The organism is Neobacillus drentensis, assembly GCF_036965425.1.
GTDB classification, from domain to species: domain Bacteria; phylum Bacillota; class Bacilli; order Bacillales; family Cytobacillaceae; genus Neobacillus; species Neobacillus drentensis_F.
Window position 1 is genome coordinate 1 of record NZ_JBALPP010000012.1, and the last position, 54842, is coordinate 54842.

Below are 54842 nucleotides of genomic sequence, written 5' to 3' on the forward strand. Positions count from 1 at the left end.
TAAGAACCCTTGGTTTTTTTTGCAAAACCAAGGGCTCATTTATAATGAAAAATTAGTTCATAAAGGGCTTCATCTATTAAGGTTGTTTTTTTAGATTTAATCCCTTTTTCAGGGATAATTTTAAAGCTGCAGTTTTCGCTCTTTATATAACTATAGATGATTTGTGCTTCATCAAGATCATCTTTGCTAACTTTCGTGGGGGAAGAGGTCGTATTAAAATAGGTTAATATTTTTTCTTTAATGCTCCAAAGAAGTTCAAGCTCATTTGTACTTCCTAAATGATACTTTCCACTAAATAAAACTTTATTTCCCCTAATAAAAAACAGTTTAAAAGTGGATTCAGTTAAGGATTCCCTGACAACGAAATTTTTATCTTCTTCAGTAAACTCAATGACTTTCTCCTTATAGATAATAGCGTTTATCGCATCTAGTCTATTTCGATATTTTGCCGCAGCTTCAAAATCAAATTGTTCGGAAGCATTAATCATGCTCTGATTTAGTTCCTCAAGTATGCTAAAGTCGGTGCCGCTAAGTAAATCAATTATTTTGTTTATAATGTTATCGTAATGAACTAACGTTTGTCCTCCAAGACACATGCCAATACACAGTCCTAAGGAATAGTTTAAGCATGGCCCATTTTTCATAAAAGGATTACTGCAGCTTATTTTAAACGCTTCTGTTAATCCTTGAATGGCTCTTTCTGCCGTGTATTTGTTTATAAAGGGCCCAAAATATTGATTAGTGTCATTATCGATAAATTTATCTGTTACTTCTAATATCCGATGGCCTTTTTCCATTTTAATAACGATATAGGAATATGATTTTGGACTTTTCATCTTTCTATTAAAAATTGGCTTCATTTCTTTTATTAATTTACATTCCAGCATGAATGCTTCAAATTCTGTATCTGTAAGGATATAGTCAAAATCATTTAGGTTTGCCATGAGCTTTTTTATTTTCTGTGGATGAGCTTTTAAATCTTGAAAATAAGATTGCACTCTTTTCTTAAGACTTTTTGCTTTTCCAACATAAATGATGTGGCCTTGGGAATCTTTCATCAGATAAACCCCAGGTGATAGAGGCAGGTTCTTTACCTTTTCTTTAATATTCAAATGCATTCCCTCTCTAAACAATGACTTGATAGATGTTATTTTAACACACTAAAAAACCAAATTGGTTTTAACAATCTGGTTTCTACTTGGATTGAATGTTCAATTGGGATACCTCTTATATAAATAGAAGAGTAATACTATCATCACAATGTCTAATCTCGCATTAAAAGCAAATTGCAGCAGACCGGTATTTAATGTTGGCAATTTGGTTAAAAAAAGAGCTGCAATCATAATTCCAATTAAAGGAATTACTGCAATTTTAACCGCTTTATTAACCAATACTAAAAGGCCGCAAACAATTTCTAGTAAAATAACAACCTTTAATACTATGTGAGGATAGGGTAGTCCTAAACGGAGAAAACTGCTTGCTAGTTCAGCACTCATTAATTTCATAAGTCCCGATGTAATAAATACATAGGCCACTGCAAATCGAATTAAATGGCTTGTTGAAAACGAAGTATAAATGAGAATCCCCCCTTATCCATAAATGTATGCCAAAACTGGGACAATCCATTACGGAAAAATAAAAAGACCCTATTTTTATAGGATCTTCCCTTCGATTCTAATCTACTATCGCAATTACTGGCGGCTTATTCAAGAATTGCATAAGATTTAATACATCTCCTTGCACTTCACGACCCTCAGGAGATGCCAATGCCTGCCCTAATGTCTGGGGATCATCAAAATGAAGCTCTGCAATGAGAAATAAATCTTCATTCGTATTTTGAGCCTGCAAAACGTGATGAATTTCAGCCCCTTTAAGATTAGGGATTTTTTGCACTAGAGGTATATGTACATTGTAATAATAATTTTCAAATCCCTCTTTATCTTTTGGTTGATTATACATAACAATAACCTTTGCCATAACCCTGCTCCTTCCAAAATCACGTGGTATTTTTTACCTAATAACATTATAAAGGGGAAAAATTCCTAGTATTATCAAAACTGTTCGACAAATATTTTCTTTAGTGCCCCTTTTGGTGCCTGACACCATTCGTGGACATTTGTCCACCGGTGGTGTCAGGTACCATTTTTTTAAAAAGAAAATTAGGTAAAATACTAATTGACATTGACTCTGCGTTAAGGTGTATCGTTAGCTATGAGGAGATGATCGAATGGAATATACAGTGCAAAAGCTAGCAAGTCTCGCGGGTGTCAGTACCAGAACGCTCAGGTATTATGATGAAATTGGAATTCTTAAGCCGGCAAGAATCAATTCGTCAGGATACCGGATTTATGGGCAAGCAGAAGTGGATAGACTCCAGCAAATTCTATTCTACCGAGAATTAGGAGTAGGCTTGGACAGCATTAAAGAAATCGTTACGGCTCCTTCCTTTGACGGTGCAAAAGCTCTCAGGGATCATCGCGAGAAACTCCTCGAAAAGCGGATTCAATTAGATTTATTAATTGCTAATGTTGAAAAAACAATAGCACTATCAGAAGGGAGAATAAACATGTCAAATAAAGAAAAGTTTGAAGGCTTTAAGAAAAAAATGATAGATGATAATGAGATAAAGTACGGAAAAGAAATTCGCCAAAAGTACGGAAATGATACGGTCGATAAATCAAATGCGAAACTACAAAATATGACAGAGGAACAGTATACGGAAGTGTCAAAGCTAGCAGAACAAGTCCAGGAAACCTTGGCGGAAGCTTTTAAAACAGGTGATCCTGCAGGGGAGCTGGCGCAAAAAGCCGCCGATCTTCATAAAAAATGGATCACTTATTATTGGCACGAATACAGCAAAGAAGCCCACGCAGGACTTGCACAAATGTATGTCGATGATGAAAGATTTACAGCCTATTATGATAAAGAACAGCCAGGGACAGCAGAATTTTTAAGGGATGCCGTCCATATTTATACTGGAATGAAAAAATAGACAATAAAAAGACCCTGTAAATGTCCAATTCCAGCATTACAGGGTCTTTTGCTTTTTGATTTATCGTATCTTTGCCTTTATAATGAATACTGAAAATTATGAAATTTCAACCAAAAAAGGGAGTGAGCCATTCCATGAATCTAGCTTCCCAAGAGACTGAAACAAGAGGGAAAAATACGTATTCTTTTGATGAATTCGTAGAAAAACGTGAAAATCTTGACTGGTACCGTGATGAACCGTTTTTGCAAAAAGCAGTAAGAAAATTTACCGGGTCACAATTTGAGAAACTCCATGAAAACATTCTTTCTTTCTCACCTACTGTTTCTACAGAATGGAACCAATTAGCTGAACGAATTGCCAGACCAGAGGTTAGGCCATATATGCTTCATTATGATGCGTTTAATCATCGAATTGATCGCATTGTCCGGCCGATGGAAGTCCATCAATTAGAACGCGGGGTATTTGGGGAAGGTCTTTTTTCTAGCAAAATGACTCATTGGGAAAGCTTTGTGAAACGAATGCTGATTCACCAAATTGGCGAAGGCGGAGTTACTTGCCCTCTAACATGTACCCATGGATTAATAGCTCTTTTAGAGCAATTTCCAAATGAAGAATACCCAGAGCTTCAAGAAATTTTGCAGCATACAAAAGAAGGAGTAGACAGCGAATTTGCAATTGGCGCCCAGTTTATGTCAGAAATTCAAGGCGGTTCGGACCTCCCAGCCAATGTTCTTGAGGCCGTTCTGGATGGAAAGAATTATCGCCTATATGGTAATAAGTTCTTCTGCTCTGCAGCCCATGCTGATTATTCTGTAGTTACTGCCAAAATCTCTGGGACAGATAAAGTCTCTACATTCATTGTTCCTGCTTGGCTCCCTGGCGATAAGGAAAAAGAAAAACGCAATGGATACGAGATTAACCGGATAAAATGGAAGCTTGGTACCGCTGAATTACCGACTGCAGAAATTCAATACAATGGGGCATTGGCCTATCCGATAGGTCCTAAAGATAAAGGGATTGCTGTCGCGGTTGGCATTGTTTTGACCTTGTCCCGGCTGGAGATAGGCATTGCCTGTGCAGGATTTATGCTGAGGGCATCAAGAGAAGCCAGCCTTTACAGCGATTTTCGAACCGTTTTTGGTAAAAAAGTAAATGAATACCCGCTTGCTGCAAGCAAGCTGAAACGAATTGAAAAAGCTGCAAAGCGTACAACTGCTGGTGCTTTTTCAATTTACGATATGTTTTTGCGTTTAGAAAAACCTCTTAATCCGGGCATAAAATCAGATCATCCAATTGAAACTCGAAAACAATTGTTTAACTTACGAGAACTTATTTTATTGCAAAAAATTTGTGCAACCAATGAAGGTGCGGAAATACTAAGGGAAACCATATCAATGTTTGCAGGGCATGGGGTAATGGAAGAGTTTTCTTCCCTGCCGCGAATTTTTCGTGATGTTGTTGTTAATGAACAATGGGAAGGCCCGCGCAATCTACTATTAACGCAAATTTATCGTGATCTCCAAAGAGTGGCAGATTGGTATTCTCCTAGAGAATTTGTGAGCAGTGTATTAAAGGGGGCACATCAAGATTCAATAAAGAAATTCTCTGAACAGCTGGAGCATTTACTGCAAAGTCCTGTTTTAGGAGAAGTAAGCGAGGCTTCAATCGAAGCAGCGGCTGAGTGGGATACGTTCTGTGATTCCTTCTTCAAATCTTATCAGGAAGTGGCGCTAAAAGAAATCGAACAATAGAATTTTAAAAAAATAAATGAAGCCTGACACCTATCGGAATGCGATGAAGTCAGGCTTTTTTTAAAGCGCTTACATATGTGAAAGAGTTGGATAAAAATTTAATTATTGACAAGTTTCAATAAAAAAGCAAAAATAATCATATATTGAATAGTTATAAAATTTATTATTTTAAAATATTTCCATATAATCAGAAAATACTATTAGGTAGGTGTCAGTGTGATAAAAGAACCTATTCTTCAAATAAAAGACTTAAAGGTATCATTTCAGTCTGGGAAAAAACTTTTACCAGCAGTGGATGGTATCAGTTTTGAATTAAAAGAAGGAGAAATCCTTGGAATTGTAGGAGAATCAGGGAGCGGTAAGAGTGTTACATCCTTGGCTACAATGGGGCTAATTCCTTCCCCGCCAGGTAAAATTGAAAATGGTGAAATTATTTTTGAAGGTAATGACCTAAAAAACATATCCGAAAAAGAGTGGCGAAAAATCCGTGGAAATCAGATTTCAATGATTTTCCAGGAGCCGATGACTTCCTTGAATCCGTTATTTACAGTTGGAAATCAACTGATGGAAGCAATTCGATTACATACAGATCTTTCAAAAAGAGAAGCGATTGTTCGAAGCATCGAACTATTAAAGCTGGTCGGGATTCCAAGAGCAGAAGGAATACTAAAGGAGCACCCGCATCAGCTGTCAGGCGGAATGAGACAAAGGGTCATGATAGCCATGGCGATGGCCTGTAATCCAAGGGTATTGATTGCGGACGAGCCAACAACGGCGCTCGATGTTACGATTCAAGCGCAAATCCTCGCATTAATGAAGGATCTGAACAAAAAAACAAATACTTCCATTATTCTGATTACCCACGATTTAGGCGTTGTAGCTGAAATTTGTGAACGAGTTATTGTTATGTATGCCGGTCAAATTGTGGAGCAGGGTGATGTCAGAAGAATATTAAAGGATCCTCAGCACCCTTACACAAAAGGTTTATTAAAATCAGTTCCAGACTTACGAGGAAAAAAAGACCGTCTTTACAGTATTCCAGGAACCGTTCCGACACCGGGGACTGTCCATAAAGGCTGCCGATTTGCTGCAAGATGTGCCGAACAATTCGGGAGATGCCATGTGGAATCACCAGATTTATTTCATTTGGAAAAAGACGGACATGAAGTGCGCTGTTTCCTACATACATTGAAGGAGGGGAGAGACCAGAATGTCAGAGTTACTTCTTGAGGTAAATGGACTTAAAAAATACTTCCCAATCACTGGCGGTGTTTTTGGAAAGAAACAAGGGGAAGTTAAAGCAGTTGATGATGTTTCCTTCTATGTTAAAAAAGGGGAAACGTTGGGCATCGTTGGTGAAAGCGGCTGCGGAAAATCAACAACCGGCCGATTGCTCATGCGCTTAATTGAAGCGAGTGATGGGCGAATTGTTTTTGAAGATAAAGAGATTACAAGAATGTCGAAAACAGATTTAAGAAAAATCCGCAGGGATATTCAAATGGTGTTCCAAGATCCCTATGCTTCGTTAAACCCAAGGCATTCAATTGAGCAGATTTTAGAAGAGCCGTTGATCGTCCATGGCATCGGGACAAAGGAAGAACGAAAAAAACAGGTAAAAGAAATGCTCGAGGTAGTAGGTTTAAGCAGCTACCATGCCAAGCGATATCCGCACCAATTCAGCGGCGGGCAGCGTCAGCGGATCGGAATTGCCAAAGCATTAATGACAAAACCCAAGTTGATAATTGCGGATGAGCCTGTATCTGCTCTAGATGTTTCCATCCAGGCACAGGTTCTTAATCTAATGAAGGACATACAAGAGGAATTCCAACTTACATACATATTTATCGCCCATGATTTAGGTGTAGTGCGTCATATTAGTGATCGGGTAGGTGTAATGTATTTAGGCAGATTAATAGAATTAGCTGAAAGTGAAGAGCTTTATGAAAATCCAATGCATCCTTACACGAGGGCACTCCTTTCGGCTGTACCAATACCAGATCCAGATTTGAAGAAAAGAACAATTTTAATTGAAGGTGAACTGCCAAGCCCGGCAAATCCTCCTTCAGGCTGCGCTTTCCATACTCGATGCTCTCAAGTGATGGATATTTGTAAAACGGCAAGACCTTCAGAACAAAATCTCAACGGTCATTATGTTGCCTGTCACTTATATAACAAGTGATAGCCAGCATTCATGATATAAAAAAGAATTAGGGGGTAAGAAATGCTTATGAAGAAAAAGTCTTTTAAACTGCTGTTGATTTCGCTTTTAGCCATCAGTATGTTTTTAGTTGGCTGCAGCAGCAAAACGAATAATGAATCAGGCGGCAAGAAGGAGCCTGCTTCTGGCAACAGCTCGAAAAAGGATACACTTGTATACGGTCGCGGTGGAGATTCCACTTCTCTTGACCCTATTACAACTACTGAGGGTGAAGCCTTCAAAGTAACCGAAAATATTTATGAAACATTGTTACAGTATGGTGATCAAGATACGACTGTTAATCCTGGACTTGCTGAAAAGTGGGAAGTTTCTCCTGATGGATTAACTTACACTTTCCATCTTCGTCAAGGAGTAAAGTTCCATGACGGAACTGATTTTAATGCAGATGCAGTAGTATTTAACTTTGACCGCTGGATGAACGGCGATTCTGACAAATTCCCTTATTACACAATGTTTGGCGGATATAAAAAAGATGAGGGCCACGTAATTAAGGAAGTTAAAGCACTTGATGCGAACACAGTTCAATTTGTGTTAAAGCGTCCACAAGCTCCGTTCTTAAAGAACCTAGCGATGTCTCCATTCGGAATTGCCAGCCCGACAGCTGTGAAAAAATGGGGTGACGATTTCAGAAGCCATCCGGTTGGAACAGGACCATTCAAATTTGTTGAGTGGAAACAAAATGATACCATCACTCTCGAAAAGAACCCTGACTACTGGCAAAAAGGTCTTCCTAAGTTAAACAAAGTCATTTTCCGTGTAATTCCTGAAAACACTGCACGTCTAAATGCTCTTGCTAACGGTGAGATTGACGTAATGGATGGATTAAACAATTCAGATGAAGCAACTGTTAAGGGCAACGACAAGCTTCAAGTAATCGAACGACCTTCTATGAACGTTGGTTATATTGGTTTAACAACGACTCGCAAACCATTCGATAACAAGCTTGTTCGCCAAGCGATTAACTATGCTATCGATAAGAAAGCGATCATTGATGCATTCTATGGCGGTAAAGCACTTCCAGCTGTTAACCCAATGCCTCCTTCCATTGAAGGATATGACAAAGACATTCAGCCATACCCATATGATTTAGAAAAAGCAAAAGCATTATTGAAAGAAGCTGGCTACGAAAAAGGTTTCTCAATTGATTTATGGGCAATGCCTGTAGCACGTCCATATATGCCAGAAGCTCAAAAAGTTGCTGAGGTTATTCAAGAAAGCTTGAGCAAGATTGGTGTTAAAGCAAAAATCCAATCTGTTGAATGGGCAACATACCTAGACAAAGCGGCAAAAGGCGAGTTTGATATGTTCATGCTTGGATGGACAGGTGACAATGGAGATCCTGATAACTTCTTATATACTTTGCTAGATAAAGATAGCATTGGAAGCAATAACTACTCTCAGTACAGCAATGATGCCCTTCATGATGTATTGATTAAAGCTCAGACAGAAACTGATCAAGCAAAACGTAACGATTTATACAAGCAAGCTCAAGAAATCATCCATGATGATGCTCCATGGGTACCGCTTGTTCACTCTACACCATTGTTAGCAGCTTCAAAGGATGTCGTAAACTATTTACCACACCCAACTGGCTCTGAAGCATTAACTAAAGTTGATTTTAAATAATCATTTGTGAAAGGGGAGGGAGCATTGCCTCCCCTTTTATTAACGAATCAGTTTTTATAAAGAGGTGATTTTGAAATGTTTACATACACAGTCCGGCGCTTATTTTCATTAATACCAGTCCTGTTCGGGATGACTTTAGTTGTTTTTGGAATTATTCATGCCATCCCGGGGAATCCGGCACAGGTTATTCTTGGACAAAGAGCAACAAAAGAAGCCATTGCCGTATTATCGAAACAATTGGGATTAGACAAGCCTTGGTACATACAATATTTTGATTATATTAATAAATTATTACACGGCGATTTAGGGACATCACTTCGGACAAGGGGACCTATCAACCATGAGGTATGGCCATTTTTAGCGGCTACAATCGAACTCACAGTCGTTGCCATGGTAATTGCTATCATCATTGGTGTGAATGCAGGGATTATTAGTGCTTGGTTTTCGAAATCCTGGTTCGATTATGTCGCAATGGTCCTTGCACTAATTGGGGTTTCACTGCCGATTTTCTGGCTTGGTTTAATGATGCAATGGGGATTTGCAAATGAATTAGGCTGGCTCCCGACAACTGGAAGAGAAGATGTCAGGGATCCCGTCTCGGCCATTACCAATCTCTATTTAATAGATACACTCATACAGGGAAGATTTGACCAATTTGGTACTGTTATCAAGCATCTGATCCTGCCAAGCTTTGCACTTGCAACCATTCCAATGGCAATTATTGCTAGAATGACACGTGCAACTATGCTTGAGGTTATGAGATCTGATTATGTACGAACTGCTAGAGCAAAAGGTCTTAGAATGTTTTGGGTTGTTTATAAACACTCTTTAAAAAATGCTGTAATCCCAGTACTTACCGTCATTGGTTTGCAAACAGGACTTCTATTAGGCGGTGCGATTCTGACAGAAACAATCTTTGGCTGGCCGGGAATTGGGCGATATTTATACGATGCAATTGGTTATCGCGATTATCCAGTTATTCAATCTGGGATTTTAATTATTGCAGCAATCTTTGTCCTAATAAATTTAATCGTGGATCTATTATATGTTTTAGTTGATCCAAGAATTAAATATACGAAATAGGGGGGATTACTAGTGGCTGAACTTGTAAAAAACACTGTAGATATCTCGATAAGAGCTGCCGAAGAAAAGCTGACACCTCCATGGAAGGAGGCGTGGCAATCCTTCTATAAAAATAAATTAGCCGTAATTGGCTTAGGAATTGTCATCTTTTTTATCATATTAGCCATCGCCGCGCCATGGATCGCGCCGTATAGCTTTAAAGGTCAAGTATTGTCCGAGCGGATGCAGGCTCCATCATCCAAGCATTGGTTCGGCACAGATGACTTTGGCCGGGATATTTTTTCGCGGGTTGTATATGGTGCGAGAATTTCTTTATGGGTCGGGTTTTTCTCAGTATTAGGATCTGTAGTAGTCGGAACGTTTCTTGGAATTGTGGCCGGATATTATGGACGCTGGATTGATAATATCATATCTCGAATCTTTGATATCATGCTGGCTTTTCCGAGTATTCTTTTGGCGATTGCGGTAGTGTCTATCCTTGGACCATCCTTGCAAAATGCCCTTATTGCAATTGCGGTTATTAACATTCCTAACTTTGGCCGGCTTGTTAGGTCCAAGGTGTTAAGTGTAAAGCAAGAAGAGTATATAATGTCAGCCCGTGCAGTTGGTATGAAAGATGCACGGATCCTTTTCCGTCATATTTTACCGAATAGTATCTCCCCAGTAATCGTTCAGGCGACCCTGGCTATTGCGACTGCTATTATCGAGGCAGCTGCCCTAGGGTTTCTAGGATTAGGTGCACAGCCTCCTACACCAGAGTGGGGGAAAATGCTGGCGGATTCAAAAAACTACATTACACAAGCGCCGTGGACATTGATTTTTCCAGGTCTGGCCATTATGTTGACCGTCCTTGGATTCAACTTAATGGGCGATGGCCTCCGTGATGTGCTAGATCCGAAAATGAAACAATAAACTTTGAGACTCCGTATGGGGTCTCTTCTTTTTTGGATATCGAATCGTTTGTAGAATAGGCTATTAAATTTGTAGAATGTATCTTATTAATTGTAGAATGTGTCCGTAAATTTGTAGAATGCATTGGCAATTGTAGAATGTGCCTTCAATTTTGTAGAAAGTAGGCCTAAATTTGTAGAATGTATCTTATTAATTGTAGAAAGTATCCAGAAATTTGTAGAATTGTTCAGCTTTAAGGCTTATAATTGAAAAAAATTCAGAAAAATCACTTCAACTTTTTGCTTAGTCGTAGGGGGATCGAAAAAATTGAATATTGATCGTGAAAAAAGCATTGTATTTATCGGATTCATGGGTGCTGGGAAAACAACGATAGGTAAACTTGTAGCGCAAAAACTGAATCGAGAATTTATCGATATTGATGAAGAGATTGAAAAGGAATTTAATATACCTGTATCGCAGATATTTAAAGAATTCGGAGAAAAGGTATTTAGGGACAGGGAAAAAAGTTTAATTAAGAGTTTGAGCCAACAAAAGAATGTAATAATATCTGTTGGTGGGGGAGCATTCTTACAGGAAGAGATTAAAAAAATTTGTTTATCTTCCTCCATAGTAATTTTTCTAGATATAAATTTTGAGAGCTGGAAGGAACGATTAAACTTAATTATTGATAGCCGGCCAGTTTTGCAAGGGAAATCAATTGAGGAAATGCAAGAGCTTTTTTCCAATAGGCGAAAAGTTTATGCAGATCATCATTTGAAAATTCAAACCGATAATAAAAAGCCAGATGAAATTGCAAACCAAATCTTAGTGAAAATGAAAAAAACAATAACTATTAAAGGTCTTACAATTGGGGAAGGGACACCAAAAATTTGTACGCCAATGGTGGGGAGGTCAGTATCAGAATTAATAGAAGAAGCATTACATATTAAAACAATTGATGCAGATATTGTTGAGTGGCGGGTCGACTTTTTTGAAGAGGTAGAAGATTTTTTGAAGGTAAAAGAAGCTCTTAATGAAATCCGAGGTATCCTGCCAAATGTTCCGCTAATCTTTACCTTTAGAAGTGAAAGAGAAGGTGGAGAAAAGGAATTAAGTAATCAAACCTACTTAGAATTAAACAAAGCAGCTGCGGAAAGCAGATTTGTTGATATCATTGATGTTGAGCTGTTCAATGATGAAGGTATTATTAAATCCTTAATTGAAACAGCACACTCAAATGATGTGTTCGTCATCATTTCCAATCATGATTTTGAAAAAACACCTCCCAAGGATGAAATCGTGTCACGATTACGTAAAGCTCAGGAGTTAGGCGGAGATATCCCGAAAATAGCGGTAATGCCAAGAAACACAGGAGACGTGTTAACCCTATTAGATGCGACCAACTCAATGAAAGAACTTTATGCCAATACGCCGATTATTACCATGTCGATGGCTGGTCAGGGTGTTATCAGCAGAATTGCTGGTGAGGTGTTTGGTTCCGCAATTACATTTGGAGCTGCCAAAAAGGCATCCGCACCTGGGCAGGTACCGGTGAATGACTTACGCAAGTTCTTGGAAATCCTGCATTCAAATTTATAAATATTAGGATGAAAGAAAGTGCCCCGTCTGGTACTTTCTTTTTTTGGGAAAAAATAAAGGGCAAAATAATTAACCTCATTCTATACAAAACTTAATAAAGAATGTAAAATTGCTATAAAGTCAATAATTCCAATATGAAAGGTAGGGATTTAGATGACAAGCAATATTCGCTCAATCCCACGTCCTCTTGTAAAAACAAACCAGTGGAGCATTGTACTTAGTGTTGTATTAGCATGGGTAACTGGGCAGGAGTCGATCTTATTAATTCCTTTAGTTGCAGGTCTACTTGGCCTTTTATTTGGCTTTAATCCAATTATGCAAATAGCAAAATTATTCTTCAGAAAAGAGCCATCGGCCTATATTCCTGAAGATTGGGAACAGCAGCAATTTAATCAAAAAATTGCTATTTCATGTTTAGCCATTGGTTTTATTAGTTTTATTCTTGGCTGGGAAACATTAGGTTATGTGTTTACAGCTTTAGTAGCAATAGCAGCATTTGTAGCCATTCTAGGTTTTTGTGTTGGCTGTTTTATTTATTATCAATGGAAACAATTCAAATACAGACGTGCAAATCAATAAGGGAAATATTAGAAGCGGAAGCAGGACCCATTAACACAGGAGATTCCTGCTTTTTTTGTTTACGACTGCATAAAAGTTGTATAATCTTACAAACAAAAATGAAAGCGTTTTCAAAATTAACCGTAATAATTTTCAATAAAAACGGAAAATTGAGCAATTTTTTCATTGAATAATTATATATATGTATGTATAATAATTCATTATTAGAGGAACTTAGGAGATGAAAAAATTGAAGGTTGGCATAATCGGTGGTACAGGATATGGATCAATTGAACTTATTCGTTTGATACAAAAACATCCCTATTTAGAAATTGGTTCTGTTGTTTCTAACTCGCAGGCGGGAACACCTTTTAGTGAGGTATACCCCCACTTATCTGGTATCGTTGAGCAGCCACTTGATAAATTCGATCCAGAACATTTAAGTGAAAATGAATTTGTTTTTTTAGCTACTCCCTCGGGTGTAAGCAGCAGGCAAGTGCCTGCCTTACTTGATAGGGATATTAAATGTATAGATTTATCAGGAGATTTTCGATTGAGGTCTTCTGAAGAATATGAAACATGGTATAAACATTCACCAGCAGATCCGGACTATTTACAAAAAGCAACATATGGGTTAAGTGAAATTTATCCTGAAAAAATAAAACATTCCAGCCTCATCGCAAACCCTGGATGCTATCCAACGGCAGCCACCTTAGGACTATTGCCAATAGTAAAAACAAATTTAGCAGATTACGAGTCAATTGTAATTGATGCAAAATCTGGTGTTTCAGGTGCTGGAAGAGGACTTTCGATAACCTCTCATTTTGCTGAAATTAATGAGAATATAAAAGCTTATAAACTCGGAGCACATCAACATATACCTGAAATCGAACAGGTTTTAGAAGATGAATCGGGCAGCCCTATTACCATTACTTTCACAACCCACCTCGTGCCAATGAATCGGGGAATTATGTGTACGATATATGTGAAATTAAAAGAAGACGTATCTATTGAAGATATCCAGCAAATATACGATGAATTTTATAAAAATAAACCTTTTGTAAGGGTAAGACCACAAGGGAATATTCCTTCGACAAAAGAAGTCCAAGGGTCCAATTACTGCGATATTGGTTTACATGTTGATAAAAGAACAAACCGCCTAACCATCATCTCGGTTATTGACAATTTGGTCAAAGGAGCAGCGGGCCAGGCGATTCAGAACGTAAATATAATGAACGGATGGGATGAGCGGACGGGGCTTACTGACATTCCACTATATCCATAATAAGAATGATAAATTGATAGTGATCTAGTTTTGAAGACGGACAAAAGGAAAACTAAGGGGGTAGTTCAATTGACTCAGGCATTAACAAGCAAGAAAATCGTTATTCTTGAAGAAGAAAGTGTTACATTTCCACAGGGATTTAAAGCAGGCGGCATACATTGCGGGATTAAACGTAAGAGACTCGACCTCGGTTACATAGTTTCCGAAAAACCAGCTGTAGCTGCCGGTGTATATACAACGAACATTTTTCAAGCTGCACCACTTTTAGTAACACAGGAAAGTATCGCAAAAGAAAATAAAATTCAAGCAATCATAGTGAATTCCGGAAATGCCAATGCTTGTACGGGTGAGCAAGGCTTAAAGGACGCATATGAGATGCAAAAAGGATTTGCAGCTGAACTTGGGGTTCAGGAGCACCTAGTTGCAGTAACCTCAACGGGTGTAATTGGTGAACTATTACCGATGGATAAAGTAAATTCGGGAATTAAGCAAATTCTCGCTAAAGAAAATGAAAATGAATTATTTTTTAAGCAAGCGATCCTTACAACAGATACTTGCATAAAGCAGATTGCGGTACAACTTCAAATCGATGAAAAAACAATTAGAATTGCCGGAGCCGCCAAAGGGTCAGGGATGATCCACCCGAATATGGCAACCATGCTCGGCTTTGTTACTACAGATGCAAACATTGCCCACGAAGACCTGCTATTTGCATTAAAAGATGTAACGAACCAAACCTTTAATATGATTACCGTAGACGGTGATACCAGCACGAATGATATGGTTTTAGTAATGGCCAATGGCCTAGCGGAAAACAATCAGCTTACAAAGGACCATCCGGATTGGGAAGTCTTCAAAGAAGGATTAAAAATAGTTTGTGAGTCCCTTGCAAAGAAAATCGCCAGAGACGGTGAAGGCGCAACAAAGCTGGTTGAAGTTCAAGTTAACGGAGCATTCAACGTAGCTGAAGCTTCAGCAGTAGGTAAATCAATTATCTCTTCCAATCTTGTAAAAACCGCAATTTATGGAACGGATCCTAACTGGGGCAGAATCGTAACGGCAGCAGGCTATAGCGGAGTTCCTCTAGAACCGAATAAACTAAAGGTTTCCATAGGAACCTATACAGTTTTTGAAAATGGATTACCAAGTTCCTTTGTAGAAGAAGATGTGAAGCAATATCTAGAACAAGAAAATGTCAAAATATATATAGATTTAAATCAAGGTGATTCCAGTGCTACCGCTTGGGGATGCGACTTAACATATGATTATGTGAAAATCAATGCATCCTACCGCACTTAGGGGAGGAAGGCAAAATGAAATACTTAGTCATTAAGTGCGGCGGAAGTGTGTTAGATAATCTGCCAAGATCATTTTATGAAGATATAGTTAAAATGCATGAAGCTGGTGAGTGGACGCCGATAATTGTACATGGCGGCGGACCTCTTATTACATCCTTATTGAAATCCCTGAATGTTCAAACCACATTTGTTAATGGTTTAAGAGTAACTAATCATGAGGTCCTTGATGTGGTCGAAATGGTTTTAAGCGGATCCGTTAATAAACAGGTCGTCAGAAATTTAATTGAAGTTGGCGGAAATGCTATTGGCGTCAGCGGAGTTGATGGAAGCTTGCTGCAAGCAATCCCAACGCAAAACGCCGAAACGCTGGGTTTTGTTGGCGATGTTACGGGAGTTAACAAAAAGGTTCTCGAAGGAATTATTTCTCAGGGAAATATTCCGGTTATATCTCCAATTGGAATAGATGCCAGCGGTCAACGCTATAACATTAACGGTGACATTGCAGCGTCAGCAATTGCTAAGGCACTAGGAGCAAATCTTTGTTTTATCAGTGATATTCCTGGAATATTAGTCGAAAAAAATGGTGCTAAAACAAAGCTTGATAAAGTGTCAAAGGCAGTAATAGAAGAAATGATTGATAATCAAACTATTTATGGAGGCATGATTCCAAAGGTAAAAGCTGCGATTGACGGACTTGTTCACAACATACCTGAAGTTGGAATCATCAACGGATTTGATAAAAATAGTCTTATAGATTATACCGACGGTAAAAAGGTCGGAACCAAAATTGTGTTAGATGAGGAGATTGCGTAATGTCGAATACTACTTCCGTTTCCCAAATCTCGCCTGTGATGGCAACCTACGGACGCTTTCCTGTCACACTTGTAAAAGGGAAGGGAAGCTACGTATGGGATGATCAAGATAACCAATTCTTAGATTTCACTTCTGGAATTGCTACCTGTAACTTAGGGCATGTTCCCAATGCTGTAAAAGAAAAACTGGAAGAACAGCTGCAAAATCTTTGGCACTGTTCGAATCTATACAATATTCCAAATCAAGAGCAACTGGCAGCACTTCTTACAGCAAACAGCTGTGGCGACCAGGTCTTCTTTTGCAATAGCGGCGCAGAAGCGAACGAAGCAGCCATCAAGCTGGCCAGAAGATACTCTAACAAAGTGAAAGGGAATGGGTCACCTACTATTGTAACTTTCAAGCAATCCTTTCATGGCAGAACGTTAGGAACATTAACAGCTACCGGTCAGGAAAAAATTCAGCACGGATTTGCACCATTAATCCCTGGATTTAGCTACCTGCCTTTTAATGATATTGATGCACTTGATGAGCTTTACAGCATTAAACCAGCTGCAGTACTTTTAGAACTTGTCCAAGGTGAAGGCGGCGTAATTCCAGCATCCCAAGAATGGGTTGAAAAACTCGCACAGATTTGCAAAGAAAATCACATCCTTCTAATGGTCGACGAAATTCAAACAGGCATCGGCAGAACAGGAACTCTTTTTGCTTATGAACAATACTCAATTGAGCCTGACGTAATCAGTATCGCCAAAGGTCTTGGCTCTGGATTTCCTATCGGGGCCATTATCGCCAAGGAAGAAGCAGCCAAAGGCTTTGAACCGGGCAGCCATGGCAGCACCTTTGGGGGAAACCCTTTAGCAACGGCCGCCGGACTGGCAACTCTTACTCAAATAATTGAAACAAAGCTATTAGATCAAGTTAAAGTAACTTCAGAGTACTTAGATTCACAGCTTCAGAATCTGAAAGAAAAGTACTCTTTTATAAAGGATATTCGCGGAAAAGGCCTCCTAAAAGGCTTGGTTGTTGAAATTAACGCCCTAGAAGTTGTCCAAAAGGCGATAACGAATGAACTGTTGATATTAACAGCAGGCCCAAATGTAGTACGGATTTTACCACCATTAACTGCCTCAATAGAGGAATTAAATGAATTTATAATCAAGTTGGAAAAAACATTCCAAAGTATGGAGAAAGGCGAGTGAGTGTTTTGAAACAAGGATATCTTACTTTGGAAACGGGAGAAGTATTTGAAGGAATGCTGATTGGTGCCCAAAAGGATTCTCTCGGAGAGGTCGTTTTTAATACGAGTATGACCGGCTATCAAGAAATCATTACCGATCCTTCCTATGCTGGACAAATCATTACATTTTGTTACCCGATAATTGGAAATTACGGTGTTAATGCGCTCGATGATGAAAGCATTTCCCCAGCTTTGGCTGGAGTAGTAATTGGGGATTTATGTGAAATGCCGAGCCATTATCAATCGATTAATAAATTTTCCGAAAAACTAAAGCAGGCAGGTGTTCCAGGGATTGCCGGAGTGGATACTCGACTTCTTGTCAAAACCATTCGAAGCCGCGGAACCGTTAAAGGATATTTAAGTACAGCGAAGGAAGCACAATTTTTAGATACTGAAAAAGCACCACTATGGGTGGAAAAAGTATCGACGGAAAAGATTCAATTTTTCAAAAACAATGGACCGCATGTTGTATTAATCGATTTTGGTTATAAAAAATCGATTCTGAATGCTCTTTTAGAGGAAGGTTGTTCCGTTACAATCGTGCCTTATAATACTTCGTATGAAAAAATTAAAGCATTGAATCCGGATGGAGTCTTACTCTCAAATGGTCCTGGAGACCCGATGGCACTCCAGAAGTATTTTTCGGAAATAAAAAAGATTAGTCAGTACTTCCCAACGCTCGGAATTTGCTTGGGGCATCAGTTAATCGCCTTGGCATACGGTGCGAAAACAACAAAACTTGCCTACGGCCACCGCGGCGGCAATCATCCTGTCAAAGAATTGCGAACAGGAAAAGTAAAAATGACTGCTCAAAATCATGGCTTTGTGGTCGTGGATGAAAGCATCGATTGTCAGGTATTCGATATTACCTACCGTAATGTAAATGACCAATCAATTGAAGGACTAATGCATCAAAGCTATCCAATCCAAACCGTTCAATTCCATCCTGAAGCCCACCCGGGGCCAAGTGATACAGAATATATTTTAAAAGATTTCGTAAGCCAGATAGCTTCACTAGGAGAGACTCGCTATGCCTTTAAATAAAAACTTAAAAAAAGTACTAGTAATCGGATCAGGCCCGATTGTTATCGGTCAGGCAGCAGAATTTGACTATGCAGGAACACAAGCTTGTATTGCTCTTAAGGAAGAGGGCTTAGAAGTCGTTTTAATTAACAATAATCCTGCTACTATCATGACGGATGAAGCCGTAGCCGATAAGGTGTATATTGAACCATTGAATGTTGAAACGATTGAAAAAATCATCCAGAAGGAAAAGCCGGATGGAATCATCGGTACCCTTGGCGGGCAAACTGGATTAAATTTAACAGTACAATTATATGAACAGAATATATTAGAAAAATACAATGTAGAATTGCTTGGAACTTCAGTAGAGTCAATCAAAAAAGGGGAAGATCGTGAAAAGTTCCGTAATTTGATGCTTCAGATCAGCGAACCAATTCCAGAATCAGCAATCATTCACAGCTACGATGAAGGTGTAGCATTTGTGAACGAAATTGGTTTTCCTGTCATTATCCGCCCAGCTTATACGCTTGGAGGGGATGGAGGCGGTTTTGCCCACAATGCTGAGGAACTTGAAATCGTTCTGAAAAAAGGTTTAGCTGCAAGTCCGATCCAACAGGTGTTAGTAGAACGCAGTATCAAAGGCTGGAAGGAAATCGAATACGAGGTCATGAGAGATGCCAATGATACCTGCATCATTGTTTGTAATATGGAAAACATGGACCCAGTTGGTGTCCATACGGGTGACTCCATTGTAGTTGCGCCATCACAAACCCTAACAGATGTTCAGTATCAGATGCTCCGTGATTGTTCCCTAAAGGTCATTCGTGAATTAGGAATTATCGGAGGATGTAATATCCAGTTTGCGCTTCATCCTGAATCTAACCAGTATTACATCATTGAAGTAAATCCGAGGGTTAGCCGCTCATCTGCTTTGGCATCAAAAGCTACCGGCTATCCAATAGCAAGGATGGCGGCAAAATGCGCGATCGGCTATCACTTAGATGAGATTGTGAATCCGATAACAGGCAACACCTTTGCTTCGTTTGAGCCAGCGATTGATTATATTGTGGTAAAACTGCCGCGCTTTCCGTTTGACAAATTCCCTGAAGCCGATCGGACATTAGGGACGCAAATGAAAGCAACTGGGGAAGTCATGGCCATTGATCGGACCTTTGAGGGTGCTTTAAATAAAGCAATCAGATCGATGGAAATGAATGTATATGGTCTTTGCTTAGAGACAAATAAGTCATTAACAGAATCATCTATCATCGACCTTCTTAAAACAGCGAATGACCGACGTCTGTTTATTATTGCTGAAGCATTCAAACGAGGAATTTCTCTTGAAAAAATTCAACAGCTGACCCAGATAGATCCATGGTTTTTGCACAAAATTAATTCAATCGTTTCTTTGGAAAAGGAATTAGCTTCATATCATTGGAGTGAGGTTCCTGTTACCCTGCTGAAGCAGGCAAAGCGAAATAATATTGCTGATAAGCTTTTATCGCAAATTTACAATATTCCTGAAAAACAAGTGAGAAGCAAATGGAAGGAACTGAATTGGAAACCAGGCTATAAGATGGTCGATACATGCTCGGCTGAATTTGATGCCGTTACTCCATACTATTACTCTACCTGGCATGGATTTGATGAAGTGGAAATCACCAACAAGAAGAAGATTCTTGTCATCGGTTCAGGACCAATAAGAATTGGCCAAGGGATTGAGTTCGATTACTGCTCGGTTCATGCAGCAAAAGCAATAAAGAAAAAAGGTTTTGAAGCTGTTGTAATAAATAATAACCCAGAAACTGTCAGCACCGACTATTCAGTTGCAGATCGACTATATTTTGAACCCCTTGCGGCTGAAGATGTTCTGCATGTCATTGAAAAGGAAAAAGTTGAAGGGGTCTTAATTCAGTTCGGCGGGCAGACGGCGATTAATCTTGCACATGATTTAGAAGAAGAAGGGGTAAAAATCCTAGGCACATCAGTTCAGAATGTAGATCGATTAGAAGACCGGAAAGAATTTTATCAGCTTCTAGAGGATTTACAAATTCCTCATATTGAAGGAAAAACCGCCGATACCACAGAAAAACTGGTTGAAGCAGCGGGAGAATTAGGCTACCCAGTTCTCGTAAGACCATCTTACGTGATTGGCGGACAATCGATGTTTACCATTTTTTCAGAAGAGGAACTAAGAGGTTACACGAAGCAGCTTGAAAATAACTCAAGCGAAAAAATGTGGCCGTTATTAGTAGATAAGTTTATGCCCGGACTAGAATGCGAGATTGATGTGATTAGTGATGGGGAATCGATTGTGGTACCTGGAATCTTTGAACATATCGAAAAAGCAGGTGTTCACTCAGGCGATAGTATATCAGTCTTTCCACCAATTTCATTATCAGAAAAACAAAAAGAAACATTAATAGATTATGCGAGCAGGATCGCAAAGACTACGCCGATTGTTGGAATGATGAATATTCAGTTTGTTATTTATGAAAATCAAGTCTATGTATTAGAGGTAAACCCGAGGTCATCAAGAACGGTGCCTATTATCAGCAAAGTAACGGGAGCTCCGATGATTGAGTGGGCGACGAGTGTACAATTAGGCGAATCCTTAAGTGATTTGTGTCTGAACCAAGGATTAATGCCAGAACCAAATTATTTTGCTGTGAAAGCACCTATTTTTTCATCCAGTAAATTAAAGGGTGTGGACCATGTACTTGGACCTGAGATGAAGTCAACAGGTGAAGCGCTTGGAATGGGTCTGACCTATCAAGAAGCCCTTAATAAGGCAATACCAGCTTTAGAGGGGAAAATAGAAGATAACTATATTTTATGTTCCATTTCTGATCGAGAAAAGCCGGCTAGTCTTCCAATAGTTAAAGAGCTTTTAGAAAAAAAGTTTAAATTAGCGGCAACAGAAGGAACAGCATTATTTTTTGAAATAAATGGCATCCCTGTTGATAAAGTAGTAAGGGATGATCAGGATATTAACCACCTTTTCCGTAATCAGAAAATGAAGGCAGTCATTAATCTGCCAAACCAAGGCCGAAATAAACTGAAATTTGGTTTTCAAATTCGGGAGCAGGCGATACGGTATAAGGTGCCGGTTTACACACATTTGGATACGGTGGAAGCGACCATTGGTTTACAAAAAGGTCCGATTACTAATCTTGATGTCCGCTCAGTAAGCGAATTTTACAATTTGAATGAAAGAGGTGCTGTTCATGCTAGAAGCCATTAAGTTGAACGAGAATAAATTACAATTTAAAGGAAAAGACTTTTTACAGCTTTCTGATTTCAGTCCAGAGGAAATCTTATATCTTCTGGACGAGGCTCAGGAACTGAAGGCTATGCAAAAACAGGGTAAACCACATCCATACTTAAGCGGGAAAGTATTGGGAATGATATTTGAAAAATCTTCGACACGTACAAGGGTATCTTTTGAGGTTGGCATGCTTCAGCTCGGGGGCCATGCGATATTCTTGAGTTCACGTGATATTCAGCTTGGAAGAGGCGAAAGTATTTCCGATACGGCAAAAGTATTATCGCGCTATGTTGATGGCTTAATGATCCGAACTTTTGGCCATGAATCTGTTGAAGAATTAGCTGAACATGCTTCTATCCCCGTTATAAATGGTTTAACGGATTTGCAGCATCCAACCCAAGTAATGGCGGACCTTTTAACCATCCTTGAACATAAAGGAAAATTGGCCGGATTAAAGCTTTGTTATATTGGGGACGGAAACAATAATATGGCACATTCCTTAATGGAAGGCGCTGTGAAGGTGGGAATGGACATTAGCATTGCCAGTCCGCCGGGATATTTGCCTAATGGAAAAATTACCGAAAAGGCAATTAAAGCAGGGAAACAATATGGCAGTACAGTTATGATTACTAATGATCCAGTTGAAGCTGTGAAGGGTGCAGATGTCATTGTGACAGATGTATGGACCAGCATGGGGCAGGAAGAAGAAACAGAAAAGAGACTTAAGGATTTTGCATCCTATCAGGTTAATAAGGAGCTTTGTCAGTATGCCAAAGATGATTTTATCTTCTTGCACTGTTTACCGGCACATCGCGGTGAAGAGGTAACGGCTGAAATCATTGACGGGCCGCATTCCGTTGTTTTTGATGAAGCAGAAAACCGTTTACACGCACAAAAAGCAATTTTAAAATTATTACTAGCATAATAGTATTTATTTTTTTGAGAAATAGTGTATAATAATTCTATTGATTGAATAATAATACACACAAACGTAAGGAGATATTAAAAATGGCGAAAGAGAAAATTGTTTTAGCCTATTCAGGCGGTTTAGATACTTCGGTTTCGGTTAAATGGATTCAGGAAAAATACGGATATGATGTTATTGCATTAGGTCTGGATGTTGGTGAAGGAAAAGATCTTGAAGCAATTAAAAATAAAGCCCTAAACGTTGGCGCTATAAAAGCCATCATGATCGATGCTAAAGAATTATTAGCAAAGGAGTATATTCTTCCAGCTTTAAAGGCGAATTGCTTATATGAAGGGAAATACCCGCTTTCATCTGCCCTTTCACGACCATTAATTTCAAAATTACTAGTCGAGGTTGCAGAACAAGAGGGTGCTGCAGCAGTAGCCCACGGCTGTACAGGTAAAGGAAATGACCAGGTTCGCTTCGAGGTTTCTGTTCAAGCATTGAATCCAAGTTTAAAAGTGGTCGCTCCGGTTCGTGAATGGGGCATGACACGTGATGAGGAAATCAAGTATGCGCAGGAAAACGGTATTCCAATCCCTGTTGATTTGGATAATCCATTCTCAATTGATGCCAACATCTGGGGACGTGCCTGTGAGGCAGGAGTTCTTGAAGATCCTTGGGCAGAAGCACCTGAAGAAGCATACGACTGGACGAATCCAATTGAACTAACTCCAGACCAGGCGGAGTATGTTGAAATTGAATTTGAACAAGGTGTTCCTGTTGCTCTTAATGGCGAAAAACTTCCTTTAGTACAATTAATCGAAGATTTGAACACTCTTGGCGGCAAACATGGTGTTGGCCGAATTGACCACATTGAAAATAGATTAGTAGGAATCAAATCTCGTGAAGTCTATGAAAATCCTGCTGCGTTAATTTTAATTAATGCTCATAAGGAATTAGAGTTTTTAACATTGACTCGTGAGGTAACACAATTTAAGACACAGGTTGAGCAGCAGATGGCAAAGATTATATATGAAGGCCTTTGGTATTCACCAATTAAACCAGCTCTTGATGCGTTTATTAATGAAACACAAAAAACCGTTACTGGAACAATTCGAGTGAAGCTTCATAAAGGCAGTCATACTGTAGTTGGACGTAAATCTCCATACAGCCTTTATAACGAAGAACTAGCAACCTATACAAAAGGTGATGCATTCGACCACAATGCAGCAGTTGGTTTCATTAAACTATGGGGACTGCCAACAAAGGTTTATTCTGAGGTAACCAAAAAAGAATCAGTTTTAAAATAATTCTAAAGCGCCCTCGAAGCCAAAATTTCGGGGGCAAACTTCTTAATGGAAGGCAGATTTTGGAGCTTTACTTATGGAATTTTGCGATTCGCCGATAAATTTGAAAATTCGCCGATAAAATGAAAAATTCGCCGATAAAATGGTAAGATTCGCCGATAAACCTGCAAAATCCGCCGATAAATTTTTTTCCAAACAAAAAAACATTAAAAAAGCCCAGTTTGAAAGGGGAAAATAACATGTCCAAGCTATGGGGCGGACGTTTTACAAAAGAAACGAATAAATTAGTCGAAGAATTTACTGCTTCAATCTCTTTTGATCAAAAACTAGCAAAAGAAGATATCGCCGGAAGCCTTGCCCATGTCACAATGCTTGGGGAATGCGGTATCATCCCAATGGAGGATGCTGACAAAATAAAAAATGGTCTTCTTAAGATTAAAGAGAAAGTGGATCGTAACGAAGTAGAATTTTTAATAGAAGATGAAGATATTCATATGAATATTGAAAAGCTTTTAATTGAAGAAATTGGACCTGTCGGCGGCAAACTCCATACCGGACGCAGCCGTAACGATCAAGTCGCAACAGACATGCATTTATATCTTCGTACAAAAACGACTGAGTTGATTAAATTAGTCGAAGATGTCCAGCAGGCGATCATCAAGCAGGCCAAGGAGAACGTAGAAACACTGATTCCTGGTTATACACATTTGCAGCGTGCTCAGCCAGTGTCATTTGCCCATCATTTAATGGCTTATTTTTGGATGTTTGAACGTGATAAAGAGAGATTGTTAGATTCTTTGAAACGTGTAAACTGGCTTCCACTTGGTTCTGGAGCATTAGCAGGGACGACTTTTCCGATAAACCGCGAACTTGTTGCCGACCTGCTCGGATTTGAAACCATCTATCCAAATAGCATGGATGCCGTCAGTGACCGTGATTTTATCCTTGAATTTCTATCAATCGGGTCAATCATCATGACGCATATCTCCAGATTTTCTGAAGAATTAGTGATTTGGTCCAGCCAGGAATTCCAATTTGTCGAGCTTGATGATTCTTTTTGTACCGGATCAAGCATTATGCCGCAAAAGAAAAATCCTGACGTACCAGAATTGCTTAGAGGAAAAACAGGGCGCACCTATGGCAATTTAATAGGTTTATTAACAGTCCTTAAAGGATTGCCACTGGCGTATAATAAAGATCTACAAGAAGATAAAGAAGGTATGTTTGATACTGTTGAAACACTGGAAGGCTCATTAATGCTCCTCGCACCGATGATTGAAACTATGACCGTGAATAAAGAAATCATGCGAAAAGCGATTAACAATGATTTTTCTAATGCTACAGATATTGCCGATTATCTAGTTAGAAAAGGATTGCCGTTCCGTGATGCCCATGAAGTTATCGGGAAAATTGTTTTATATGCGATCCAATCCAGCAAATTTTTACTGGATTTAAGCTTCGATGAATATCAGCAGTTCAGCCCATTGTTTGAAGAGGATATTTATGAAGTATTAGCCCCGGAACATGTAGTGGCTGTCCGCAATAGCTTCGGAGGAACGTCACCAGAGCAGGTGAAAGCGCAAATTAAACTTGCTGAAGGAAAGCTGCAGCAATAATATAAAGCTCGCCGAATTGAAGTGAACCAAAAAAGTTAGACATATATTTATTAAGCAACCTGTTGGACCTGAGACCGGTATTCTACTGGACTCAGGTCTTTTAGCTTTTTCTTTATACGTATATTGTTGTAGTAGTAAATATAATCGTGTAATTCCTGTATAAAATGCTCAATACTTTCAAAATCCTGGAGATAGAGGAGTTCTGTCTTTAGGATGCCAAAGAAGTTCTCGATAACGGCATTATCGAGACAATTTCCCTTTCGGGACATGCTTTGTGTAATATTCCGGTCTTTTAGAGTTTTCTGGTACTTGGGCATTTGGTAATGCCATCCTTGATCTGAGTGGAGAATCAACTTATCCTCTGGATGTAAAACCTCTAAAGCTTGTTCAAGCATTTCGCCTACTAAATCAAAAGAGGGACGAGACTTAACTGTATACGAGATGACCTCACTATTAAACAAATCAAGAATAGGAGATAGATAGAGTTTTTGTCCGAAAAGGCTGAATTCTGTTACGTCTGTTACCCATTTCTGATTAGCCTTGTTGGCTTGGAAATCCCGATTTAGCACGTTAGGCGCAACTTTCCCTACATTTCCGCGATAGGACTTATATTTCTTCATACGAACCTGGCACTTGATCCCCATCTGATTCATTAGCTTGAGGACTGTCTTGGGGTCAAGAATTAAGCCTTTCTTATCAAGCTCTTTTTTAATGTTACGGTGTCCATAACGACCCTTATGTTGGTGATATATTTCTTGTATTTCTTCTTTCACCTTTGAGTATTTATCAGTGCGGTCCATGTGTTTTGTCCAATAAGAATACGTACTTCTTTTGATATCCGCAATCTTGATCAACTCAGCGACTTTATATTCATTCCTTAGTTCAAAAATTACTTGCGCTTTGAGTTTTGTTGTAATTTCTCCTTTTCCTGAACTAAGGCATTCAACTTTTTTAGATAAGCGTTCTCCATTCGTAAACGCTCGATTTCTTGGATAAGGGATTCATTGGTTTGACTGGTCGAATTGTTCTTTTTTCTTTCTTTTGTCATGGGAGGTCGCCCCTTCTTCTTTGGTAATAGGGCTTCCTCTCCTTTTGTTTCAACAGCTCTTTTCCAGTTATTAATAGTGGTAGGATTAGGAATATTAAACTTCGCCGCTGTATCAATAAGAGATGCCCAATTATCGTCCATCTATTTGAGTACCTCCATTTTAAACGCTGCGGAGTAGTTTGCATAACTTTTTCTTAAGGAATCCTCTCCGTGTTCTAAATAAAGGTTTACCCACAGTTGAATTGTTTTATGAACAGTACCTAGCTTTTTAGCAATATCCCTATAAGACAGGGAACCATTTTCATATTCTTTTACTGCCCATAACTTGTCCTCGAATGTAAATTTAGCCATTAAAAAAACTGCACCCCCATTGTTAGTTTTGTGTCTAACAATTTTGGTGCAGTTCAAATTGGCGGGCTTTTCATATGGCAAATTATTTGTATGAAAATCCAAAATAGGGGATAATTTCCTTAGGGAAAATTTCCAAACTAATGTGTGGAGGTTAGATATGAAATATAGAGTTTCAGTAGTGCAGTACCATTTACATACGATTAATTCGTTTGAAGAATTCGCTGCTCAGTGTGAGCATTATATAAAAACAGCTGAAGAATTCGGGGCTGAATTTGTTTTGTTCCCTGAGTTTTTTACCACACAGCTTCTTTCCATTGGCAACGGAAAGGGGGAAAGTCTAACCATTGACGATTTGCCAGACTTTACGGAACAATACCGAGAGTTGTTTTCTAACTTTGCCAGACAGACCAACATGCATATTATTGCCGGTACGCATGTTATTAAAAAAGATAATAAGCTTTACAATACCGCCCATTTATTTTACCCTGACGGAAGAATTGGCGAACAGGCAAAGCTTCATATTACTCCCACAGAGGTAAAGGAGTGGAGTATGGTACCTGGTGATTCGTTTCAAATTTTTGAAACAGAAAAAGGAAAAATAGCCCTTCTTACTTGCTATGATATTGAATTTCCGGAAATTGTCCGTATGGCCAAAGCAAAAGGCGCTGATGTTATTTTTTGTCCATCCTGTACGGATGATCGTCATGGCTTTCATCGGGTGCGGTACACCAGTCATGCACGGGCAATCGAAAATCAAGTATATGTGGTTTTAACCGGAACAGTTGGCTCACTGCCAACAGTTGACTTTATGAGGGCAAATTTTGGCCAGGCAGTTATTATTACTCCTAATGATATTCCTTTCCCGCCGCGCGGCATTTTAGTGGAAGGGGAAATTAATGATGATATGGTTGTGACAGCTGATCTTGATTTAGATCTATTGTATGAAGTCCGCGAACGCGGTTCTGTTACAACCTGGCGCGACCGCAGAACTGATTTATACCCTGATTGGGAAAAGTAGGATGTGATCGGATGTACAGAAGTGAATTTTTTGTTTTTGATATGGAAAAACCAATGCCGGTTATCATTCGCAATTATACAAAAGAGGATTTTGACCAGCTCATTGAAATCCAAGCTGAATGCTTTCCTCCTCCTTTTCCATCGGAATTATGGTGGAATAAAGAGCAATTAACTAACCATGTTACTCTTTTTCAAGAAGGAGCTATATGTGTGGAGGTAGATGGAGTGCTAGCGGGCTCTCTCACCGGTCTATGTGTGGATTTTGATCCAAAAGAAATCAATCATTCATGGGATAAAATCACTGATCACGGGTATATCCGTAACCATAAACCGAATGGAAATTCCTTGTATATTGTAGATATCAGCGTTCGCCCAAAGTACCGAAAACTGGGTCTTGGTAAGTTAATGATGCAGGCTATGTATCATGTTGTGATTGAAAAGGGGTTTGACCGGCTGCTTGGTGGGGGCAGGATGCCTGGCTATCATAAAGTGGCGCATCAAATGACGCCCGAAGAATACTTGACTGCCATCATTAAGGGGGAGGTAAGGGACCCTGTCATTACCTTTCTCCTAGGCTGCGGCCGTGTCCCCTTAGGTGTTTCAACAAATTATCTAGATGATGAAGAATCCTGCAATCATGCAGCGATTATGGAATGGAGGAATCCATTCAAATAAAGAATGGGGGCTTATATACAAATGGAGTATAAACGAATAACAAATATTCAGGACCCAAATTTTAAAAAGCTTCATGATTTAATGGGGAAGATATTCCCGCCTGAGGAAGTATTGGATTATGAGCTATGGAAAGAACCGCTAGAAGATCCAAGTATCCGCGTATTTGTTGCGATTGATGGTGATCAGGTAGTGGGAGCTACAGAATACCGATATTACCCGAATTGGAATATCGCAATGACAGACTTCACCATTATTAGTAAGCCAGGGTTAAGCCTTGGCCGATTTTTAGCACAGAATCGTTTGAAGGATTTACAAATGCTTGCAAAAGAGAACGAAAAAGAGCTTTTTGGTATGTTCGCTGAAATTTATGATCCATATAGAGTAGAACATCATGAATTCGGCGGTGTGAAAGTGATGGATCCATATGTGCGCAGGGAGGTACTATCCCATCTAGGCTATAACCGTCTGGATCTCGCTTACGTCCATCCATCATGGGAAAATAACGGTGAGGCTGTTTCTGGCCTCGATTTATGCTTTATGCCGACAAGTGGTGAGGTCCATGGTTTACCAGCATCTCTTGTAAAAGATTTTCTCACTACGTATTATTCAGTGCTTTCAAATAAACCGCAGGAATGGCTTAATATGATTGAAAAAATCGGTAATAAAGAAACAATTGAATTATTGCCGCTTTAAAAAACTATTGACATTGACTGAAGATTCAGCTAATATTCATTTTATATTCTTGGAAATTTAATGAAAAATTATATATCTCTTATCCAGAGCGGCGGAGGGACATGGCCCGATGAAGCCCGGCAACCTTCAAGGTAATCCTTGAAAAGGTGCTAATTCCTGCAGGTTTTGATAAAACCTGATAGATAAGAGGAGGAATCCGTGCCCTCTTCTTATGAAGAGGGTTTTTCGTATTTTCTAACTATTTATTGAAGGGGTGCAAAAAAATGACTGTAATAAAGGTGGCAATCTTAGGTTTTGGAACGGTTGGAGAGGGTGTCTACCGGACAATTGAATCCCATGCTGACGACCTTGAAGCCGTTTTAGGCAAAAGAGTGGAAGTGGCGGCTATTCTAATCAAAAATAAGCAGAGGGAAAGAAATATTCGTAAAGATGTTTTAGTAACTACAGACTTTGAAGATATACTTAACTTGCCAAAGCTTGATATTGTAATTGAAGCCATTGTAAACAAGGAGCCAACCTTTACTTTTTTGCAAAAGGCAATTGAGCGGGGCAGCCACATTATTACAGCGAATAAGGAAATGTTTGCACACCACGGGAAACAGCTGATCGCACTGGCAAATGAAAAAAATGTCTCGGTTGGATTTGAAGCTACAGTAGCCGGAGGGATTCCCGTCATACAGACATTAAGGCAATTATTAAAAATTAACCGGGTTCAACAAATTCAAGGAATACTAAATGGAACCTCAAATTTCATCCTAACCGAAATGAGAGAAAAGAAGTGGTCCTTTGCCGAAGCCTTGCTTCAGGCTCAAAAAAATGGCTATGCAGAAGCAGACCCAACCAATGATGTCGAAGGCTTCGATGCCTTTTACAAAGCAATGATTCTCAGCCGAATTGCATTTGGAGAAGAACCGAATTGGCAGGACGTTGAACGTCAAGGAATCACTTCTATCACAAGTGAATTAATTGACGCTGCCGAAAAATTAGAATTGAGATTTAAACATATTGCCAGTATCTCTAAGGAAGGCAGTCAATTACAGGTATCTGTTAAGCCAGCTCTTGTCGGGAAGGAGAATCCTTTTTATCATGTAGAAGGCGTCGAGAATGCTGTAAGTGTTCATTCAGATATTGTTGGCAGAATCACACTGCAGGGTCCTGGAGCGGGGATGTTTCCTACAGCTAGTGCTGTTATAGAGGATTTGGCTTACGTGTGTCAAAACAATCATATAAAACGAAATTTTAATCAAACTGTCTCCGAAGAACTAGAGCATAAAAAAGGGCAGACGAAAGAATTCTGGTTAATAACTGGTCTTTCCAAAAATCTCTTAAAACCATCAATCTCCTGGATTGATGAAATTTCTAATGGAATATTTGTTATTAAGGCTGAAAAAAAGGATTTAGATAAACTTGCAAAGCTAGATGAAAGAATTAGTTATTTTCCAATCCTTGGGGAATTTGAAAGTGAAATTGTCTCATTCGAGGAAAAGGTATCAGTATTATAGGTAATAAAAAGAGCATCTTTTTTTATTGGATGCTCTTTTTAATCCACAGATTTATCCCCATTAAAAAACTTTGAATATAGCTATTTCACATTGTTATGCACACTATCCACAATAAAACCTGCTATGTTCACATTCTCTTCAAATTTCTAATATTAATATGTTAAGAAACTGTGAAAGTCGTTGCGGTTATATATACAGGAGAGTATATTAAAAGTGTAGAGAAGATAGTGAAATGATTCACAACCTTCTACTACAATAACAGCTAGCTGATTCGTCCCTAACAAAAAGGGAAGTTAAAATCATTCATAAACTTGTGAAATACTTCACAAGAAATAAATAGGAGATGATTGTGATGAGATGGTACAAAACACCTCTTGCTGCAGTTGTATGGACAGTATTACGAGTTTGGCTTGGCTTACAATGGATTGAGGCAGGTTATCATAAATTAACAGGCGGTTTTGCTGCAGGTGGTTTCCTTAAAGGGGCTCTGGTAAATGCAACAGGGGAACATCCAGCAGTGCAAGCCTGGTACGCTGACTTTTTACAACAATTCGCGATCCCAAATGTTCATATCTTTAATGTCTTGATTCCTTGGGGAGAAATGTTAGTAGGTATAGGTTTAATAGTGGGATTAGCAACAATTCCCGCATTAATCGCCGGCGCATTCATGAACTTAAACTTTATGCTCGCGGGAACAACAAGCACTAATCCAATACTTTATACAGCAGCGATGATTCTATTATTCGCAGGTACTGGAGCTTACTACTTCGGACTTGACCGATTTACAGTACCATTTGTCAAAGGCTATTTCCAAAAAGTCCATGCAAAAAATGTGAACATGAATTAGTGTTAAAACAATGAAAAATTAAAATTAAAGAAGCAGGGCAAACCTGCTTCTTTTTTTTAGGATTATTTTTTACTTCGATTTTGGACGCGCTGGTTGGCTGCATTAGCGCGTGCCAGTGCCTCAAGATCGGCTCCATCAGCCATTTCCTTCGAAAACTCAACATCCTGTCCATCTGATTTCATGTTTTTTGGCACTTGTGGAAGTGAAGCCTTATTTTTATCTCGTGAACCATGTCCGCGTGAACGGCCCATTGCAAAAACCCCTTTCAAATGTTAACTGTTGAGAGGAAAAATGCTCTCTACTGTAGTTTTAACAAATTAAAAGGGGTCCATTAATGGAAAATTCTTTAAAAATTTGGTGTTCTATAGCTTCGTTTTTCTGTCGGAATAACCGCCTGCACGGTCTGCCATTTTAAATTCCCTCTGATAGGATACCTCTTGCATGCTTGTAAGACTGTATTTCCCTCTATCCTTATCCTTTTTTTTCTTTTCAGCCATTTTGCTCATTCCTTTCAACATTTTTTTGTCAATCGTCATCAAGCTATGTGGTAAAAATAAAGCACTATATGTACTTATTTCCATTTTTACCTTTTAGGAAAGGAATGATACCGATTTAAGTAAATATATTTTGTAAGGCTTTTTGAAGATCACAGTATTTATATTTAAAACCTGAATCCAATAATTTATTTGGTAATACCTTTTGACCATCGACAACTAATGTACTCATTTCTCCCAAAAGTAATCGGAGGACAAAGCTTGGAACCGGCAGCCAATGAGGACGATGTAATACCAGAGCAAGTGTTTTTCCAAACTCGCTCATTGTAACCGGGTTTGGTGCCGTAAAATTAACTGGTCCTTGAATGTTCTCGTTTTCAATAATAAAAGTAATCCCTTTGACGATATCTTCAATATGAATCCACGACATCCACTGCCGGCCAAGGCCGATATTCCCACCAATAAAAGCCTTATATGGAAATGCAATTTTTGGCAATGCTCCCCCGTTACGGTCAAGGATAATTCCGAATCTACAAAAGGTAGTGCGTATTCCCAATTTTGCTGCAAAACCTGCTTCGTATTCCCATTGCTTGACGGTTTCAGCTAAGAAATCATTTCCGAGTATTTGCTCTTCTTCTGTAAACACCTTGTCTAATGAAGTTCCATAAATACCGACTGCACTGGCATTAATAAATGCCTTTGGTTTACGTTCCAATTTCTTCATTATTTCTAATAGCTCATTAACAGCCTCAAGCCGGCTGATTAATATTTTGTTTTTTCTTTTTTCTGTCCATCTGCCGCTATTAATCGACTCTCCAGCAAGGTTAATAAAAATATCAGTATTCTGAAGTTCGGATATGGGGTTTGAATTTTCACTCAGCCATTGTACATATTTAATTCGGTCATTTTTTTTTATGGCAGGTAACCTTCTAGTTAAAATAACGACTTTATGATTGTTTTTTAGGAATTCTTCTACCAGTGCCTTCCCGACAAAGCCAGTTCCGCCCGCGATTGCAATTTTCATGAAAAACACCCCCGTTTGCTTTTATTTTACTATATCAAATGAAAAATATGGTAAAGTATTCTTGAGGTGAAGGAAATGGCTATTATTACGAAAATCACCACACAGCAGAAAAATCAAGACCGATTTAATGTGTTTATGGATTACGGAAAAGGCGAGGAATATGCCTTTAGTGTTGATAGTGATGTATTAATAAAATTTCAGTTAAAAAAAGGCATGGAAATTGATGATTTTTCCTTCATGGAAATTCAGTTCCAGGATGATATTCGTAAGGCATATAATCTAGCTGTAAATTATTTAGCTAGGAGAATGAGGTCGGCGAAAGAAATTAGGGATTATCTTATTCAAAAAGAAGTAGATGAACCTGTTATCGAGGAAGTTGTTCATAAATTAATAAATCAGAAATACATCAATGATGAGGATTATGCTTTTGCTTATGTACGAACACTGGCCAATACGACTGATAAAGGTCCTGATTTAATCAAACTGGAATTAAAGGAAAGAGGGATTGAGGAGGGAATTCGTCTTCGTGCACTCGAGGAATTTCCGCTCGAACAGCAGATAGGAAAAGCAACGAAAATGAGCGATAAGTTCTTCCAAAAGAATTCCAAGGACTCTTTTAAAATTCAAAAGCAAAAGCTGGAGCAATTACTGCTTAGAAAAGGATATCCTTTTGAGGTTATTCAAATTGCTGTTAATGAATCTGAAGTGAATAAAGAAGTTGATGAGGAAATGGAAGCCATTAAATTTCAGGGGGAAAAAGCCCATCGGAAATACTCTCAATTCAGCGGTTTCGAATATGAGCAAAAGATGAAGCAAGCTTTATATCGGAAAGGCTTTCCAATCGATTTAATCGAGAGGTACTTAGCTGAAAGTAAAAAATCATGACAAGCCGTCATGATTTTTTACTTTCAATAATAATCTCATTTTGATCAATTTGCTCAAATATCATTTCAGCCACCTGTTTAGGTGAGCTTAGCCGTGATGGATCTTTAATATGGTCACTGCCCGACCAAAATGGTGTAGCCATGCCCCCCATGTAAACAGCATTAATTTTAATTCCACTGTCCTCATATTCCTTTTGCAGGCTTTCGGTGAAGCCTCTGACAGCAAATTTGCTCGCTGCATAAACTGCTTCATTGACCTTTCCGCGTAAACCCGCAGTTGAAATTATATTCATAATCCTTCCTTCGCCCTTAACCTGTAGAAGCGGTAATACTGCCTTCGTCATAAAAATTGTTCCTAACACATTTGTATTTAACATTTCAAGGATTTGCTTTTCATCTATCTCTTCAAACGGCCCAAAATGTCCTACACCGGCATTATTCACCAATCCAGCTATGTGGCAGGTACTGCCAATATCTTTTATTTTCTCCGAAACTTCTTCATTATTCCGAATGTCTAGTACAAGGATATCAGCAGTACCGCCACCGGATTCAATCTCATCTTTGGCAGCAAGTAATTTAGCAGAATTTCTACCAGCAAGCAAAAGATGATACCCCTTTTTTGAAAAAAGAAATGCTAACTCTTTTCCCAAGCCTGTCCCAGCTCCAGTTACGATGATTGTTTTCATTAAATTATCTCCTTCAAAATGGTTTTTATCTTTATTAATTTTACAAAAATAACTATACTAAAATAAAGAGAAATGGGAGGGAAAAGGATGCAACAGGAGAAGCGGTATAGTGAAATGACAGAGCATGAATTAAGGCAGGAAATTGCTGCGCTGCAAGAAAAAGCAAGAAAAACCGAGCAAATGGGGATGGTAAATGAATTTGCTGTCCTTGAAAGAAAAGTTTTAATGGCAAGAGCATATTTATTAAACCCTGAATCCTTTAAATCTGGGGAAATTTACGAAATTGAAGGAGACCCTGGCCAGCATTTTAAAATAGACTATATGAATGGCGTATTTGCTTGGGGCTATCGGCTAAAAGGTAATGGTAAAGAAGAAGCACTGCCGATATCCTTGTTAAAGCAATTGAAGTGACAAACCAGAGAACCTAGTCTCTGGTTTGTCTTAGTACTACAAATTAAAATTGTGGTGATTCGTCATCGCGTTCACCGGAAGCGCGCATACGCTCTTGAGGATGCGTATTGATAGTGCCGTTTGCTCTTTTTGAAGCATATTCTGCTTTTGCTCTCGGTTCTCCCTCAAACTTATTATTATTTTGATTTGGGAACCCAGTTTGTTTATTTCTCATGCTGTACCTCCATAAAGGGAATGAGAAAAACGTGAAAAGCATTGCTTGTCTTTCAATGCTTACCACGTAACGTTAGTATTTGCTTAAATTTTTACGGTTATGTTATAAGAAAATGGCAATTGGGGTGTGTGTATGAATGATTATCATGAAAAATTAGCGAACCTGCTTTTAGACAAAAATGACCAGCTTTCCTATCAGCAAGCGCGGACTTGGGTTGAGCTGCTTTGGGAGGATTTTGAAACCACATACGCAAAAGCGGGCAGGGAATATATGGGCAGTGAAATGACAGAAAGAATTGTTAAACAATGGATTGAACATTACGGAGATAAACTGCATGAATTTGCAGCGACCAATCCGAAATATAAACATTTTCTGGAGCAAGCAAAAAATACACTCCATTAAAAAAAGCAAGTGATTATTGGCCACTTGCTTTTTAACTTGGGATAATCCCTAATTTTTTTCGCAATTTCTTTTCGCTGAACACCCAGCCTGTATAAGAGGTAATTCGGTTTAGATTACAATCTAATTGCACCACAGCTACAAAGGGATAATGACCATTGCTTCGATAGCGCAAATCAATAAAACGGACCTCATAATAATCAGTGAATTCATCTATTTCCCAACGATAGACCGGAGAGAATGAAAGAAAAGCGGAAATATTGTCATCCTTTTTCGCTGCTTCAATTAAGGGTGTTTGTGGAACTGGAACACGTTTAAAACGATCCAGAATTTCTACTTTTTTATCTTCGGACCTGCCAACAAAAAACATGCTTTTATTCATGGCAGCAATTCGCCACTGATGAAATTTCATGGTTGGAGCAATTATAATTTCCGTTGCATCAGGAATCAGGGTTCTTACCTCAACTAATACTCTCCTTTTAGCCTGATACCTTCTTAAATAGTAGACGATGATAACTGCATACATAATCAGAAAAGTATAGCCTGGATTTGCTCCTAATATCCAAATGAAGATCCCAACAACGTGAATTCCAAATATGATCGGATCAAAGGTATTAATCACACCGAGCGCCACCCATTTTGAGGAGAAGGGCCTTAATGCCTGAGTTCCGTATGCATTAAATATATCAACGAATACATGGATAAATACGGCAGCAAAGGTCCATGCCCAGAGATGAAGGAGATTGGCCCCCTGAAAAAAAGGGTAAATGACTGCGACAATTAAGAGCGGCCACAGGATGACCGCGGGAATAGAATGGGTCACTCCGCGATGATTTCGAATATAAATGGCATTATTTCTTAGTTTTAAAACAGTGTCAATATCTGGTATTTGTGAACCTGCTATTGTTGCAATTAAAACACTGGTTGTAGCAGCATGGCTGGCGGCCACCGCTGGATCGAGGGTTGCAAGACCACCCAGTGCAATGCCCATGACAACATGAGTTCCAGTATCCAAACGGAATATCCTCCTTCAAAATGTTCTTGTCATAATAGAAAAATTAACTTATTGTAAAATGAAAATGCTTTTCTTTTTGCTAGTTTTTTACGGAGGGCTTAAAGTTATGTTAATTGAACTAAAAAATATTACAGAAATCAATATAAATGCTTTTCAAAATGATTTAATTTCTTGGTTTAAGGCGGAACAGCGGGACCTTCCCTGGAGGAAAGATCAGGATCCATATAAGGTCTGGGTATCAGAAATAATGCTGCAGCAAACAAGAGTAGATACTGTCATTCCCTATTTTAATCGCTTTATCGAATGGTTTCCCACCATCGAAGACTTAGCCGAAGCGGAAGAAGATAAAGTTCTAAAAGCATGGGAAGGACTTGGTTATTACTCAAGAGTTCGGAATTTGCAGTCTGCAGTTAAGGAAGTAAAAGAGAATTATAATAGTAAAGTACCCAGCACCCCTGAAGAAATTGCGAAACTTAAGGGGGTCGGACCTTATACCGCAGGTGCTATTTTAAGCATTGCCTATGGAGTTCCAGAACCTGCTGTTGATGGCAATGTTATGCGCGTTTTATCAAGAATACTTTCTATTTGGGAAGATATTGTGAAACCATCGACACGAAAAATTTTTGAAAATGCGGTTCGGGAATTGATATCACATGATGATCCGTCTGCCTTTAACCAAGCTTTAATGGAATTAGGGGCATTGATTTGTACCCCAACCTCTCCATCATGTTTATTATGCCCAGTTCGTGAACATTGCCACGGGTTTCATGAAGGTGTACAAAGTGAGCTGCCAGTGAAAACGAAAAAAACAAAAACACGTCATGTACAATTAGCTTCCGCTATTCTTTTAGCTGAAAATGGGAAGATTGTCATTCATAAACGGCCCTCGTCAGGATTACTTGCAAATCTATGGGAATTTCCAAACATTGAGATTGTTCATCCATTGCAGGTTGATCGCGAGCAAGTTGCCGTTCAATTTAATCAATCTCTGAATTTATCCGTCAAGCTTGATCAAATTATCGGCCAAATTGAGCATGTTTTTTCACATTTAGTTTGGAATATTAAAGTGTATACAGGTAAAATATGTTCCGAGTTTGTAGAAAGTGATGAATGGCGGCTTGTTTCGTTAGCGGAAATGGAAGAATACGCTTTTCCTGTTTCCTATCAAAAAATGTTAAAGCTTTATCAGGAACAAAAATAGGAAGAACGCCGTGACCTTGTTACGGCGTTCTTTTTTTCTAGTGTTTGATTCCTCCGCGATTTTCAATTTCTTCGATAATTTCTCTGTGTATGGTTTGCCCCTCGCTATTTAAATAGGGGGCAATTTGCTGCAGAGAGTGATGAAAAAAAGCAAGCTCGTTATCCTTCCAGTCAGATTTAGCCATCATTGAAAGCTCTGTCATATCCCTTCCTGCATACATAAAACTTTCATCCCTTCTTTATGGTATTTTCCCTTAGTGTTTGGTCTATTAATTGTCTTCTATTCATGGAAAAGCTAAAATAGAAGCTATACTTGATTGAGGAAAGGAAAAGGAAAATGACACAAAAAGTAGCATTAATTACTGGAAGCAGCAGAGGAATCGGAAAGGCAACTGCCCTTCGGCTTGCTGAAGCGGGATATGATATTGTCATTAATTATGCGAGAAGTAAGAAGGGTGCCTTAGAAACAGCTGAACAGGTTGAGGCATTAGGCAGAAAAGCCTTAATAATCAAAGCCAATGTTGGAGATGTAGACAAAATTAAAGATATGTTCGCCCAAATTGAACAGGAATTTGGCCGCTTAGATGTATTTGTCAATAACGCGGCTTCCGGTGTGCAGCGCCCGATTATGGAGCTGGAAGAATCACATTGGGATTGGACCTTGAACATCAATAGCAAAGCTCTTTTATTTTGCGGCCAGGAAGCGGCAAAATTGATGGAGAAAAATGGTGGAGGGAAGATTGTCAGCATAAGTTCTCTAGGGTCGATACGGTATCTAAAGAATTATACTGTGGTAGGCGTATCAAAAGCAGCCCTCGAAGCATTGACAAGGTATTTAGCGATTGAACTGGCACCAAAAAATATTGTTGTAAATGCCGTTTCCGGCGGTGCGGTAGATACAGAAGCATTAAAGCATTTCCCTAATCGGGAGGAGTTGCTTCTAGAAGCAAAAGAAAAAACTCCTGCTGGGAGAATGGTTGAAATTGAGGATATGGTAAACACCGTAATGTTCTTATTATCTGATGATTCAAGTATGATTCGTGGACAAACCATCATCGTTGATGGAGGAATCTCATTACTCGTTTAATTATTTTTAAATAATTTTTTTTGGATAATCTTCACGAAGCAGGGATACATTAATATTCGTGGAGGTGATTACAATGGCAAACTTCAATCAACAGCCAAACAAAACTTCATCTGGAACAAACATCCAGGAAGTAAGACAACAAAATGCTCAATCCCAAGCTGGTGCGGGTGCAGCTGGTGCAGCTGGCCAATTTGGTACTGAATTTGCGAGTGAAACAAATGCTGCTGAAGTAAGAGCACAAAACCAACAATCTCAAGCTCGTAAAGGTCAAGGCAACGCTGGTCAATTCGGCCAAAGCTAATAACATTTTATTTGAAGGCACTCTTCCAATCGAAAGAGTGCCTTCTTCTTGTGCGGACTGCTTTTCCTATTCGACAAAACTTCCTTTTTGTCTACATAAGTAGTCAAAGGGAATTAAAGTTTGTTCCAGAATACATATTAGGTACAAATAATAAGGCGGTGAGGGAAATGAATCATTTTAACCGATTAGTTTCCGAACAAATGGCAACGATGGAAAAATTATTATATCTTCAGGCTGAACTTGAACGTTGTCAGCAAATTGAAGAAGAACTGCAGTCATTACAGAACGAAACCGATCTTGAAAGTATTCAAACTGATATTCAACTTATGAAAAAAGAGTTGAAAGAAATTCAGTCTATGTTTGAAAAACAGACAGAAGAGGTTATTAATTCATATCGGGAATCAAGCTTAACTCCTTCCTTGTAATGAATAATAATGAAAATGAAGAGAAAAATTCGCAAATTTTTACAAAGAGCCACTTGAAATGTGGCTCTTTTGTTTTAAATTCTGTTCTCAACCGTTATAATAATAGAAAATAGGAATTTTCTTTGTTGCCTTTTGTCATTATATTTCAAAGAATAGGTTACAAAGCGTTCAGTAATGAAGGTAGGGGAGAACATGGGCGTACCCATCGAAGGTGAACCGATGCAAATACATAGCTACAAACACAATGGGCACATCCATCGCGTCTGGGAAGAAACAACCGTTTTAAAAGGGTCACAGCATTTAGTGATTGGTGGAAATGATCGGACATTGGTAACAGAATCAGATGGTAGAACGTGGATTACAAGGGAACCTGCCATTTGTTACTTCCATTCACAATACTGGTTTAATGTAATTGGAATGATCCGTGAAGACGGCATTTATTATTACTGTAATATCAGTTCACCGTTTATTTTTGATGGTGAAGCACTTAAATATATTGATTATGATCTTGATATAAAGGTGTATCCTGATATGACGTTTAATTTGCTAGACGAAGATGAGTATGAGCGGCATCGCCGCGAAATGAATTATCCGGATGTGATAGACCAAATTCTCAAGCGAAACGTTGATAAATTGATTCAATGGATTCGGCAAAGAAATGGCCCATTTGCACCAGATTTTATTGATATTTGGTATGAGCGTTATTTAACATATAGACGTTAAGGGTAGCGTAGGTGCCTGTTGATTTTATCAACAGGTTTTTACGTGCTTATCGAAAAAAGAGAGGGGGCCACAAAAGATTGAATAGTATTCAAAGATATCTTCAATTTGTAAAGCCATACAAATGGCAAATCTTCGGAACAATCATCATTGGAGTCATAAAATTCTCGATTCCACTTATTATCCCTATTTTAATAAAATATGTAGTGGATGATATCATTGGAAATCACTCCTTATCAGCTGATGAAAAAATACATAAATTAATGCTGATTTTGGGTGTGATGATTGTTGTTTTTGTGATTCTTAGGCCGCCGATTGAGTATTACCGGCAGTATTTTGCCCAGTGGACATCAAGTAAAATCTTATATGATCTTCGTGATACGATGTATAAACATATTCAAAAGCTTAGCTTTAAGTATTATGCAAATACCCGGGCAGGAGAAATCATTTCTCGTGTTATAAATGATGTTGAGCAAACGAAAACGTTTGTTGTGACAGGGTTGATGAACCTGTGGCTGGATATCGCAACAATTGTAATTGCCATTATTCTTATGTTTTCAATGAATGTTAAATTAACTTTAATTTCGATTTTGCTGTTTCCACTCTATGCTATTTCCATTAGATACTTTTTTGGGAATTTACGGAGGTTAACAAGGGTTCGTTCGCAAGCTCTTGCGGAGGTTCAAAGCTACCTTCATGAACGGGTGCAAGGGATGCCTGTCATCAAGAGTTTTGCGATTGAAGAGTATGAACAAACCCAGTTTGATAAGCAAAATAAAAACTTTTTAGAAAAAGCCTTGCAGCACACGAGCTGGAACGCAAAGTCCTTTTCTGCTGTAAACACAATTACAGATATCGCACCATTAATTGTGATAGGATATTCAGCATATTTAGTTATTCAACATCAGCTATCACTTGGTACGATGGTGGCGTTTTTTGCTTATATTGATAAGCTTTATAATCCCTTAAGAAGACTGGTTAACTCTTCAACCACTGTTACACAATCCTTTGCTTCAATGGACCGTGTTTTTGAATTATTGGATGAAAAATATGATATTGTTGACGAGCCGGATTCGAAAGAGTGTACCAATGTACACGGTGATATTTCTTTTGAGGATGTATCCTTTTCCTATAATGAAAATGAGGAACCAGTTCTTAAAGATATTACCATTGATGTAAAAAAGGGAGAAACCATTGCACTTGTTGGAATGAGCGGCGGCGGAAAATCAACGCTTGTTAGTTTAATTCCGCGTTTTTACGACGTAACCAAAGGAAAGATTACTCTCGATAGTGTAGATATTCGTCAGTTTAAGGTTCAAACTTTACGGGATAAAATTGGGGTTGTGTTTCAAGATAATATTCTATTTAGTGAATCAGTGAAGGATAATATTTTATTGGGAAAACCATGGGCAACGGAGGAAGAAGTTTACCAGGCAGCAAAAGCCGCTAATGCACATGAATTTATCATGAATCTTGTTGAAGGATATAATACAAAGGTAGGGGAAAGGGGTGTAAAGCTTTCGGGGGGTCAAAAGCAGCGGATTGCCATTGCACGGGTATTTTTGAAAAACCCGCCTATCCTCATTTTAGATGAAGCGACGTCGGCTCTTGACTTAGAAAGTGAACATTCGATTCAAGAATCCCTCGAAGAGCTTGCAAAGGACCGTACAACCTTTATTGTGGCACACCGGTTATCGACCATCACTCATGCGAATCGCATTGTTCTGATTGAACATGGCCAAATTGTTGAAGTCGGAACACATGAAGAACTAATGGCGAAGCAAGGGAACTATTTTAAATTATTTCAAGTTCAACTTCTTGAACATAAAGAAACCGAAGTGGAGTAAATTCCACTTCGGTTTTTATTCGTTATGAGGTTCCTCAATGGAAACTTCATTTTCATGATAGGAATGAAAACTTGTAATCAAAGTATCAAGATGTTCGACCTGTTCACTATAGTCAATGATTGATGCAACGATTTGCATAATGTGATACATATGTGGAGGATCTTCCTCGGCATATTCCTTTTGATGCGATAAAAATAAGTCAAATAATTCTTTTTTGTTTAAACAAACATTTCCTTCTGAATAGGTTGGGTGGGTTGGGATTTTACCAATAAACCTTAGCATTAGCTGCTCATGCTGATAAATCAAACAATCCAATTGTTCCTGAATCGATTGCTGAAAATTTTCAGGCAGGTGTAACAGATCATTTTCAAAACGATGAAGCTTTTTTAACGTATCAAGCGCTTTTTTGGCAGCAGAAGTCATTTGTCGATAAATAACAAGCTTCCGAGACTTTTCTAAAGTAATCCTTTTAAAATAGCTTCGTTCTTCTTTATACATTAAATAAAATTGACTGATTTTAATATAACTGTCCTTTAACTTTTCAATATCTGTTTTGAGAAGTTGATGATCGAAATCATGACGTGTACTTAATCGAATCCACCGAATAATCTCTTCGGTCGTGTCGGCTATTTTTAAATAGAGCTTATTTTCATATTTTGGCGGCATAAATACGAGATTAACTATGAACGCTGAAAATACCCCAATCATAATCGTGGAGAAACGAATTCCTGCAAACTGAATAAAGCTTCCGCTTTGTATTTCCATTATTGAAATTAATGTTACCAGTGAAAGACCAATGTTTTTCTCGAGTTTCAGCTTTAGATTTAGTAGAATGACGATGATCGCTGCCAGGCCGACAACAATATAATGATTACCTAGCACAAGAACAAAAATTACTGCCATTATAGCTCCAATAATATTACCTTGAATCTGTTCAATGATTGTTAAATAGGAACGGTATATCGTTGGCTGAATAGCAAATATCGCAGCAATGGCGGCAAAGACTGGGGAAGGTGAATGTAATAGTTGGGCTAAGTATAGTGATAAAACAATAGCTATTCCCGTTTTGAAAATGCGGGCACCTAACTTCATTATAAATAGTTTCCTTTCAAAATAAGTAGTTATCTTTTTTTTACTCATAAATAACAATACTGTACTATACATGGAATCATGCATTTAATCAAGAGAAATTATATGAATTTTTTTACTTATTGTTCCAAAAATATGTGACAAAAAAACACCCGCTTGGCTAAAAGCGGGCGTTTTTTGGTAACTAATAAATCACTCGGTTGATACGGATGGATCAGCTTGTTCCTTAACTGGAAGAATCTGAACGAAATGATCTTCCAGGTTTGTTAATAAAGAACGAAGATCGTTTGCTTCTTCCGGCTGACCGTTTTGCTCGAGAAGGTCAGTATACTTTGTTAATAAATCAGTGATATCTTGTATTCCATTATCATTTAAATCAGCGACAGATACCTTTGCACCTTTTGCAATTCTTTTCTTGAGGGCATCTTTCGTTAGACCCATTTCAGGCTGAAGTCGTGAATAGACAACGCCACCGGTCATACCCGCACAAATCCAAGGTCCTGGATCTCCTAATACAAGACCGCGGCCATTTGTCATATATTCAAAGGCAAAACCTTTAATATTAGCATTAGACCCAATGTTGCCGGCTTCTTTTTCTGGAAGCGGCTTTTTCACTTGTCCGCCAATGATTAAATCTGCACCTGATAATCGGATTCCCGCACGGGCATCAGCATTTCCTTGGGCAACTAGGAGACCTTTTTGAGCCCCATATCCAAAGCCCTTTCCAACAGAACCATTATAGAAATAACCATTTTTACCTTTAGACTTAAGGACATGGATATTTCCGCCAAATGACGTTTTACCAACCCCGTCCTGACCGCCGCCGTTAACAGTGATTTCAATGCCTTCACTGTTATAAGCACCAAGTCCGTTTCCAGGAATCGATCCTTCCTTATACTTTAGTTGTACAGGAGGAAGCTGTTTGTAAGAACCGTCAAGTCTGCCGCGAACACGGTGACAGGAAACACGGCTTCCAAGTACACGCTGTTCAGAAGTAACACTTGCGAATTCTCTAGATGAATGAAGCTGTTCTACACTTCCATCGAGATATTCTGCACCCACAGCTACTTGCATTTGCGCTTCCGAAATGGATTTGGATGCTTCCACTTTCGCAAATTGGCTGATTTCTAAAGGTTTAAGCAAATGAGAGAGGTTAAGCTGACCTTCTCCTTTAAACTGCTCTAATAATTCGGAATGACCGACTGCATCTTGGAGATTTTTGATTCCAGCTGAAGCAGCGAGTTCCTTTAATTCTGAAGCGAAAGCAGTGAACAGGTTCATGATGCCTTGAACCGCTAAATCTAATTGTCGCGGTACAAATCGGCGCAGACCGTGATCCTTTGCTTGTGCTTCCGTTTCAATTTGGGTGGCAATACCAACATGACATGTATCTAAGTGACAGCCGCGGCAAGTTGTACAGCCAATTGCAAGCATCGATAATGTTCCAAAACCAACTCGGTTTGCACCAAGAAGCATAATTTTGATAACGTCCTTGGCACTCTTCATTCCGCCGTCAGCCCAAAGTTCCACTTTGTGACGTAGTCCGCTCTCAAGGAGGGCATTATGTGCCGCTTTCACGCCAATTTCAACAGGTAATCCAACGTGCTGCAACGCATGAATTCTCGCAGCTCCTGTGCCTCCATCAAATCCACTTAACGTGATAATATCCGCCCCCGCTTTGGCGATACCGACTGCAATGGTTCCGATATTTGGTACGACAGGTACCTTAACAGCAATTTTTGCTTGATCGTTAGCCGTCTTTAATTCTTGAATCATTTGTGCTAAATCTTCAATCGAATAGATGTCATGGTTGTTTGATGGTGAAATCAAGTCAGAACCTAGTGTGGCATTACGGGCAGCAGCCACTTTAGCAGTTACCTTTGAGCCAGGTAAATGTCCGCCTTCTCCAGGCTTCGCTCCTTGACCAATTTTAATTTCTAACAGATTTGATGAGTTTAACAGTTCTGCGTTAACACCAAAACGTCCGGATGCAATCTGTTGACCGCGCGTCTTCGGATATTTGCCGAGCATATCCTTGATTTCTCCGCCTTCTCCATTCAGACTGACCATATTTAAGCGGTCTGCACCCTCAGCATAAGCTCGGAAGGCAATCTCATTTTGTGATCCAAAGGACATAGAAGAAATGATAAATGGTAAATCATGTTCTCCGACACGAATATCAACTTCACTTGGTGAAACTGCTTTATTACCTTGCTTTACCTGAACTAAATGACGAATTGTTGTTGGGTTTTCCGTTTCTTGTTCAGTGATTTTATCGCGATAAGCACCATAGTCACCAGTAGACGCTACCTCGCCAATTGCTTTCCAGATACGCGGGAAGAGGTGGAACGTTTTTCCAACACGTTCTTTATCGTTATTGTAATCTTCTGCTCTTTTTAAAGCATCCAGCTTCATGGCATCAAAGCCAGAATTGATTTCTTCTGATCCAAAAAAGTTAACAATATTTAATACTTTTGCAACGGATTCATGTAAGCCAATACTTGAATATAATCGGCCATAGCCTCTTAACTCATGAATACCGATGGTAGAGATTACTTTTTCTAAACCTTTCGTTAATGCGCTATATAAGTTGGTTAACGGTGTAGTGGATTCATCCAAAACCGTTAAGAACATGTAATAAGGGCTGATTAAATCTGCTCCTAATCCAAAAACAGTAATAATATCATGCAGAGAACGAATCGCTCCTGAACGCAGCAATAAAGAACAATCTCTTCTTAACTCTGCTTCAACTAATGCTTGATCAATCGCCGAAGTAACTAAATGCGGGTCAATCCAGTACGAATCTTCTTGATGGGCTTTAGCATCATCAAGAACAAGTAAGGTTTTTCCTGCTTGAACAGCTTGCACGGCTTCAGCAGAAAGTCTTTCTAGAGCTTCATCGATTTCCTCGTCTTTATAGAATGTGGTTGAGATAAACGCAACTAGTTTCTGTTCTTGGAAATGTTGTACAAGTTGATCAAAGCTAGGCTGTCCGATGGACTCTGAACAAGTGTAACCTGCTTTTCCCTCTAATAAAAGGGGTGTAGTCAATTCAACAACCGTTTCTGTTTCTTCTTTTACGAATAGTGTAGGGCGTTTGCCAATAATGACACGTGTTGAGAAATGTTCTGTTTCACGATCACGGTCAATTGCAGGGTTGGTTACAACCGCAACGCTTTCTTTTATATAATCTGCAATATTAATGCGTTCTGGATTAAGTGCGGCAAGTGGTGCATCATGGCCAAGGGAGCGAATAGGCTCAATTCCTTTTTCAGCCATTTGTTCGATCAACTGGATGTGATCCCTCTCCCAGCCAAAAGACTTGTATTGACCGTTATGAATTTTATCAGGATAATTCATCGTTACGGTTTTATTCAATGCAGGCGGCTGTAAACGTAATCTAGACTCACTTAAATTTATACGGTTTGAAAAACGGCTGTATACTTCATTTTGATAACGAGCTTGCTCGTAAACTTCCAATTGTTCTCCATCCCATTTGAAACCTACCTTTTCACCAGGCGCTAATGGCTTAGGATCATTTACATATTCACTAGATGGAATAATACCAGGTTCAGAGGAGAAGAGATAGGATGTCTCAATTTCAAGCATCCAAAGTGGACGTAAGCCAAGTGCATCGACACTGAATACTGCTTCATCCGCATAGCGTGAGATAATTCCTGCAGGGCCTTGAGCAAAGTGACCCCATGCTTCTCTTAAATAGGTATATAAATCTTGCAGCTCACTTGAATATGCCTTAATTTCGTTCACGATTGGCGGGAACAAGAGGTCCATTGCTTCAAATAGGGAATATCCTTCCCGGCAAATCAATGTTTCCATTGTTCGGCTTAAATCCTGAGAGTCGCTTCCGTCTTTAACAAGTGGAACATCAATCATTTTTGCTTCGTCGCGAAGCTTGGCGATTGTATTAATTTCACCGTTATGGCCAAGTACACTAAAAGGCTGAACACGGAAAAAGCTTGAAAGAGTATTCGTTGAATAACGATTATGGCCTAGTGTCATCGTTGAAGCAACGAGAGGATTAGCTAGGTCATGATAGTATCGTGGAAGAATATCTCCAGCGCCCATTACTTTATAGACAACATGATTTTGACTTAATGAAGCAACATGGACGTGCTCATTTTTTTCAATATCAACTAGTGCTTCAAATAGAAGCTTGGTAAGTTCTTGGCCTTTTTTGGCTGAAAGACAGGCGAATTGCCAAAAAACAGGATTTTCTTGAATCGCAATCGGTCCAAGCGCAGATGAATCTGTAACCTCATCCGTCTCGAAAATTAATTCTAATTCATATTTTTCCAGTTTTTGTTGTAGTTCTTGTTTAGTAGATTCCCAGTTAACTTTCTGGCTGATAAAGACGTGGCCTACCGAAAATTCCTCTTTTTCAGCTAGTAATGGGTCAAGGCCTGCTTGGCGCAATTTTTCTTTCCAGAGTTTAACAGGAATATCAGTATGAATACCAACACCATCGCCTTCACCATTGATGAAGCCGGCACGATGGTTCATTGTTACAAGTGCATCGATACAGTCGAAAATATTTTTTCTCGTAGGACGCTTACTTTTTTCAAGGCAAGCAACGATTCCGCAGGCATCGTGTTCGTGTTTATGAAAATCTTTAAATAGGGAAGGGGTCCATCTTTGTGTCATTTTATTGGGCTTCTTCGGAAAAACCTTAGGAAGCCGCTTCACCTCCTATGAAACTTTTTATTTTGTGAAAATAATTTTGTTCTGTTAGTAATGATGCGATTCTTTATTGAGGCAATGAGTTAAAGGGAAAAATAAAAATAATAATTTAATAGTATCATATGAATTTTCAGAAATCAAATAAATATACAAAGATTTGGATAAAAAAATGAAGGTATTTAAGTGATGGATAAATGAGGAAAGTTGTCTATGTAACCGTTTTCATGAATGATTCAAAAATAAAAGGGAGTGATTTCCACTCCCGGCAGTGCATAAAAAATGTATATTTATTCGTCCTTTAGTGAAAAAAATGCATTTCGTACTGCGTGTAAGGTTGCCTCAACATCCTCTTCAGTGTGTGCTATGGTTAAGAACCATGCTTCGTATTTTGATGGGGCAAGGTTGATTCCTTGGTGAAGCATAAGTTTGAAGAATTTGGCGAACATTTCTCCATCCGTATTCTCAGCTTGCTCATAGTTTTCAATTGTTTCATTTGTAAAATAAACAGTAAATGCACCTTTTAAACGATTTATCGTTATTTGAATATCATTTTCTTTCGCTGCTTCTAAAATTCCCTCTTCCAGCATTGCCCCTAAACGATCAAGATAATCATATACGCCTTCCTGCTTTAAAACTTCAAGGCAGGCGATTCCAGAAAGAATCGACGCAGGATTTCCTGCCATCGTTCCTGCTTGGTAGGCAGGACCAAGAGGAGCTACTTTTTCCATGATTTCCTTCCGTCCGCCATAAGCACCGATTGGCAATCCGCCTCCGATTATTTTTCCGAGCGCAGTAAGGTCTGGCTGAATGCCTAAAAGGTCCTGGGCGCCGCCATACATAAACCGGAAAGCCGTTATAACTTCATCGTAAATGACAAGTGCACCAGCAGCATGTGTCAGGTCATTTACTTGCTGCAGGAAGCCTGGTTTTGGCTCAACAATACCGAAGTTACCGACGATGGGTTCCACTAAAACCGCTGCAATTTGGTCGCCCCACTTATCTAATGCTTCTTTAAAAGGTTCAATATCATTAAATGGTACTGTGATCACTTCTTGAGCAATACTTTTTGGAACACCGGCGGAATCCGGGGTTCCGAGAGTGGATGGGCCTGATCCTGCAGCAACAAGGACAAGGTCAGAGTGGCCGTGATAACACCCAGCAAATTTGATGATTTTATCCCGCCCGGTATATGCTCGAGCCACGCGGATTGTTGTCATGACTGCTTCTGTTCCTGAATTAACAAAGCGGACTTTATCTAATGAAGGGATGGCATTTTTTAACATTTTTGCGAATTTTACCTCATGGGGTGTTGGGGTTCCGTAAAGGACTCCACTTTCTGCCGCACTTTTAATGGCTTCGGTGATATGCGGGTGGGCATGCCCGGTAATAATTGGTCCATATGCTGCTAGGTAATCGATAAATTGATTGCCATCCACGTCCCAGAAGTATGCACCTTGGGCACGCTCCATCGCCACTGGAGCACCGCCGCCCACTGCTTTATAGGAGCGCGATGGGCTGTTTACTCCGCCTACGATATGTTCTAAAGCTTCATTATGTAATCGTTCTGAATTGGTAAATTGCACAATTTTACCTCCTTATATTTTTCTTATCTATTTTAGCACTTTTTTTCATTAGTTTTATCTGTTTTAAAAATTAGAAAATTCATAGGAAGGCTCGATAGTTGTTTATACCACCCTATTTGGCTAAACTAAATAGGGCAAGTTTCAGGAGGTTGAAGAATGAATAACGCAATAGAAGTAGAAAACTTACGAAAAGAATTTAAAGCATATTCAAGTCGGACGGGATTGAAGGGTGCGTTTAGAGATTTATTAACTAGAAACTATAAAGTTGTCCCAGCTGTAAATGATATCAGTTTTACAGTCAAACAAGGGGAGATGGTAGGCTATATCGGTGAAAATGGTGCGGGAAAATCAACGACGATAAAAATGCTGACAGGCATCTTAACTCCATCATCCGGCAAAATTTCTGTAAATGGTATGAATCCTCATAAAGAGCGGGAAAGATTCGTCCAAACCATTGGTGTCGTTTTCGGTCAAAGATCACAATTATGGTGGGATATCGCTGTACAAGAGTCCTTCCGATTGTTGAAAAAGGTATATAAAGTAACGGATGAACAATATGACGATCATATGAATCACGTAATTAAAACGCTGGATATTGAACCTCTGCTCGATAAACCGGTTCGGAAACTGTCACTTGGTCAAAGGATGAGGTGTGAGCTGGCTGCTGCCTTAATTCACAACCCACCATTACTATTTTTGGACGAGCCGACCATTGGCCTGGACGTTTTGGTTAAATTGAAAATTCGTGAGTTCTTAAAAGAAATCAATGAAAAATATAACACCACGATTCTGTTAACGACGCATGATTTATCTGATATTGAAGCTTTGTGTGAGCGCGTGATAATGCTTGATGAAGGAAAGGTCATCTATGACGGGGCTTTAAGAAACTTACAGGAAAAATGGGGCGAAGGGAAAGAACTGCAGTTTCAATTTTTGGAAAAAGTAGATATCGCTGCAGTTAAAAATTTAACAAAAGCAATACCTGTTAAGTGGGAATTGGATGAAAAGGAGCAAATTTTTACAGCGTCCTTAGAGGATAATGATGAACTTATTTCACAAGTGATTGCCAAAGTGGTTGCAGCCTTTAAAATTAAGGATATTAAAATTAATGCAACCTCAACAGAAGAAATCATTCGCAATATATATGAAAAAGGTGCTGTTTAATGAAAGGTGGCAAGTAGCATGGATAAATATTTAGAGATGATTAGAATCCGCTTTTTAATGATGCTGGCTTACCGGACAAACTATTATACAGGAATTCTCATTTACGGTATTAATATTGGAGCCTATTACTTTTTATGGTCAGCCATTTATGGTGGGAAAGAGCAAATCCAGGGGTTATCTGTCGTACAAATGACCACCTATGTGGCAGTTTCTTGGATGGCACGGGCCTTTTACTTCAATAACCTTGACAGGGAAATGGCTATGGAAATCATGGAAGGAAAAGTGGCGATTGAGCTGATCAGACCTTACAATTATCTAGGAATGAAAACAATGCAAGGATTGGGTGAAGGGATATTTAGATTATTTTTCTTCTCAGCACCAGGCCTTATTATTGTTTATTTTGTGTTCCCGATTGAGTTTACATGGGACCTAAGCGTTTGGGGGTTATTTGCTGTTTCCATCCTTTTAAGCTTTTTTATTAATACAGAGCTAAATTTATTAACAGGGATCACGACTTTCTTCCTTTACAATAATACAGGCCTTATACGAGCTAAACGTGTGGTCATTGATTTGTTCTCAGGTCTTCTTCTTCCGATTAATTTTTTTCCTGGCTGGGCACAGGAGTTTATGAAATTTCTCCCATTTCAAGGAATCAGTTATTTGCCAAGTATGATATTTACTAAAGGCTTCTCCCAGCAGCAGGCTATAGAAGCAATTGGGCAGCAATGCATTTGGGTGATAGTTTTAATCATCCCGATTCAATTATTGTGGCATATGGCAAAGAAACAGCTGATCATTCAAGGGGGTTAATCGATGTTTTATCTCAGCATGTTTTTTCAATATATATCCCAATATTTAAAGACGAGACTTCAATATCGAGCTGATATATTTGTAGAATTTTTCTCTGATTTGTTATCGCAGGCCATTAATCTGGTTTTTATCCTGGTTGTATTTGGTCATACCAATTTGCTGAACGGCTGGAACCGGGACGAAATTATTTTTATCTATGGTTTTTTCTTAGTCCCTTTTGCGGTTTTTTCTGCTTTTTTTAATATATGGGATTTTAATGAACGGTATATCGTGAAAGGGGAACTGGATCGTATTTTAACCAGGCCCATTCACAGTCTTTTTCAAATTATCCTCGAGCGTATTGAATTGGAATCGTTACTAGGTGCCATAACGGGATTGGCGGTCATGTTTTATGCAGGGAGCAGGCTGGGCTTAAGTGTGGAGTGGTATGATCCTATCTTATTTGTCGTTTTCGTTGCTGGAGGTGCTCTTGTGTATGGAGGGGTCTTTATTATGATTGCCTGCATCAGCTTTTGGGCCGATGCCAGAACCTCCCTAATGCCGATGATGTACAATATTAGTAACTATGGGAGATATCCTGTTAATATTTATAACAAATTAATTCGTTTTGTCTTAACATGGGTGCTGCCTTTTGCGTTTGTCGGGGTGTACCCTGCTGCTTTTTTTCTAGAAAAAACAGAGTGGTATTGGTATTCGTTTATCACACCAGTGATCGGTATTACCTTTTTTATCGTTTCAGTGCTTCTCTGGAATCAAGGAGTAAAAAAATATAGAGGGGCAGGAAATTAATGCTTCCGCAATTTTGATATTTTATCGAACAAGCCTGCATAGAAATAGAATAACTCACGTTGATTTAGGGGTGAATGAGTTGTTTTATTTCTTGCTGCCAGTCGTTATTTTTTGTATTTTTATGAGTTTAAGAACTTTATTTATCCCGAATACTGTTAAGGGAAAGCTTGTGTCAGTTGATAATTTTCTTTATTTAGGTTCGGTTTATTTAACTGTTATCATCGGCTTTGGCCTGATTTACCTGTTGTTTGAATTAATTGGAATATCCATTTTAATAGAAGTGAATCCGCAAAATAGGAATAATATTTTTGAAACGAGCTTCTATTTTAGTGCCATGACTCTTTTTTCGGTAGGAAATGGGGATGTCATTCCCCATGGTATTGGCAGAATCATTACAGTAACGGAAGCGTTAATTGGCTATACCTTGCCCGCAGCTTTTGTTGCTAAAGTTATGTTTGAACGGGATAAATAATATGGCGATTTGGATAGTTGTTATGGTTTGAAAGAAAGGTTAAGCTATGTATAGGAATATTTTACATTTGGAGTGAATAAAATGACTGTTGAAATAGGAAAGCTGGCACCAGATTTTACCTTAAATGCCAACAATGGTGAGACCATTACATTATCTCAATTAAAAGGGAAAAACGTAGTGCTTTATTTTTATCCAAAAGATATGACACCTGGATGTACAACGGAAGCGTGTGATTTCAGGGATCAATATCAGGAGTTTAATGATGTCAATGCCGTTATTTTAGGGATCAGTCCAGATCCCGTTGATCGCCACCAAAAATTTGTGGAGAAGTATGGATTGCCATTCCTGCTGCTTGCTGATACTGACCATAAGGTAGCGGAAGCTTATGATGTTTGGAAGTTAAAGAAAAACTTTGGAAAAGAATACATGGGCATTGAAAGATCCACCTTTATAATTGATAAAGATGGGAAAGTCGTAAAAGAGTGGAGAAAAGTTCAAGTTAAGGGCCATGTTGAAGAAGCATTATCCTACATACGTGAGAATCAATAAGTGGATTTTTTCTAGCCTATTTTTGATATAAAAGGCTTTTGTCCAATGCAAGATACTTGTATCTGAATATCATTTTATTAGGGCATACCTCCTCAGATAAATTTTGGGTCCAAAGCGGCCCTTTTTTTATGCAGAAATCTGGGAAATGAATGGTTTTAAGTTTTCTAAACGTCTAAAACGGTGATATGATGAAGGAAAAGTTTTAATACATATTAATATCCTTAACTAGGGGGATTAGCAAATGAAAATTTATACAAAGACTGGAGATAAGGGAACTACCTCTCTTATTTATGGGCAAAGGGTTGCTAAGAATGATTTAAGGGTAGAAGCATACGGAACCTGTGATGAAACGAATTCCATGATTGGGCTGGCATTAAGTCATCTTAAACAGGAAAATTTTCAAGGGAAAGAAATAATTGAAAAAGTATATCATAAAATACAAACGAATCTCTTTCATGTGGGCGCAGAGCTGGCAACTCCAAAGGGGAAAGAAGTGAAGTGGTCATTAGTTTCCGCAGATATAGAAGAGATGGAGAAACAAATAGATGAGTGGAATACAGTCATACCTGAATTAACAAATTTTATATTACCCGGTGGACATCCTGCGGGTGCTGCCTTTCATGTTGCGAGAACTATTGCAAGGAGAGCAGAAAGGTGTGCAGTTACAATAGGGGATGATGTCAATCCGCTAGTCTTGGCATACTTAAACCGGCTTTCGGACCTTTTGTTTGTGACTGCTCGGTTTGTTAACCACCAGCTTGGGGCTAATGAACTAACTTTGCATAGTAAAGAATAACTTTCATTTTAGTTAATGGTATTACAATGTTGACAAAAGTACTACTTGCTTAGTAAACTATTTATAACAATTATAATTTAAGAATCTTTTTTAGAAAAGAGGTGCATGGCGATGAACCAGTTAAAAGAAGCGTTGGATACCTTAAAGGAAACGGGGGTACGCATCACTCCGCAACGTCATGCGATACTTGAATATTTAATAAACTCGATGTCACATCCTACTGCAGACGATATTTATAAAGCCCTGGAGGGAAAATTCCCTAACATGAGTGTGGCGACAGTTTACAATAATTTACGAGTATTTCGTGAAGTTGGTCTTGTAAAAGAATTAACATACGGTGATGCATCAAGCCGTTTTGATTTTGTTACCTCCCACCATTATCATGTAATTTGTGAATCATGCGGAAAAATTGTTGACTTCCATTATCCTGGATTGGATGAGGTGGAGCATCTAGCTTCACATGTTACCGGGTTTAAAGTGGCAAATCACCGCATGGAAATTTACGGATCCTGTCCTGAGTGTGTGAGTAAAGAAGTACATTAAAATTGCCTATTTCGTAAATAAAAAGAGTTGACTT

The 54842-nt window shown here is 38.8% G+C and carries 52 protein-coding genes, 2 pseudogenes and 1 riboswitch; of the genes and pseudogenes, 40 read left to right on the forward strand and 14 right to left on the reverse strand.

The window, feature by feature from the left end; all coding sequences use genetic code 11:
• Positions 1-35: 35 nt before the first annotated feature.
• From V7161_RS02900 to V7161_RS02910, 3 genes are all read right to left on the reverse strand, one after another.
• The gene (locus tag V7161_RS02900) at positions 36-1118 is read right to left on the reverse strand and encodes a GIY-YIG nuclease family protein (RefSeq protein WP_420491557.1); all 1083 of its coding nucleotides are present in this window, start codon (positions 1116-1118) and stop codon (positions 36-38) included.
• A gap of 93 nt (positions 1119-1211) precedes the next feature.
• On the reverse strand, positions 1212-1583 hold the full coding sequence (locus tag V7161_RS02905) for a DoxX family protein (RefSeq protein ID WP_335442240.1): 372 nt from the start codon (positions 1581-1583) through the stop codon (positions 1212-1214).
• A 91-nt stretch (positions 1584-1674) separates the two neighbouring features.
• Positions 1675-1977 carry an EthD family reductase gene (locus V7161_RS02910; RefSeq protein WP_335442194.1) on the reverse strand — a complete coding sequence of 101 codons (303 nt, stop codon included), beginning with the start codon at positions 1975-1977 and terminating at the stop codon, positions 1675-1677.
• A 250-nt stretch (positions 1978-2227) separates the two neighbouring features.
• Between V7161_RS02910 and V7161_RS02915 the strand changes: the two genes are divergently transcribed.
• From V7161_RS02915 to argH, 19 genes and pseudogenes are all read left to right on the forward strand, one after another.
• A complete protein-coding gene (locus tag V7161_RS02915) occupies positions 2228-2992 on the forward strand; it encodes a MerR family transcriptional regulator (protein ID WP_335442195.1) in 765 nt (254 codons plus the stop codon).
• A gap of 134 nt (positions 2993-3126) precedes the next feature.
• Positions 3127-4743 (forward strand): acyl-CoA dehydrogenase family protein, encoded by a 1617-nt coding sequence (locus V7161_RS02920; RefSeq protein WP_335442196.1) that lies wholly within the window; start codon positions 3127-3129, stop codon positions 4741-4743.
• Positions 4744-4959: 216 nt separating this feature from the next.
• Positions 4960-5973, forward strand: a complete 1014-nt coding sequence (locus V7161_RS02925; RefSeq protein ID WP_335442197.1) for an ABC transporter ATP-binding protein — start codon at positions 4960-4962, stop codon at positions 5971-5973.
• Positions 5954-6922: an ABC transporter ATP-binding protein gene (locus tag V7161_RS02930; RefSeq protein WP_335442198.1), complete on the forward strand. Its 969-nt coding sequence runs from the start codon at positions 5954-5956 to the stop codon at positions 6920-6922. Before V7161_RS02925 ends, V7161_RS02930 begins: the two co-directional genes overlap by 20 nt.
• A 48-nt stretch (positions 6923-6970) precedes the next feature.
• Entirely contained in the window at positions 6971-8587 is a 1617-nt protein-coding gene (locus V7161_RS02935; RefSeq protein ID WP_335442241.1) for an ABC transporter substrate-binding protein, read from the forward strand.
• Positions 8588-8662: 75 nt separating this feature from the next.
• Positions 8663-9670: an ABC transporter permease gene (locus tag V7161_RS02940; RefSeq protein WP_335442199.1), complete on the forward strand. Its 1008-nt coding sequence runs from the start codon at positions 8663-8665 to the stop codon at positions 9668-9670.
• Between the two features lie 12 nt (positions 9671-9682).
• A complete protein-coding gene (gene nikC, locus V7161_RS02945) occupies positions 9683-10582 on the forward strand; it encodes a nickel transporter permease (protein ID WP_420491558.1) in 900 nt (299 codons plus the stop codon).
• A gap of 348 nt (positions 10583-10930) precedes the next feature.
• A pseudogene (locus tag V7161_RS02950) lies at positions 10931-11386 on the forward strand (shikimate kinase); the annotation flags it as partial.
• 9 nt (positions 11387-11395) lie between these two features.
• Positions 11396-12160 (forward strand): type I 3-dehydroquinate dehydratase, encoded by a 765-nt coding sequence (gene aroD / locus V7161_RS02955; protein ID WP_335442243.1) that lies wholly within the window; start codon positions 11396-11398, stop codon positions 12158-12160.
• Positions 12161-12313: 153 nt separating this feature from the next.
• Positions 12314-12739, forward strand: a complete 426-nt coding sequence (locus V7161_RS02960) for a DUF4395 domain-containing protein (RefSeq protein ID WP_335442200.1) — start codon at positions 12314-12316, stop codon at positions 12737-12739.
• Between the two features lie 220 nt (positions 12740-12959).
• Positions 12960-14003: an N-acetyl-gamma-glutamyl-phosphate reductase gene (gene argC, locus V7161_RS02965; protein ID WP_335442201.1), complete on the forward strand. Its 1044-nt coding sequence runs from the start codon at positions 12960-12962 to the stop codon at positions 14001-14003.
• A gap of 69 nt (positions 14004-14072) precedes the next feature.
• Positions 14073-15302, forward strand: coding sequence for a bifunctional ornithine acetyltransferase/N-acetylglutamate synthase (argJ, locus tag V7161_RS02970; protein ID WP_335442202.1), 1230 nt, complete (start codon positions 14073-14075; stop codon positions 15300-15302).
• A 14-nt stretch (positions 15303-15316) separates the two neighbouring features.
• Positions 15317-16114, forward strand: a complete 798-nt coding sequence (argB, locus tag V7161_RS02975; protein ID WP_335442203.1) for an acetylglutamate kinase — start codon at positions 15317-15319, stop codon at positions 16112-16114.
• Positions 16114-17313 (forward strand): acetylornithine transaminase, encoded by a 1200-nt coding sequence (locus V7161_RS02980; protein WP_335442205.1) that lies wholly within the window; start codon positions 16114-16116, stop codon positions 17311-17313. The genes argB and V7161_RS02980 overlap by 1 nt, the downstream gene beginning before the upstream one ends.
• A 5-nt stretch (positions 17314-17318) precedes the next feature.
• Positions 17319-18395, forward strand: a complete 1077-nt coding sequence (locus V7161_RS02985; RefSeq protein ID WP_335442244.1) for a carbamoyl phosphate synthase small subunit — start codon at positions 17319-17321, stop codon at positions 18393-18395.
• Positions 18382-21618: a carbamoyl-phosphate synthase (glutamine-hydrolyzing) large subunit gene (gene carB / locus V7161_RS02990; protein WP_335442207.1), complete on the forward strand. Its 3237-nt coding sequence runs from the start codon at positions 18382-18384 to the stop codon at positions 21616-21618. The genes V7161_RS02985 and carB overlap by 14 nt, the downstream gene beginning before the upstream one ends.
• A complete protein-coding gene (gene argF, locus V7161_RS02995; protein ID WP_335442209.1) occupies positions 21602-22567 on the forward strand; it encodes an ornithine carbamoyltransferase in 966 nt (321 codons plus the stop codon). The genes carB and argF overlap by 17 nt, the downstream gene beginning before the upstream one ends.
• Before the next feature lie 83 nt (positions 22568-22650).
• Positions 22651-23862, forward strand: coding sequence for an argininosuccinate synthase (locus tag V7161_RS03000; RefSeq protein ID WP_335442210.1), 1212 nt, complete (start codon positions 22651-22653; stop codon positions 23860-23862).
• A 236-nt stretch (positions 23863-24098) separates the two neighbouring features.
• On the forward strand, positions 24099-25475 hold the full coding sequence (gene argH / locus V7161_RS03005; RefSeq protein WP_335442211.1) for an argininosuccinate lyase: 1377 nt from the start codon (positions 24099-24101) through the stop codon (positions 25473-25475).
• A gap of 50 nt (positions 25476-25525) precedes the next feature.
• Here the strand turns inward: argH and V7161_RS03010 are convergent.
• Positions 25526-26874, reverse strand: a pseudogene (locus tag V7161_RS03010) (IS3 family transposase).
• A gap of 157 nt (positions 26875-27031) precedes the next feature.
• Here V7161_RS03010 and V7161_RS03015 point away from each other — a divergent pair.
• The 5 genes from V7161_RS03015 to V7161_RS03035 all read left to right on the forward strand — a co-directional run bounded on the left by V7161_RS03015 (position 27032) and on the right by V7161_RS03035 (position 31608).
• Entirely contained in the window at positions 27032-27892 is an 861-nt protein-coding gene (locus V7161_RS03015; protein ID WP_335442212.1) for a carbon-nitrogen hydrolase family protein, read from the forward strand.
• 11 nt (positions 27893-27903) lie between these two features.
• Positions 27904-28566, forward strand: a complete 663-nt coding sequence (locus tag V7161_RS03020; RefSeq protein WP_335442213.1) for a GNAT family N-acetyltransferase — start codon at positions 27904-27906, stop codon at positions 28564-28566.
• 21 nt (positions 28567-28587) lie between these two features.
• Positions 28588-29259, forward strand: coding sequence for a GNAT family N-acetyltransferase (locus V7161_RS03025; protein WP_335442214.1), 672 nt, complete (start codon positions 28588-28590; stop codon positions 29257-29259).
• A gap of 76 nt (positions 29260-29335) precedes the next feature.
• Positions 29336-29448: riboswitch (SAM riboswitch) on the forward strand.
• A gap of 74 nt (positions 29449-29522) precedes the next feature.
• On the forward strand, positions 29523-30761 hold the full coding sequence (locus tag V7161_RS03030) for a homoserine dehydrogenase (protein WP_335442215.1): 1239 nt from the start codon (positions 29523-29525) through the stop codon (positions 30759-30761).
• Between the two features lie 352 nt (positions 30762-31113).
• Positions 31114-31608 carry a DoxX family membrane protein gene (locus V7161_RS03035; RefSeq protein ID WP_335442216.1) on the forward strand — a complete coding sequence of 165 codons (495 nt, stop codon included), beginning with the start codon at positions 31114-31116 and terminating at the stop codon, positions 31606-31608.
• Between the two features lie 62 nt (positions 31609-31670).
• Here the strand turns inward: V7161_RS03035 and V7161_RS03040 are convergent, their stop codons facing one another.
• The 3 genes from V7161_RS03040 to V7161_RS03050 form a co-directional block, all read right to left on the reverse strand.
• Positions 31671-31859 (reverse strand): YfhD family protein, encoded by a 189-nt coding sequence (locus tag V7161_RS03040; RefSeq protein ID WP_335442217.1) that lies wholly within the window; start codon positions 31857-31859, stop codon positions 31671-31673.
• Between the two features lie 111 nt (positions 31860-31970).
• A complete protein-coding gene (locus V7161_RS03045) occupies positions 31971-32105 on the reverse strand; it encodes a YfhE family protein (RefSeq protein ID WP_223589763.1) in 135 nt (44 codons plus the stop codon).
• Positions 32106-32220: 115 nt separating this feature from the next.
• Positions 32221-33126, reverse strand: a complete 906-nt coding sequence (locus tag V7161_RS03050; protein ID WP_335442218.1) for a TIGR01777 family oxidoreductase — start codon at positions 33124-33126, stop codon at positions 32221-32223.
• A 75-nt stretch (positions 33127-33201) separates the two neighbouring features.
• Between V7161_RS03050 and recX the strand changes: the two genes are divergently transcribed.
• Positions 33202-34011 carry a recombination regulator RecX gene (recX, locus tag V7161_RS03055; protein WP_335442219.1) on the forward strand — a complete coding sequence of 270 codons (810 nt, stop codon included), beginning with the start codon at positions 33202-33204 and terminating at the stop codon, positions 34009-34011.
• Between the two features lie 7 nt (positions 34012-34018).
• On the opposite strand, the gene V7161_RS03060 is transcribed toward recX, so the two are convergent.
• Positions 34019-34696 (reverse strand): SDR family NAD(P)-dependent oxidoreductase, encoded by a 678-nt coding sequence (locus V7161_RS03060; protein WP_335442220.1) that lies wholly within the window; start codon positions 34694-34696, stop codon positions 34019-34021.
• 87 nt (positions 34697-34783) lie between these two features.
• Between V7161_RS03060 and V7161_RS03065 the strand changes: the two genes are divergently transcribed.
• Positions 34784-35107, forward strand: a complete 324-nt coding sequence (locus V7161_RS03065; RefSeq protein WP_335442221.1) for a YfhH family protein — start codon at positions 34784-34786, stop codon at positions 35105-35107.
• A 43-nt stretch (positions 35108-35150) separates the two neighbouring features.
• Here the strand turns inward: V7161_RS03065 and V7161_RS03070 are convergent, their stop codons facing one another.
• On the reverse strand, positions 35151-35321 hold the full coding sequence (locus tag V7161_RS03070; protein WP_223589771.1) for a small, acid-soluble spore protein K: 171 nt from the start codon (positions 35319-35321) through the stop codon (positions 35151-35153).
• A 132-nt stretch (positions 35322-35453) separates the two neighbouring features.
• Between V7161_RS03070 and V7161_RS03075 the strand changes: the two genes are divergently transcribed.
• Positions 35454-35723 (forward strand): YfhJ family protein, encoded by a 270-nt coding sequence (locus V7161_RS03075; RefSeq protein WP_335442222.1) that lies wholly within the window; start codon positions 35454-35456, stop codon positions 35721-35723.
• Positions 35724-35754: 31 nt separating this feature from the next.
• Here V7161_RS03075 and V7161_RS03080 read toward each other — a convergent pair whose 3' ends face one another.
• Positions 35755-36735 carry a metal-dependent hydrolase gene (locus tag V7161_RS03080; RefSeq protein WP_335442223.1) on the reverse strand — a complete coding sequence of 327 codons (981 nt, stop codon included), beginning with the start codon at positions 36733-36735 and terminating at the stop codon, positions 35755-35757.
• Positions 36736-36841: 106 nt separating this feature from the next.
• Between V7161_RS03080 and mutY the strand changes: the two genes are divergently transcribed.
• A complete protein-coding gene (mutY, locus tag V7161_RS03085; protein ID WP_335442224.1) occupies positions 36842-37936 on the forward strand; it encodes an A/G-specific adenine glycosylase in 1095 nt (364 codons plus the stop codon).
• 37 nt (positions 37937-37973) lie between these two features.
• On the opposite strand, the gene V7161_RS03090 is transcribed toward mutY, so the two are convergent.
• The gene (locus tag V7161_RS03090; protein ID WP_335442225.1) at positions 37974-38156 is read right to left on the reverse strand and encodes a hypothetical protein; all 183 of its coding nucleotides are present in this window, start codon (positions 38154-38156) and stop codon (positions 37974-37976) included.
• Between the two features lie 116 nt (positions 38157-38272).
• On the opposite strand from V7161_RS03090, the gene fabL reads away from it, so the two are divergent.
• From fabL to V7161_RS03115, 5 genes are all read left to right on the forward strand, one after another.
• Complete coding sequence (fabL, locus tag V7161_RS03095) at positions 38273-39022, forward strand: enoyl-[acyl-carrier-protein] reductase FabL (RefSeq protein ID WP_335442226.1); 750 nt, start codon at positions 38273-38275, stop codon at positions 39020-39022.
• Positions 39023-39095: 73 nt separating this feature from the next.
• Positions 39096-39323, forward strand: coding sequence for a gamma-type small acid-soluble spore protein (locus V7161_RS03100; RefSeq protein WP_335442227.1), 228 nt, complete (start codon positions 39096-39098; stop codon positions 39321-39323).
• A 167-nt stretch (positions 39324-39490) separates the two neighbouring features.
• Positions 39491-39748, forward strand: a complete 258-nt coding sequence (locus V7161_RS03105) for a YgaB family protein (protein ID WP_335442228.1) — start codon at positions 39491-39493, stop codon at positions 39746-39748.
• Positions 39749-39940: 192 nt separating this feature from the next.
• Complete coding sequence (gene ntdP, locus V7161_RS03110; RefSeq protein WP_223589785.1) at positions 39941-40471, forward strand: nucleoside tri-diphosphate phosphatase; 531 nt, start codon at positions 39941-39943, stop codon at positions 40469-40471.
• Between the two features lie 77 nt (positions 40472-40548).
• Entirely contained in the window at positions 40549-42315 is a 1767-nt protein-coding gene (locus V7161_RS03115) for an ABC transporter ATP-binding protein (protein WP_335442229.1), read from the forward strand.
• 15 nt (positions 42316-42330) lie between these two features.
• Here V7161_RS03115 and V7161_RS03120 read toward each other — a convergent pair whose 3' ends face one another.
• The 3 genes from V7161_RS03120 to V7161_RS03130 form a co-directional block, all read right to left on the reverse strand.
• Entirely contained in the window at positions 42331-43407 is a 1077-nt protein-coding gene (locus V7161_RS03120; RefSeq protein WP_335442230.1) for an FUSC family protein, read from the reverse strand.
• Between the two features lie 189 nt (positions 43408-43596).
• The gene (locus V7161_RS03125; protein WP_335442231.1) at positions 43597-48066 is read right to left on the reverse strand and encodes a glutamate synthase-related protein; all 4470 of its coding nucleotides are present in this window, start codon (positions 48064-48066) and stop codon (positions 43597-43599) included.
• Positions 48067-48389: 323 nt separating this feature from the next.
• Complete coding sequence (locus V7161_RS03130; RefSeq protein ID WP_335442232.1) at positions 48390-49685, reverse strand: glutamate-1-semialdehyde 2,1-aminomutase; 1296 nt, start codon at positions 49683-49685, stop codon at positions 48390-48392.
• A 156-nt stretch (positions 49686-49841) separates the two neighbouring features.
• Here V7161_RS03130 and V7161_RS03135 point away from each other — a divergent pair, with 156 nt between their 5' ends.
• The 7 genes from V7161_RS03135 (at position 49842) to perR (ending at position 54808) form a co-directional block, all read left to right on the forward strand.
• Positions 49842-50849, forward strand: a complete 1008-nt coding sequence (locus V7161_RS03135; protein WP_335442233.1) for an ABC transporter ATP-binding protein — start codon at positions 49842-49844, stop codon at positions 50847-50849.
• Between the two features lie 18 nt (positions 50850-50867).
• A complete protein-coding gene (locus V7161_RS03140; RefSeq protein WP_335442234.1) occupies positions 50868-51659 on the forward strand; it encodes an ABC transporter permease in 792 nt (263 codons plus the stop codon).
• Positions 51660-51662: 3 nt separating this feature from the next.
• On the forward strand, positions 51663-52448 hold the full coding sequence (locus V7161_RS03145; protein ID WP_335442235.1) for an ABC transporter permease: 786 nt from the start codon (positions 51663-51665) through the stop codon (positions 52446-52448).
• Positions 52449-52518: 70 nt separating this feature from the next.
• On the forward strand, positions 52519-52920 hold the full coding sequence (locus V7161_RS03150; RefSeq protein ID WP_335442236.1) for an ion channel: 402 nt from the start codon (positions 52519-52521) through the stop codon (positions 52918-52920).
• Positions 52921-53001: 81 nt separating this feature from the next.
• A complete protein-coding gene (gene bcp / locus V7161_RS03155) occupies positions 53002-53469 on the forward strand; it encodes a thioredoxin-dependent thiol peroxidase (protein WP_335442237.1) in 468 nt (155 codons plus the stop codon).
• Between the two features lie 241 nt (positions 53470-53710).
• Complete coding sequence (locus V7161_RS03160) at positions 53711-54265, forward strand: cob(I)yrinic acid a,c-diamide adenosyltransferase (RefSeq protein ID WP_335442238.1); 555 nt, start codon at positions 53711-53713, stop codon at positions 54263-54265.
• Positions 54266-54370: 105 nt separating this feature from the next.
• Positions 54371-54808, forward strand: coding sequence for a peroxide-responsive transcriptional repressor PerR (gene perR, locus V7161_RS03165; protein WP_223589805.1), 438 nt, complete (start codon positions 54371-54373; stop codon positions 54806-54808).
• Positions 54809-54842: the final 34 nt, after the last annotated feature.

Bases quoted from the DNA above. Each gene is read 5' to 3' on its own strand.
- V7161_RS03120 (WP_335442230.1), bottom strand. From the start codon at position 43,407: ATGAAGTTAGGTGCCCGCATTTTCAAAACGGGAATAGCTATTGTTTTA.
- V7161_RS03000 (WP_335442210.1), top strand. From the start codon at position 22,651: ATGGCGAAAGAGAAAATTGTTTTAGCCTATTCAGGCGGTTTAGATACT.
- V7161_RS03050 (WP_335442218.1), bottom strand. From the start codon at position 33,126: ATGAAAATTGCAATCGCGGGCGGAACTGGCTTTGTCGGGAAGGCACTG.
- V7161_RS03070 (WP_223589771.1), bottom strand. From the start codon at position 35,321: ATGAGAAATAAACAAACTGGGTTCCCAAATCAAAATAATAATAAGTTT.
- recX (WP_335442219.1), top strand. From the start codon at position 33,202: ATGGCTATTATTACGAAAATCACCACACAGCAGAAAAATCAAGACCGA.
- V7161_RS02900 (WP_420491557.1), bottom strand. From the start codon at position 1,118: ATGCATTTGAATATTAAAGAAAAGGTAAAGAACCTGCCTCTATCACCT.
- V7161_RS03020 (WP_335442213.1), top strand. From the start codon at position 27,904: ATGTACAGAAGTGAATTTTTTGTTTTTGATATGGAAAAACCAATGCCG.
- argH (WP_335442211.1), top strand. From the start codon at position 24,099: ATGTCCAAGCTATGGGGCGGACGTTTTACAAAAGAAACGAATAAATTA.
- fabL (WP_335442226.1), top strand. From the start codon at position 38,273: ATGACACAAAAAGTAGCATTAATTACTGGAAGCAGCAGAGGAATCGGA.
- V7161_RS03030 (WP_335442215.1), top strand. From the start codon at position 29,523: ATGACTGTAATAAAGGTGGCAATCTTAGGTTTTGGAACGGTTGGAGAG.
- aroD (WP_335442243.1), top strand. From the start codon at position 11,396: ATGAAAAAAACAATAACTATTAAAGGTCTTACAATTGGGGAAGGGACA.
- perR (WP_223589805.1), top strand. From the start codon at position 54,371: ATGGCGATGAACCAGTTAAAAGAAGCGTTGGATACCTTAAAGGAAACG.
- V7161_RS03105 (WP_335442228.1), top strand. From the start codon at position 39,491: ATGAATCATTTTAACCGATTAGTTTCCGAACAAATGGCAACGATGGAA.
- ntdP (WP_223589785.1), top strand. From the start codon at position 39,941: ATGGGCGTACCCATCGAAGGTGAACCGATGCAAATACATAGCTACAAA.
- argC (WP_335442201.1), top strand. From the start codon at position 12,960: ATGAAAAAATTGAAGGTTGGCATAATCGGTGGTACAGGATATGGATCA.
- V7161_RS02940 (WP_335442199.1), top strand. From the start codon at position 8,663: ATGTTTACATACACAGTCCGGCGCTTATTTTCATTAATACCAGTCCTG.
- mutY (WP_335442224.1), top strand. From the start codon at position 36,842: ATGTTAATTGAACTAAAAAATATTACAGAAATCAATATAAATGCTTTT.
- bcp (WP_335442237.1), top strand. From the start codon at position 53,002: ATGACTGTTGAAATAGGAAAGCTGGCACCAGATTTTACCTTAAATGCC.
- V7161_RS03015 (WP_335442212.1), top strand. From the start codon at position 27,032: ATGAAATATAGAGTTTCAGTAGTGCAGTACCATTTACATACGATTAAT.
- V7161_RS03090 (WP_335442225.1), bottom strand. From the start codon at position 38,156: ATGTATGCAGGAAGGGATATGACAGAGCTTTCAATGATGGCTAAATCT.
- argF (WP_335442209.1), top strand. From the start codon at position 21,602: ATGCTAGAAGCCATTAAGTTGAACGAGAATAAATTACAATTTAAAGGA.
- V7161_RS03045 (WP_223589763.1), bottom strand. From the start codon at position 32,105: ATGGCTGAAAAGAAAAAAAAGGATAAGGATAGAGGGAAATACAGTCTT.
- carB (WP_335442207.1), top strand. From the start codon at position 18,382: ATGCCTTTAAATAAAAACTTAAAAAAAGTACTAGTAATCGGATCAGGC.
- V7161_RS03065 (WP_335442221.1), top strand. From the start codon at position 34,784: ATGCAACAGGAGAAGCGGTATAGTGAAATGACAGAGCATGAATTAAGG.
- V7161_RS03025 (WP_335442214.1), top strand. From the start codon at position 28,588: ATGGAGTATAAACGAATAACAAATATTCAGGACCCAAATTTTAAAAAG.
- V7161_RS03100 (WP_335442227.1), top strand. From the start codon at position 39,096: ATGGCAAACTTCAATCAACAGCCAAACAAAACTTCATCTGGAACAAAC.
- V7161_RS02960 (WP_335442200.1), top strand. From the start codon at position 12,314: ATGACAAGCAATATTCGCTCAATCCCACGTCCTCTTGTAAAAACAAAC.
- V7161_RS02930 (WP_335442198.1), top strand. From the start codon at position 5,954: ATGTCAGAGTTACTTCTTGAGGTAAATGGACTTAAAAAATACTTCCCA.
- V7161_RS03040 (WP_335442217.1), bottom strand. From the start codon at position 31,859: ATGGGCCGTTCACGCGGACATGGTTCACGAGATAAAAATAAGGCTTCA.
- V7161_RS02915 (WP_335442195.1), top strand. From the start codon at position 2,228: ATGGAATATACAGTGCAAAAGCTAGCAAGTCTCGCGGGTGTCAGTACC.
- V7161_RS03145 (WP_335442235.1), top strand. From the start codon at position 51,663: ATGTTTTATCTCAGCATGTTTTTTCAATATATATCCCAATATTTAAAG.
- V7161_RS03140 (WP_335442234.1), top strand. From the start codon at position 50,868: ATGGATAAATATTTAGAGATGATTAGAATCCGCTTTTTAATGATGCTG.
- V7161_RS02920 (WP_335442196.1), top strand. From the start codon at position 3,127: ATGAATCTAGCTTCCCAAGAGACTGAAACAAGAGGGAAAAATACGTAT.
- V7161_RS02935 (WP_335442241.1), top strand. From the start codon at position 6,971: ATGAAGAAAAAGTCTTTTAAACTGCTGTTGATTTCGCTTTTAGCCATC.
- V7161_RS02980 (WP_335442205.1), top strand. From the start codon at position 16,114: ATGTCGAATACTACTTCCGTTTCCCAAATCTCGCCTGTGATGGCAACC.
- V7161_RS03075 (WP_335442222.1), top strand. From the start codon at position 35,454: ATGAATGATTATCATGAAAAATTAGCGAACCTGCTTTTAGACAAAAAT.
- V7161_RS03125 (WP_335442231.1), bottom strand. From the start codon at position 48,066: ATGACACAAAGATGGACCCCTTCCCTATTTAAAGATTTTCATAAACAC.
- V7161_RS03060 (WP_335442220.1), bottom strand. From the start codon at position 34,696: ATGAAAACAATCATCGTAACTGGAGCTGGGACAGGCTTGGGAAAAGAG.
- V7161_RS03035 (WP_335442216.1), top strand. From the start codon at position 31,114: ATGAGATGGTACAAAACACCTCTTGCTGCAGTTGTATGGACAGTATTA.
- V7161_RS03135 (WP_335442233.1), top strand. From the start codon at position 49,842: ATGAATAACGCAATAGAAGTAGAAAACTTACGAAAAGAATTTAAAGCA.
- V7161_RS02910 (WP_335442194.1), bottom strand. From the start codon at position 1,977: ATGGCAAAGGTTATTGTTATGTATAATCAACCAAAAGATAAAGAGGGA.
- V7161_RS03160 (WP_335442238.1), top strand. From the start codon at position 53,711: ATGAAAATTTATACAAAGACTGGAGATAAGGGAACTACCTCTCTTATT.
- argB (WP_335442203.1), top strand. From the start codon at position 15,317: ATGAAATACTTAGTCATTAAGTGCGGCGGAAGTGTGTTAGATAATCTG.